Origin of the sequence: Streptomyces sp. NPDC007991, from assembly GCF_042958445.1 — a bacterium.
GTDB lineage: Bacteria > Actinomycetota > Actinomycetes > Streptomycetales > Streptomycetaceae > Streptomyces.
In genome coordinates this window covers 630,726-687,320 of sequence record NZ_JBIBJD010000001.1, presented here as the reverse complement: position 1 = coordinate 687,320, position 56,595 = coordinate 630,726, and the positions used below count along the sequence as shown (strand labels likewise).

The following is a 56,595-nucleotide window of genomic DNA, read 5'->3' as shown; positions in this document are numbered from 1 at the left end:
GGCGATGTCGGGCGTCGCCTCGGCGAGGTCCTCGGCCAGTTGGTCGCCCCAGTGGGGCCCGACCTGGACGTCGTCGTCGAGGAACACGGTCCAGGGCGCGGTCGCGGCCCGCAGTCCGGTGTTGCGGGCCGCGGCGGGGCCGCGTCCGCCGCCGGTGAGCACGGTGGTGCGCTCGCGCAGGTCGCCGAGGACGCTCAACGGGTGCTCCAGCGCGCCGGGTTCGGCCTCGGGCCGGTCGTCGACGAGGACGATCTGCTCGGGGCGCGGCCCGGTCGCGGCGGCGAGCGCGGCGAGACAGTCGGCGAGGGTGTCCCGTACGAGGGTGGGGATGACGACCGCGTACGAGGTCATGCCGCTGCCCTCCCCTCGTCGAGGGCCCGCCCCCGGCGGACCGCGTACGGGCCGATGACCGGGAAGGGCACCGGGCGCTTGCCGTGCTTGCGCCGGCTGAAGCGCTCTTCCTCGGCGGCCGCAACCGTATGGCCGTCGATGACGAGGGCGGTGGCCGGGTCGTGGAACAGGGCGTTGATACCAAGGGTGCGCATGGCTCCGTCTCGAGCTGTGTGACGTACTCCGGCGTCTCGGCGAGTGCCGCGCTGCGGCTGTCTCAAACAGTTGGAGACAACTCCAGGCACACGACGTGCGTACCGGCGCTCACGGGACTCTCCTTCCGCTGGCGGTCACTTGCGAGGCGAGGAGCGGGACCACTATAAACCGAACGTATACACCATGTGTATAGTCCCGCCATGCCTTCTCTGACCAAGACGATGAAGAAAACGGGGACCGCGTTCCGAACGCTGGGAACGCTCGCGGCCACCGCCGCCCTGACACTGGCCCTGAGCGGCTGCACGGGACTCGACACCACGGCTCCCAGCGCCGCCCGCGCACAGGCGGCGACGGACGTCCGGGCGGCGCGCTTCGGCACCGTCGACTGCCGTGAGGTGAAGTGCGTCGCGCTCACCTTCGACGCGGGGCCGAGCGAGCACTCCGCGCGCCTGCTGGACATCCTGAAGGAGAAGCGGGTCCCGGCGACCTTCTTCCTCCTCGGGAAGCGGCACATCGAGAAGTACCCGGAGCTGGTGCGGCGGATGGCGGACGAGGGCCACGAGGTGGCCAGCCACACCTGGGACCACAAGATCCTGACCCGGCTCGGACCCGAGGAGATACGCGAGGAGCTCCGACGCCCCAACCAGGAGATAGCACGCCTCACCGGACGGCCCCCGACCCTGATGCGCCCGCCACAGGGCCGCACCGACGACACCGTCCACGAGATCTGCCGCGAACTGGGCCTCGCCGAGGTGCTGTGGAGCGTGACGGCGAAGGACTACACGACGACCGACCCGGACCTGATCACCCGCCGCGTCCTCGCCCAGGCGTCCCGGGACGGGATCATCCTGCTGCACGACATCTACGACGGCACGGTGCCGGCGGTGCCGGGGATCATCGGCGCGCTCAAGGAACGGGGGTACGTGTTCGTGACGGTGCCGCAGTTGCTGGCGCCGGGGAAGGCGGAGCCGGGGAAGGTGTACCGGTAGGGGGTCGACGCCGCGGGGAAAAGGAGTTGCGGCCGCCGTCGCGCACGGGGAGGGTGCGAGGGCGCTGAAAGGAGCACCGTTGTCGCACTCTGACACTCCGGTCGTCCGGGAGTTCGCCGTGGCGGACCGGGAGGCCGGGCCGTACGGCATCACGGCCGGGCCGGACGGGGCGCTCTGGCTCACCTTCGTCCACGGCGGCCGGATCGGGCGCCTCACGCTGGACGGCGAGCTCACGCAGTACGCGCTGGACTCGCCGTCCTGCCGCCCCACGGTCATCACGCCCGGGCCGGACGGGGCCCTGTGGTTCACCCGCCTCGCGGACCACCGGATCGGCCGTGTCACGGTCGACGGCGAGATGGAGTCGTTCCCCTTGCCGACACCCGGCTGCGGCCCCTACGGCATCACGGCGGGCCCGGACGGCGCGCTCTGGTTCACGCAGATGAACACGGACCGTATCGGCCGTCTGACGACCGACGGGGAGATCACCGAGTTCGCCCTCCCGGTGACGGGCGCGTTCCCCTCGGCGATCACGGCGGGCCCGGACGGCGCTCTGTGGTTCACGCTCAACCAGGCCAACGCCATCGGGCGCATCACCGTCGCCGGCGCCATCCGCCTGTACCCGCTGCCCGCCCCGGACGCCGCCCCGGTCGGCATCACCAGCGACGGCACGGACCTGTGGTTCGTCGAGATCGCGGCAGGCCGGATCGGCAGGGCCGCCACGGACGGCAGGTTCGAGGAGTTCCCCCTCCCCGACCGCACCGCCCGCCCCCACGCCATCACCACGACCTCCCCCGGAGACTGCTGGTTCACGCAGTGGGGCACCAACCGCATCGGCCACCTCTCCCCCACGGGACAGCTCCGCGAACTCCCGCTGCCCTCCCCCGACTCCGAGCCTCACGGCATCACGACGGCCCCGGACGGCACGCTGTGGGCGGCCCTGGAGACGGGAGCGGTGGCCCGGGTGACGCCGTAGCGTGTCGGCCCGAAGGCGGTGGGGGCGATGAGCACGCCCAGGGTGTGAGGCAGTGGCGTGATCGCGCAGGCCGGAGAGCGAGGGCCTGGAGTCGGTGCTCTCGCGAGCCGCGCGGCGAGCCCCGGCTGGGCCGAGTGGATGATCCGAGGGCGAGCGGGGCGCTCGGCCGCGGGAAGTCCTTACGATCGTCAGGTGGCGAACATCCTGCTCGAACGTACGGCCCCGCTCCCCCTCGACGAGGCCTGGCGGCGGATCACGCGGTGGCGGCGGCACGGTGACGTGGTGCCGTTGACGGTGGTCACCGTGGTTCCGCCCGAGCCGACCCGCGTGGGCACGGTCGTCGTGGCCCGGTCGGGTGTCGGGCCGCTGTCCTTCGAGGACCCGATGGAGGTCACGGTGTGGCAGCCGCCGCGGGACGGGGCGCCGGGGATGTGCCGTCTGGAGAAGCGGGGCCGGGTGGTGCTGGGCTGGGCGGAGCTTGAGGTGTGGCCGGGGCCCGGGGGCCGTACCCGGGTGGTGTGGCGGGAGGAGATCCGGATCCGGCTGCTGCCGTCGCTTTTCGACGGCGTACTGCGGCCCTCGGCGCGGTACGTGTTCGGCCGTGCGCTGAACCGTTTGCTCAGATGGCCGTGAACCCCAGGCCGGCTCAGGCCACCGACCCGATCCGCCCGACCGCCTTCGGCTCCGGCTCGTGGTGGATCGGCGTATGCGCCCCGGTCAGCGAGACCCCGCTGCCGCCGCGCCGCCCGGCGACGATCTCCGCCGCGATCGACAGGGCCGTCTCCTCGGGCGTGCGGGCCCCGAGGTCCAGCCCGATCGGCGAGTGCAGCCGGCTCAACTCCAGCTCGGTCACGCCGACTTCACGCAGGCGCGCGGCACGGTCCAGGTGGGTGCGCCGGGAGCCCATGGCACCGACGTACGCCACCGGCAGCCGTAGCGCCAGCTTCAGCAGGGGCACGTCGAACTTGGCGTCGTGGGTCAGGACGCACAGGACCGTGCGGGCGTCGACGTCCGTGCGCTCCAGGTAGCGGTGGGGCCACTCGACGACGATCTCGTCGGCCTCCGGGAAGCGTGCCCGGGTCGCGAAGACGGGACGGGCGTCGCACACCGTGACGTGGTAGCCGAGGAACCTGGCGACGCGGACCAGCGCGGAGGCGAAGTCGATCGCGCCGAAGACGATCATCCGGGGCGGCGGGACAGACGACTCGACCAGGACCGTGAGCGGTGCTCCGCAACGAGAGCCCTGCTCTCCGACCTCCAGCGTGCCGGTGCGGCCGGCGTCCAGGAAGGCGCCCGCCTCGGCGGCGACCGTGCGGTCCAGCTCCGGATGGGCGCCGAAGCCGCCGTCGTACGCCCCGTCGGGGCGAACCAGCAGGGCCCGGCCCGTCAGTTCGCGCGGGCCCGACACGATCCGCGCCAGCGCCGCCGCCTCCCCTCGCGCGGCGGCGGCGAGCGCGGACGCGACCACCGGGCGGACCGGGTCTTCGGCCCGCACCGGGGTGACCAGGATGTCGATGACACCGCCGCAGGTCAGACCCACGGCGAAGGCGTCGTCGTCGCTGTATCCGAAGCGCTCCAGGACCGTCTCGCCGTCCCGCAGCGCCTGCCGGCACAGCTCGTAGACCGCGCCCTCCACGCAGCCGCCGGAGACCGAACCGATCGCCGTGCCCCCGGCGTCCACCGCGAGCGCGGCGCCGGGCTGCCGGGGCGCGCTGCCGCCGACGGCGACCACGGTGGCCACGGCGAAGTCACGGCCCTGCTCGGCCCACCGGTTCAGCTCCTCGGCGATGTCCAGCATCTGTCTCGGTCTCCTTCAAGGCCACACGGGCGTCAGTGGACGCCCAGCCAGCTCTCGATCGGGTTGAGGGCGAAGTACACGAGGAACACGGCCGTGAGGATCCACATGAAGGCGCCGATCTCGCGCCACTTGCCCTGGGCGGTCCTGATGGCGGCGTAGGAGATGACGCCCGCGGCGACGCCGGTGGTGATGGTGTACGTGAACGGCATCAGGACGACCGTCAGGAACACCGGGATGGCGGTGGCCCGGTCGGCCCAGTCCACGTGCCGGGCGTTCATCAGCATCATCGCGCCGATGACGACGAGGGCGGCGGACGCGACCTCCTGCGGCACGATCGCCGTGAGCGGCGTGAAGAACAGACAGGCCGCGAAGAACGCTCCCGTGACCACGGACGCGAGACCCGTGCGGGCGCCCTCGCCGACCCCCGTGGCGGACTCGATGAACACGGTCTGGCCCGAGCCGCCCGCGACACCGCCGATCGCTCCGCCGGCGCCGTCGATGAACAGCGCCTTGGACAGGCCCGGCATCCGGCCCTTGGCGTCGGCGAGCCCGGCCTCGGTGCCGACGCCGATGATGGTGGCCATCGCGTCGAAGAACCCGGCCAGCACCAGCGTGAAGACGATCATGCCGACGGTCATCGCGCCGACCTCGCCCCAGCCGCCGAACTCCACGTCCCCGAAGAGCGAGAAGTCGGGCATGGACACCGCGCTGCCGTGCAGCTCGGGGGCGCCGGCCGCCCACTGCCCGGGGTCGATGACGCCGGCGGCGTTCAGGACCGCGGCGACGACCGTGCCGCTGACGATGCCGATGAGGATGGCGCCCGGGATGTTCCGGGCCTGGAGCATGAAAATCAGCAGCAGGGTGCCGGCGAAGAGCAGCACCGGCCAGCCGGCCAGTTCCCCCGCCGGGCCGAGCGTGACGGGTGTGGCCTTCCCCTGGTGCACGAAGCCGGACTTGTAGAAGCCGATGAGGGCGATGAACAGGCCGATGCCCATGGTGATGCCGTGCTTGAGCGCGAGCGGGATCGCGTTCATGATCATCTCGCGCAGGCCGGTGACGACGAGCAGCATGATGACCACGCCGTACATCACGCACATGCCCATCGCCTGCGGCCAGGTCATCTCGGGCGCGACCTGGGAGGCGAGGACTCCGGAGACGGAGAGGCCGGCGGCGAGAGCGAGGGGCACCTTGCCCACGAAGCCCATGAGCAGGGTGGTGAGGGCCGCCGCGAACGCTGTCGCGGTGATCAGGCCCTGCTGCGCGAGGGTGTTCCCGGCCGCGTCCTTGCCGGACAGGATCAGGGGGTTGAGCAGCAGGATGTACGCCATCGCCATGAAGGTGGTGACGCCGCCGCGCACTTCACGCGCGACCGTGGACCCTCGATGGGATATGTGGAAGTACCGGTCGAGCCAGGACCGTCCGGCCGGGACGCGGGTGCCTTCACCCGCGTCGTCGGCTGTGGTCCTCGGCTCCAGTGACTGCTGGGTCATGGGTGCCGTCTCCCAAGTTTCAAAGGGGGTTGGGATGTTCACGACCCGGGGGACGGCCCGAGACGAACAGGGGACCTGGGGGACGTGAGTCCCCCAGGGGATCGTGACTGCTCAGCCCTCCAGGAGCTGCGTACCCGTCAGGTGCTCGGGCCGTACCGGAGTCCGGTTCAGCTCGAGCCCGGTGGCGTTCCGGATGGCCGCGAGGACCGCCGGCGTCGACGACAGGGTGGGTGCCTCGCCGACGCCGCGCAGCCCGTACGGGGCGTGGTCGTCGGCGAGTTCGAGGACGTCGACCGGGATGGTCGGCGTGTCGAGGATGGTCGGGATCAGGTAGTCCGTGAAGGAGGGGTTCTTCACCTTGGCCGTCTTCGGGTCGACGATGATCTCCTCCATGACCGCCACGCCCAGGCCCTGTGTCGTGCCGCCCTGGATCTGGCCGAGCACGGACAGCGGGTTGAGCGCCTTGCCGACGTCCTGGGCGCAGGCCAGCTCGATGACCTTCACCAGGCCGAGCTCGGTGTCGACCTCGACGACGGCGCGGTGCGCGGCGAAGGAGTACTGGACGTGCCCGTGGCCCTGGCCGGTGCGCAGGTCGAAGGGCTCGGTCGGCCGGTGCCGCCACTCCGCCTCGACCTCGACGGCCTCGTCCTCCAGGACGTCGGCGAGGTCGCCGAGGACCTCGCCGCCGTCGGTGACGACCTTGCCGCCCTCCAGGAGCAGTTCGGCCGTCGCCCAGGCCGGGTGGGAGGAGCCGAACTTGCGGCGGCCCATCTCCAGCACCTTCTCGCGGACCAGCTCACAGGCGTGCTTCACCGCGCCGCCGGTGACGTATGTCTGCCGGGAGGCCGACGTCGAACCGGCGCTGCCCACCTGGGTGTCGGCCGGGTGGATCGTCACCTGGGTGACGCCGAGCTCGGTGCGGGCGATCTGCGCGTGGACGGTGACACCACCCTGGCCGACCTCGGCCATGGCCGTGTGGACGGTGACGACGGGCTCGCCGCCGGCGACCTCCATCCGGACCTTCGCGGTCGAGTAGTCGTCGAACCCCTCGGAGAAGCCCACGTTCTTGATGCCGACGGCGTAGCCGACCCCGCGGACGACCCCTTCACCGTGCGTGGTGTTGGACAGGCCGCCCGGCAGCTCCCTGAGGTCGGCGCCCTCGCTGGACTCCCACTGGCGCTCCGGCGGCATCGGCATCGCCTTGACGCGGCGCAGGAGTTCGGCGACCGGGGCCGGCGAGTCGACCGGCTGCCCGGTCGGCATGAGCGTGCCCTGCTCCATGGCGTTGAGCTGCCGGAACTCCACCGGGTCCATGCCGAGCTTCTTCGCCAGCTTGTCCATCTGCGCCTCGTAGGCGAAGCAGGCCTGGACCGCGCCGAAGCCGCGCATGGCGCCGCAGGGCGGGTTGTTGGTGTAGAGGGCGAGGGCCTCGATGTCCACGTCGTCGATCACGTACGGGCCGACCGACAGGGAGGAGGCGTTGCCGACGACGGCCGGGGAGGCGGAGGCGTAGGCGCCGCCGTCCAGGACGATCCGGCACTTCATGTGCGTGAGCTTGCCGTCCTTGGTGGCGCCGTGCTCGTAGTACAGCTTCGCGGGGTGGCGGTGGACGTGCCCGAAGAAGGACTCGAACCGGTTGTAGACGATCTTGACGGGCTTGCCGGTGCGCAGCGCCAGCAGACAGGCGTGGATCTGCATCGACAGGTCCTCGCGGCCGCCGAACGCGCCGCCGACGCCGGACAGCGTCATCCGCACCTTGTCCTCGGGCAGGCCGAGCACGGGCGCGATCTGCCGCAGGTCGCTGTGCAGCCACTGGGTGGCGATGTAGAGGTGGACGCCGCCGTCCTCCTCCGGCACCGCGAGACCGGACTCGGGGCCGAGGAAGGCCTGGTCCTGCATGCCGAAGGTGTACTCGCCCTCGACGATCACGTCCGCCCGCTCGCGGGCCGCCGCCACGTCACCGCGCACGATCGGCTGGCGGTGGAGGATGTTCGGGTGCGGGACGTGCCCGGCGTGGTGGTCGCCGCGGTCCTCGTGGACGAGGATCGCGTCCGGGGCGGTGGCGGAGGCCTCGTCGGTGATGACGGGCAGCTCCCGGTAGTCCACCTTGATCTTCGCGGCGGCGCGGCGGGCGGTCTCCGGATGGTCGGCGGCGACGAGCGCGACCGGCTCGCCGTGGTGGCGGACCTTGCCGTGGGCGAGGACCGGGGTGTCCTGGATCTCCAGCCCGTAGTTCCTCACGTCGGTCGGCAGGTCGTCGTACGTGAGCACGGCGTAGACGCCCGGCGTGGCCAGGGCCTCACCGGTGTCGATGGACACGATCTCGGCGTGCGCGACGGTCGAGCGCAGGATCTGGCCCCACAGCATGTCCTCGTGCCACATGTCGGAGGAGTACGCGAACTCGCCGGTGACCTTGAGGGTGCCGTCGGGGCGCAGTGTGCTCTCGCCGATGCCGCCCTTGGTCTGGGACCCCTGGGTGATCTTCGTGGGGGTTCCGCTGGGGGAAGCCATGATCAGACCGCCTCTCCCTGCCGGGCGGCCGCGAGGCGGACCGCGTCCATGATCTTCTCGTAGCCGGTGCAGCGGCACAGGTTGCCCGACAGGGCCTCGCGGATGTCCGCGTCGGTCGGGGTCGGGTTGCGCTCCAGCATCTCGTCGGCGGCGACCAGCAGACCGGGGGTGCAGAAGCCGCACTGGACGGCGCCGGCGTCGATGAACGCCTGCTGGATCGGGGACAGCTCGGTGCCCTCGCCGGCATGCGAGTCGCCCGTGGCCTCCCACTGCTGGGCATTGCGCAGTGACGTACCGCAGGCGCCACTCGCACAACCGCCCTCGACGCGCTGCCTGGCGTAGTCGGCGAGCCCCTCGACGGTGACGACCTCGCGGCCCTCCACCTGCCCGGCGGCGACCAGGCACGAACACACCGGCACACCGTCCAGCCGGACCGTGCACGAGCCGCACTCGCCCTGCTCGCAGGCGTTCTTCGACCCCGGCAGGCCGAGCCGCTCCCTGAGCACGTACAGCAGGGACTCGCCCTCCCACACGTCGTCGGCTTCCTGGGGACGGCCGTTGACCGTGAAATTGACGCGCATCACGCAGCTCCCTCGGTGGTGCGGCGGGCGCCGCGGTAGGACTCCCAGGTCCAGGTCAGCGTGCGGCGGGCCATGACTTTGACCGCGTGGCGGCGGTAGCTCGCGGTGCCCCGGACGTCGTCGATCGGGTTGCAGGCGGCGGAGCACAGGTCCGCGAACCGCTGGGCGACCGACGGGGTGATGATCTTCCCGTTGTCCCAGAAGCCGCCCTCCTCCAGAGCCGCGTTCAGGAACTCCTCGGCGGTCTTGGCCCGAACGGGTGTCGGTGCGGCCGAACCGATGCCGGTCCGCACGGTCCGCGTCCGCGGGTGCAGCGCGAGCCCGAAGGCGCACACGGCGATGACCATGGCGTTGCGGGTCCCCACCTTGGAGAACTGCTGCGGCCCGTCGGCCTTCTTCACGTGCACGGCCCGGATCAGCTCGTCCGGGGCGAGGGCGTTGCGCTTCACCCCCGTGTAGAACGCGTCGATCGGGATGCGACGCGCCCCGCGCACGGACTCCACCTCCACCTCGGCGCCCGCGGCGAGCAGGGCGGGGTGGGCGTCGCCGGCCGGGGAGGCGGTGCCGAGGTTGCCGCCGACGCCGCCGCGGTTGCGGATCTGCGGGGAGGCGACCGTGTGCGAGGCGAGGGCGAGCCCCGGCAGCTCGGCGCGCAGGTGCTCCATGATCGCGGCGTACGGCACGGAGGCACCCAGCCGTACGCTGTCCTCGCCGACCTCCCACGCGCAGAGGTCGCCGATGCGGTTCAGGTCCATGAGGTACTCGGGCCGGCGGTGGTCGAAGTTGATCTCGACCATCACGTCGGTGCCACCCGCGATCGGCACAGCGGTGGGATGCTCGGCTTTCGCGGCGAGCGCCTCCTCCCAGCTGGCGGGGCGAAGGAAGTCCATGACCGGCTCTCTTCTTCGTCTTCTCGTGAGGCGTTCGGATTGAGCCAATCCGTGTGCGGCGGTCCCGGCTCGTTCCTGTGCTGCCAACGCGTAATGAACTCAGTACACAGGCCGCTGCTCGGGCGCGGTCAGTCACGGAAACCATGAAGGAGTTGGCTGGCCAGGACGGTCATCTTGTAGATTCGTATGAACGGAGGCCCTCGGCAACCTCCTCGTTTTCCTGTGGAAACGCGCGACACAGCCGCGTGACCTGGGACACAGCCAGGACCGGCAAGATCCACCGTGGATTTCGAGACAAAGAACGGCGGCGACGAGAATGCGGCTGCGCGCACTGCTGGACACCGACGCGCTGGGCCTCAAGCTGCTCGGCGGCGAGGACGAGCTGGACCGCACCGTGCGCGGGGTGATGACCACCGACCTGCGCGACCCCAGCCGCTACCTCTCGGGCGGCGAGCTGGTGCTCACGGGCCTGGCCTGGCGCCGGGACGCGGCGGACTCGGAGCCGTTCGTGCGGATCCTGGTGCAGGAGGGGGTCACGGCCCTCGCCGCGGGCGAGGCCGAACTCGGGGACGTCCCGGACGACCTGGTCGAGGCCTGCGCCCGCCACCGCCTCCCGCTCTTCGCGGTGCACGAGTCGGTGGCGTTCGCGACGATCACCGAGCACGTCGTACGGCAGGTCTCCGGCGAGCGCGCCGGCGACCTCGCGGCCGTGGTCGACCGCCACCGCCGGATGATGACCTCGGGACCGGCGGGCGGCGGCCCGGACGTCGTCCTGGATCTCCTGGGCTCCGACCTGGACCTGCGTGCCTGGGTGCTCTCCCCCACCGGACGCCTGGTCGCGGGCCCGAAGACATCGGGTCCCGCCCTCACCGCCGAGGCCTGCGGCCGGCTGGCGGCGGAACACCTGACCGCCACCCGCACGGGCCGCCGCGCCCCGCACCGCGTCCTCCTGGGCGGCACCACCTACTCCCTCTTCCCCGTCCGCGCGACGGGCCGCGCCCCGCAGACCGCCCGGGACGCCCGCGAGAGCGTCCTGTCCGACTGGCTGCTGGCCGTCGAGGCGGACGCCGGGGACTGGGCGGAGGAGCGCCTCGACCTGCTGTACGGCGTCACCCAGCTGATCGCGGTCGAGCGGGACCACCGCGACGCCGCCCGCACGGTCCGCCGCCGCCTCGCCCAGGAGGTCCTGGAACTGGTCCAGACGGGCGCGGCCCCCACGGAGATCGCCGCCCGCCTCCGGGTGGCCGCCCCGGTCCTGCTGCCCGGCCTCGGCGCCGCGCCGCACTGGCAGGTGGTCGTGGCCCGTATCGACTGGGACGGCGCCGAGACCGAGGAGGGCCCGGTCGCCCAGGCCCTGCTGGAGGAGATCCTCGTCGACCCCCTGTCGGCGGGCCCGGAGCCCTCCGACCGCATCGCCGTGGCCCACACGGGTGACGAGGCCGTCGCCCTCGTCCCGCTCCCCGCCGTCTCGACGGAGCACGACGGCTCCGAGACCGGCGTCCTCGCGGACGCGCTCCTGGAGTCCGTACGGGACCCCCTGACGGCCGGCCTGGACGACGACGGCCGTCTCACGCTGGGCGTCAGCGCGGCCGTGCACTCCGCCGAGGGCCTGCGCGGCGCCCTGGAGGAGGCCCGCCACGCCCGCCGGGTGGCGGCGGCCCGCCCGGGCCGGGTCTGCGCGGCGGGCCACCAGGAACTGGCCTCCCACGTCCTGCTGCTCCCCTTCGTCCCGGACGATGTCCGCCGCGCCTTCACGGCCCGCCTCCTGGACCCCCTGCGCGACTACGACCGCCGCCACCGCGCCGAGCTGATCCCCACGCTGGAGGCGTTCCTGGACTGCGACGGTTCCTGGACACGCTGCGCCGGCCGGCTGCACCTCCACGTCAACACACTGCGCTACCGGGTGGGACGCATCGAGCAGTTGACGAGCCGTGACCTGTCCCGCCTGGAGGACAAGCTGGACTTCTTCCTGGCGCTGCGGATGAGCTGAGACAAGGGGTGTCCCGCCCCAAACACCGGACGCCCCGGAGTCCCACGACTTTGTGAAATCCTTCACCCACCCTCTTGGCCCGGCCCCGCGATTCGTGCTGAGATGCCGCCACCACTCAACAGCTCGATGGCGTGCTCGGGGAGGGCAACGTGGCGCATTCCGCCATGTCTGGTAACGGAACGACCGCCGGTGACGATCCCCTCCAGACCGCGGTATGGCGGCTGCGCTCACGCGCGTGCTGGTCCGACGCGGCCGCCCTGCTGCTACCGGACAACCCGGCGGCGGCGCTGCAACGCGCGTCGCTGCTGGTGGAACGGTGTCTGTACACGGAGCAGGGCTGGGAGGAGGCCGAGGACGCCCTGCGCACCGCGGAGGCGCTGGCCCACAGCGACGACGAGCGGGGCGCGGCCGCTTGTGAACGCGGGTACTTGGCCTACGCCGCGACGCTGCTCGCGGTGCGCGACCGGGCCGACGAGGCGCGGGCGGCGCTGGGGCGGGCCGCGGCGCTGATCCCTCCGGGGGCTCCGCAGCGGGCCCTGCTGGACTTCCGTCGCGGGTTGCTCGCGGAGAACCTGACGCGTTCCCCGCAGGCGGCCCGGGCCGCGTACCGCCGTGCGCACGCGGGCGCGACGGCGCAGTCCGACCCGCTGCTGCTGTCCTTCACCTGGCGGCACCTCGCCGGACTCGCATTGCGGGAGGGCGAGTTGGCGGAGGCCCGGCACGGTTTCGCGGAGTCGCTGCGGATCCGTGAGGAGCTGGGCTACCTCGTCGGTACGGCACCGGCGCTGGTGTCGCTCGCCGACACGGAGACGGAGCCGGAGGCGGCCCGGCTGCGGGAAGAGGCCCGGCGGTTGTTCCGATTGCTCGGGGGTGTACCGACATGGCTGGCACGGCAGTTGGCCCCGGCCCCTCCGGCGGCGACGGCTTGACGACGCTGAAAGGTGCCGGGCGCTGCCGCTGAGGCCGGGTGGGTCCGCAGCCCGGCGCTGCGGGGTGCCGCTGCGCCCACCCGTGCCGCCCAGCCACAACGCACCCGCAGCCGCCTGCGCACGGAAGGGGACGTGTCGGGGGGGTGTCCGCCCGCAGCGGTTGGCGCGTCAACGGACGGTCAGTCGGTACCCAAGCCCATCGCGCCGTTCCGAGGACGGACACCCCCCGGCGCGGCCCCGACCCACAAGCCACCCGCGTAGGCGCAAACGGCGGCGCACCCCCACTCAGCCCGCGCCCGCGAAGTGCTCCCCCACCAGCGCCCGCACGACATCCAGGTCCCGCGTGATCAACGCGTCCAGCAGCGCCGTGTGTTCGTGCGCGTCCGCCACCAGATCGGCCCGGCCCCGCACCCCCGGCCCGCTCCCCACCAGCGGCCACTGCGCCCGCCGGTGCAGGTCCTCCGCGATCTGGACCAGCTGCTCGTTCCCGGAGAGGGACAGCACCGCCCGGTGGAACCCCCGGTCGGACTCCGCGTAGGTCGCGCGGCACCCGGAGGACGCCGCCCGGACCGTCGCCTCGGCCAGCGGCCGCAGCTCGGCCCAGCGCTCCGCCGGCACCGTCCGCGCCAGCCGCAGCATCACCGGCACCTCGATCAGCGCCCGCACCTCGGCCAGCTCCGCCAGCTCCCGCGCCCCCCGCTCGACCACCCGGAACCCGCGGTTCGGCACGACCTCGACGGCACCTTCCAGGGCCAGTTGCTGCATGGCTTCCCGCACCGGCGTCGCGGAGACCCCGAACCGCTCGCCCAGCACCGGCGCCGAGTACACCTCCCCGGGCCTCAGATCCCCGGCCACCAGCGCGGCCCGCAGGGCATCGACGATCTGCCCGCGCACCGAGGACCGCCGAACGACCGGCCGCCCCCGCGCGACGACCGGCACATCCGGTTCACTGTGGGTGTGCTCACCCCGCACACCGGCATCCGCCACCCCAGGCTGCTGCGGAACCCGGACCCGCCCACCCGGCACCTCCGCCCCGGCGGAGCCCTGCGCGCCCTGCTTCACAGCTCGGCTCCTCCTCCGGACGTATCGGTACTTCGGGCCATTACGGCGGGTTGTTACTCGTCCGTCAAGCACCATAAGCGCACCGGCCGCCAGTTCAAATCCCAGCGATCTCCGGTAAGGTAAGCCTTACCTTCAAGCGACCATGCGGACCGGTGATCACATGCCCCAGCCCCCTTCGGCCCTCTCCGGCGCGTACACCCGCCTGGCCGAGGTCCTCCCAGGGCTGGCCGTCACCGAACTGACCGCCGAGGACGAGACCCCCCAGGGCGGCGACTGGATCACCGCCGCCGCGCTCGCGGAAGCCGGCCCCGCCCTCGACACCTACCTGTCCTGGGACGACGCCCAGATACGCCGGGACTACGGCCAACAGGCACGGCCCGACGTCATCGCCGGCTTCGGCCTGCACCGCTACGCCTGGCCCGCCTGCCTCCTGATCACCGTCCCCTGGTTCCTGCACCGCCGCGTCCCCCGCTACCCGGTGACGCACGTCTCGTACGACCGCACCACCCCCGCCCACCCCGTCGGCCACCTGGCCGTCCGCCCGGCCGGCTTCGCCTGCCTGCCCGGCGACGAGGCCGCCGCGCTGCCCGGCGCCCGGGTCGTCCCGGACGAGGAGGCGCTGCGGGCCGAGGTGCGGTCGGCGGTCGCGGAGCACCTGGAGCCGGTGCTGGCCGGTTTCGGCCCCCGGATGCGGCGCCGCGGCCGGGCTCTGTGGGGTATGGCGACGGACGAGATCGTCGAGGGACTCTGGTACGTCGCCCGGCTGCTCGGCGGGATCGAGGAGCGGCGCGCCACGCGCGAGCTGGAGCTGCTCCTGCCGGGCGCGGCCAAGCCGTACGTGGGCACGGCCGCCTTCCGCGAACTGACCGGCCCCGGCGGCGAGCCGCTGCGCACCCGGGACCGCGTCAGCTGCTGCATGTTCTACACCCTGCGCCCCGAGGACACCTGCGCCACCTGCCCGCGCACCTGTGACACCGACCGGGTCACCAAGCTGCTGGCCACGGCCAGTTGAGGCAACGACCCCAGGCAGACCCGGACAGAGCACTCCCGCCGCCCCGGTAAGATCATCACCGAACCGGCCACCCACATGCACGCAGCCGATTCACACCTTCCTCACGGGTCACGGGAACTTTCCGTAGAACCACCCGTGCGGGTAGTCTTCTTCGAACTCAACTCCTGCCCCTCAAGCGGCAGTTCGAGCAGAATGCCGCCCTGGGCAACCCCTTGCACTTCCTTGGCGGCCTCTTGCCCCGAAACCCCCTGAGGGCCGGTGGGATTGGGCCACTATGGCGGGCGTTACGCCCTATCCCAATGCAAGGGACCACCCAGATGAGACTGACCGACATATCGCTGAACTGGCTGCTTCCGGGCGCCGTACTTCTCCTGGGCATGCTGGCGGCGGTGGCGGTGCTCGCGCGCGGCAAGCGCTCCTCGGTCAAGGACACGAGTGCGGACGATTCCTGGGAGCGCAGCGAGGAGCGTCGCAGACGCAAGGAGGCCCTTTACGGCACCGTCTCCTATGTTCTCCTGTTCTGCTGCGCGGCCGTCGCCGCCGCGCTTTCCTTTCACGGCCTGGTCGGCTTCGGCGAGCAGAACCTCGGCCTTTCGGGCGGCTGGCAGTACCTCGTCCCGTTCGGCCTGGACGGCGCGGCGATGTTCTGTTCCGTCCTCGCGGTGCGCGAGGCCAGCCACGGTGACGCGGCGCTCGGCTCGCGGATACTGGTATGGACGTTCGCGCTCGCCGCGGCCTGGTTCAACTGGGTGCACGCGCCCAGGGGCGTCGGCCACGACGGCGCCCCCCACTTCTTCGCCGGCATGTCCCTCTCGGCGGCGGTCCTCTTCGACCGCGCGCTGAAGCAGACCCGCCGGGCCGCCCTGCGCGAGCAGGGCCTGGTGCCGCGCCCGCTGCCGCAGATCCGTATCGTGCGCTGGATGCGCGCCCCGCGTGAGACGTACCGGGCCTGGTCGCTGATGCTGCTGGAGGGTGTGCGCAGCCTGGACGAGGCCGTCGACGAGGTGCGCGACGACAAGCGCAAGAAGGACGAGGCCCGGCAGCGGCGGCGCGACCAGCAGCGTGTGGAGCGCGCCCAGTTGAAGGCGATCAGCCGCGGTCACCGCGGCCACTTCGGCCGTGGCGGCGGCCGGCAGTTGGAGGTGCAGGTGGAGCGCGGCTCCTCGCAGGTCTCCGCGGAGCCTGCCATATCCGCGCCGGACCCACTGCCCGTCCGCTCGCGCCCCTCCCTTCAGCCCGTTCGCCACGGAGCTGACCCGGTGACCGTCGACCTCACCGCGGAGGACGACACGCAGGCCCTGCCGCGTCTGGACTCCCTGGAGCGCAAGCTCAAGGACCTGGAGCAGCAGTTCGGCTGACCGAGCGACTCAGAGACAGACCCGGGAAGGGGCGTGGCCTGCGGGCCGCGCCCCTTTCTCCGCTCTCCTCGCTCCGTAGGCCGCGTTCACGCCGCCTCGGCCTCCAACTCGAACCAGACGGCCTTGCCCACCCCGTGCGCCCTGACTCCCCAGGCGTCCGCGAGGGACTGCACCAGGAACAGGCCCCTGCCGTTCGTACCGTCGTCGGTGACCGGTACGCGCAGCCGGGGTCTGCGGGCCACGAAGTCCCGTACCTCCACCCGTAGTCCACGGGGTCCGACCGTGGCCGTCAGGACCGCGTCGTGGTCGGTGTGGACGATCGCGTTGGTGACGAGTTCGCTGGTGAGCAGTTCCGCCACGTCCGCTCGCGCGGTCCTCCCCCACTGCCCGAGCAGTTCCCGCAGGGCCTTGCGGGCTTCCGGCACGGCCCGTAGGTCCGCCCGCCCGAGTCTGCGCCTCAACTGAGGCGCCGGCACCTGCTCCGTGACGTCTTCGGCCTGGTCCTCCACCGTCTTCGCCGAGAAGGCCCCGATCGTTATGGGACCGCCTCCTCGTGCCTGCCTCTCCATGACCCCCGCCCGCGCGCCGATGTCGGTTCCCCTCCTGTCGAACACGTTCACGGGGATCCATGCCCCGTCGGGCACACGGCAGTCATGTCGATTCGTCAACGACCGGGTGTTCGGCCATCTCGCGGGGACGGGCCCGCCGGGTGGCCGGGTCCTGAGCAGTACGGCGGCGGAGGGCCGGGGGACAAGAGGGTAGCCGGTGGGCGTCCCGCCGTGGATGCTGACCGCCGTAGATCGGACGAACTGCCGATGGCCGACTGCCGATCCTTCCGTACCCGGCGAAGGCGCGGGGCGCCTGGTCACCCTGCGGGCCGAACCGGCGAAGTTGGCCGAAGTACGACGGTCTGCGCGACGCCACCTCACTCACCGGGGGACACGGGTCCTAGAGCCGGGGCACGTTGCGCAGGTTGGAGCGGGCCATCTGGACCATCCGGCCGACCCCGCCGTCCAGCACCATCTTGGAGGCGGACAGGGCGAACCCGGTGACCATCTCCGCCTTGATCTTCGGCGGGATGGACAGGGCGTTGGGGTCCGTGACGACATCGACGAGGGCCGGGCCCTTGTGCTTGAAGGCGTCCTTCAGGGCCCCCGGGAGGTCCTTGGGTTTCTCGACGCGTACGCCGTAGGCACCACAGGCCTGGGCGACGGCCGCGAAGTCGGGATTCTTGTTGGTGGTGCCGTAGGACGGGAGTCCGGCGACCAGCATCTCCAACTCGACCATGCCGAGGGAGGAGTTGTTGAAGAGGACGACCTTGACCGGGAGGTCGTACTGCACCAGCGTCAGGAAATCGCCCATCAGCATGGAGAACCCGCCGTCGCCGGACATCGACACGACCTGCCGCTCCCGGTCGGTGAACTGCGCGCCGATCGCCATGGGCAGCGCGTTGGCCATCGAGCCGTGGGAGAAGGAACCGATGACGCGGCGGCGGCCGTTGGGTGAGATGTAGCGGGCGGCCCAGACGTTGCACATGCCGGTGTCGACGGTGAACACGGCGTCGTCGGAGGCGACTTCGTCGAGTACGGACGCCACATACTCGGGGTGGATCGGCACATGCTTGTCGACCTTGCGGGTGTAGGCCTTCACCACCCCCTCCAGCGCGTCCGCGTGCTTCTTCAGCATCCGTTCCAGGAAGCGGCGGTTGTCCTTCTCCCGCACCCTCGGGACGAGGCAGCGCAGCGTCTCCCGTACGTCGCCCCACACCGCGAGGTCCAGTTTCGAGCGGCGGCCGAGGTGTTCGGGCCGGACGTCGACCTGGGCGATCTTCACGTCGTCGGGGAGGAAGGCGTTGTAGGGGAAGTCCGTGCCGAGCAGGATCAGCAGGTCGCACTCGTGGGTGGCCTCGTAGGCGGCGCCGTATCCGAGCAGCCCGCTCATCCCGACGTCGAACGGGTTGTCGTACTGAATCCACTCCTTGCCGCGCAGCGCGTGCCCCACCGGGGACTTGATCTTCCCGGCGAACTCCATGACCTCGGCGTGCGCGCCGGCCGTGCCGCTGCCGCAGAACAGGGTGACCTTGTCGGCGTCGTCGATCATCTCGACGAGCCGGTCGATCTCGGTGTCGCCGGGGCGGACGGTCGGCCGGGCGGTGACGAGGGCGGTCTCGGCGGCCTGCTCCGGGGCCGGCTCGGCGGCGATGTCCCCGGGCAGGGAGACGACACTGACGCCGGAGCGGCCGACGGCGTTCTGGATGGCGGTCTGGAGCAGCCGGGGCATCTGCTTCGGGCTGGAGATCAGCTCGCTGTAGTGGCTGCACTCGGCGAACAGCCGGTCGGGGTGGGTCTCCTGGAAGTAGCCGAGGCCGATCTCGCTGGACGGGATGTGCGAGGCGAGGGCGAGGACCGGAGCCATGGAGCGGTGGGCGTCGTAGAGGCCGTTGATGAGATGGAGGTTGCCGGGCCCGCAGGAGCCGGCGCAGGCGGCGAGCTTGCCGGTGATCTGCGCTTCCGCCCCGGCGGCGAAGGCGGCGGTCTCCTCGTGCCGGACGTGGATCCAGTCGATGGCGGAGTTGCGGCGGACGGCGTCGACGACCGGGTTGAGGCTGTCGCCGACGACTCCGTAGAGGCGTTTGACTCCGGCTCGGGTCAGGATGCCGACGAACTGTTCCGCGACGTTCTGTCTGGCCATGGTTCTCGTCTGCCCCTTCGGTCTCCTGGGATCCCTCCGGGTTCCATCAAGTCACAGGAGACGTGCTCACGCCTCCCAAACGGCGGCGGCCGTACGGTCGTCCGAGTAGCCCTTGACCCGCACCTGTGAGTCCGCGAGGAACGCGGCGAGGCCGGGCGGCTCGGGGCGGGACCACCGCTCGGCGAGGTACTCCCCCAGTTCGGGTTCGCCGCGCAGCGGATCGGCGAGGCCGGCGCTGCACACGAGGAGCGTGTCACCCGGGCGGGCGACGGAGGTACGGAAGCGGAAGGGGTCACGGGGTGGTTCCGGGGCCGGTTCATAGGGGCTGGGCGGGGTCGGGATGCCCAGGTCCATGGTGAGCCGGTCGCCCTCGGGCGTCTCGGAGGGCGGTGATCCGAAGCCCACGACGGGTTCGCCCCTGACCTCGGCGATCTGCGGTTCGATGTCCTGCCACTCGCCGTCCCGCAGCCGGAACAGCCCGCCGGGACCGACGCCGAAGAAGACGCGCGTACGGCACTCGGGGTCGGCGGGCAGCAGCAGACAGCGCAGGCCGGCCGCGTACTCCTCCGGGTCGACGCCCTGTTCGGCGGCGCTGGCGCGGAGCTTGCCGAGGCTGCGGTCGGTGAGGCGGTGCAGTCCGGACTTGAGGTCGCCACGCCGCCCCGCTCTGATGTCCTCCACGAGCCGGGCGTGACTGCGCCCGACGGCCCGCCCGATCCAGTGACAGGCCTCGGCGGCGGCCCGGTGCGCCCCCGGTGTGGCCCGCGCCCCGGTCGCCATCGCCACCAGCAGCAGTGCCTGCTCGCCGGTGCCGAACCGCGCGGTCAGCAGCGAGTCCCGTCGTGGCTCCCCCCGGTACCGCGCGGAGTCCCCGCGCACGGACACGGCCCGCAGCGTGCAGGCCCCGTACCGGGCCCCGTCGAGCACGGTGTCCGCGACGAGGTCGTCCAGGTCATCGGGGTCGGCGAGCGGAAGGGCCGTGGGCTCGGCGTCGTAGGTGGGCGGCCGCGAGCCGACATGGCCACGGGCCCGCGGGGAGACCGGTGGGCGCTCGAACCTGGGTTCGGTTTGCTCGGGCGGGGAGTCGGTGGGCGGGAGTGGGGCGGATACGGAGCCGTTGGACGGTGGCGGCGCGAGCGGGGAGCCGTCCGGCGGAGGCGGCGCCAGGGGTGTGGCCGGGGCCTCGGCGGGCGTCGGTGGCGTGCGCGGAGGGTGCGTGGGGCGTGGTGGTGCGGGCGGCGGATCGGCCGGGGCCTGGGGTGCGGTCCCTCCGGGCCAGGGGGCGCGGGGCACTGCCCCCTCGGGCCCGGTCCCGGAGAACTCGCTGCCGCCCGGCTCGGCGACGACGTCGGCACCGCCGGGCCCGGGCCCGGCTGCCGGGGCTGTGGGACCACTGGGCGGGGTGCCCGCCGTGCCGGAAGGGCCCGCCTCGGGGCTCGGCCGGAAGGCAGGGGGCGGGGGCGGCGGGGGAACTGCGGGTGGGGCGGGGGGTGTCCGTTTCGCCCCGGTCGGGAACGTCACGGGGCCCGTGGGGCGCATCGGCGGTGGTTCCCAGGGTGCGCGCCGGGGTGACGGGCGAGATGCCTGCGGGGAGTCCATGACGTCGTCGGGCCCGACCCGGGGCGCCGGGACCACTGGCTCCGAGACGGCCCTCTCCCCCGCCCCGGTTCCCGGAACACCCTCGCCGCCCACCGCCCCCGCCGCCGAGGCGAAGCGGTCGTCGAGGGAATCGGGTGCGGGTGCGGGGCCCGTGTCGCCGGTGGAGTCGTCGTACAGCTGCCCCCACCAGTCGTCCTCGGGACCGGTGGGCCTTCCCCCCTGCTGGCTCATGCCCCTAGTGTCCACCGCACAGGCCGGATGAAAACGGGGCTTGTGGAAAAACCGGCCTTTCACGGCACCGCGAACCGCGCGTCGAGTGAGCCGTGGAACGGTCGTGCGATATGACGACGTCCCGGCGGCCGCGAGCGACTGACCTGCGGGTCTGGACCGCAACTACGCTTCTGACCTGCGCCTTCTCCCATGTTCGGGCAGTCTGGTCAGATGGGAGTGTGGGACCTCCTGCTGGTCGGGCTGGTCATCCTGCTCGGTCTGTACGGAGTGCTGCTGCCCGCGGTGCCCGGGTCGTTGCTGGTGTGGGCCGGGGTCATGTGGTGGGCCCTGACGGATCCGCAGCCCGTCGACTGGTGGATCCTGGTGGGAGCCACGGCCTTGATGTTCGTCTCCCAGGGCGTGCGCTGGGCCCTGCCGCCCCGGCGGCTGCGGGCGAGCCGCACCACCCACCGCACGCTGACCTACGCCGGAGCGGGCTCCACCCTCGGCTTCGTCCTGCTCCCCGTCGTCGGCGCGATCCCCGGCTTCCTGGCCGGTCTCTACCTCGCCGAACGCCTCCGCCTCGGCCGCCGCGCCGAAGCCGTCGCGGCGGTGCGCACGGTGATGCGCTCGGGCGGCTCCAGCGTGCTGGCGGAACTGTTCACCTGCCAGCTGATCGCGGCGGCCTGGATGGGGGCCGTCTTCGGCGCATGAGAACACACCCCGAGAACACACCCCCCGGGAACTCACCCCGGGAACACCACGCCGGCGCCTACAGCACCCCCTCGTGCGTCAGCAGCCGCACCTTGCGCTCCAGGCCGCCCGCATAGCCGGTCAGCGTCCCGTCCGCCCCGATCACCCGGTGACACGGCCGGACGACCAGCAGCGGATTGGCGCCGATCGCCCCGCCCACGGCCCGCACGGCCGCCCGGGACGCCCCGATGCGCGCGGCGATCTCGCCGTAGGTCACGGTCGAGCCGTAGGGGATGTCGTCCAGCGCGGCCCAGACCTTCTCCCGGAAGACGGAGCCGTCGGTGCGCGAAATCAACGTGAATTCCTTCAGTTCCCCGGCGAAGTAGGCGGCGAGCTGCTCCCCGGCCTCGCGGAAGGGCCCCGGGTCCTCCCGCCAGTCGTCCGCCACCACGCGTCCGCCCTTCTGCCCGGGCACGGACAGCGAGGTCAGCGCACCGTCCGGGGCGGCGGTCAGGAGCAGCGGCCCGAGCGGAGAGGGCACGTTCGTCCAGTAGGTCGAGGTCATCACAACTCCCACTTCCCTGCTGCGCGCAGGTGGTTCAGGGCGTACGAGCGCCAGGGGCGCCAGCTGTCGGGGACGTCGGCGCCGGGCGGGGCCACGTCGGGGTCACCGAGGGCGCGGGTGCGGATCTCGGCGATGGTGCGGGCGTCCAGCCCGGGCACGGCACGCAGGGCCTCCTGCGCGTCGTCCCGGTCGGCGCCCGGGCCCAGGCGTAGGGCGTGGTCGGCGAGGGCGGCGGTGAGCGCGCCGAGGGTGGTGCCGGGTTCGGCGCCGGCGAGGACGGCCGGCTCGGGGAAGAGGTGGGTGAGGCTGCCACAGGGGGCGTCGAGGGCCTTGCCGTACCGGCGTACGAGCCGTTCGGCCTCCGTGCGGCCGACCAGCGCGCGGACCGCGAGTTCCTCCGGGTCCGTGCTGCCGGGCGAGCGCAGGCCCGGCCGGGCGGCGACCAGGGGTGCGAGCTCCGGGTCGGCGCCGAGACGCTCGTCGACGGCGTAGGGGTCGGCGTCGAGGTCGAACTGCCGCCGCAGGCGCTGCACGGCGGTGGTGAGGTCGCGGGGGTCGGTGAGGTGCAGCCGGGCGTCGAGCCAGCCGCCCGGGTGAGCGCCGGACCCGGTCCGGGCGGTGCCGGTGCGTTCGTCGACGGCGACGATGCCGGTGCCGTACGGCAGGCGGAGCGTGCGCCGATAGGTGCGCCTGCCGGGCCGGCCGCCGACCTCTTCGACGCCGGACACGGCCTCGCGTGCCAGCAGGTCGAAGACGGGGCCGGCCTGGTAGGGGCCGCGGTGGGCGAGCCGGAGCGGGATACCGGCGTCGGGGGTGGCCGTACGACGGGCCCGGCCGCTCTTCGATACGGCGGCGGCGCGCAGCTCGCTCGGGGTCGACGCGTACACGGCCCGGACGGTGTCGTTGAACTGCCGCACGCTGGCGAAGCCCGAGGCGAAGGCGATCTCGGTGATCGGCAGGTCGGTGGTCTGCACCAGGACGCGCGCGGTGTGGGCCCGCTGGGCCCGGGCGAGGGCGACCGGCCCGGCGCCGAGCTCCGCGGTGAGCTGCCGCTGCACCTGCCGCGCGCTGTAGCCGAGCCGTGCGGCGAGCCCGGCGACGCCCTCGCGGTCGACCACGCCGTCGGCGATCAGCCGCATGGCCCGGCCCACCACGTCCGCGCGGACGTTCCACTCGGCGGAGCCGGGCACGGCGTCCGGGCGGCACCGTCGGCAGGCCCGGAAGCCCGAGCCCTGCGCGGCGGCGGCCGTGGCGAAGAACCGTACGTTGGCCCGCTTCGGGGTGACCGCGGGGCAGCTCGGCCGGCAGTAGATGCCGGTCGTCTCGACGGCGAAGAAGAAGGCGCCGTCGAAACGCCCGTCACGGCTGCGTACGGCTTCGTACCGGGGGTCTTCCCCCGTGTCCCCCGGGTCTTCGTGCCGGGTGTCGTCGTCCTTCACGGTGTCCAGTCTCCGCCGTCGGCGGGGCTGGCGCTGGCGGAAATCGGACACGACGCTCGGGACGCCGGGCGGCTACGAACGCCAGTGCGGTCCGCGCTTCGCCTCCATCGCGGCCCGTCCGATCGCCCCCTTGCGCTTCCAGTCCTTGCGGATCTCCGCACGCAGCCGGGCGTCCGTCTTGGCGACGATGCGCTGGTTCTCCCGCAGGAGCTTGCGGTAGCTGTGCAGCCGCCGCTCCGGCAGGTCGCCGTCCTCGACGGCGGCCAGCACGGCACAGCCGGGCTCGGCCTCGTGAGCGCAGTCGTGGAAGCGGCACCGCCCGGCCAGTTCCTCGATCTCGGAGAACACCTGCCCGACGCCGGTCTCGGCGTCCCACAGTCCGACGCCCCGCAGTCCGGGCGTGTCGATCAGGACGCCGCCGCCGGGCAGTGCGAGCAGGTTGCGGGTCGTGGTGGTGTGCCGGCCCTTGCCGTCGGCGTCCCGGGTGGCCTGGACGGTCATGACGTCCTCGCCGAGCAGCGCGTTGGCGAGGGTCGACTTGCCCGCGCCGGACTGCCCGAGCAGCACGGACGTCCCGGCGGCGACGATCGCCGCGACCACGTCCAGCCCGGCACCGTCGACGGCGCTGACCGGCACCACGGGCACACCGGGCGCGCTGGTCTCCACGTCCTGGACGAGGTGGGCGACGGTGACGGCGTCCGGCACCAGGTCGGCCTTGGTGAGGACGACGAGGGGCTGTGCCCCGGACTCCCAGGCGAGCGCGAGGAACCGTTCGATACGGCCGAGGTCGAGCTCGGCGGAGAGGGGCACGGCGACGATGGCGTGGTCGACGTTGGCCGCGAGGATCTGCCCCTCGGACCGCTTGGAGGAGGTGGAGCGGATGAACGCGGTGCGGCGGGGCAGGTACGCGCGGACGTAGCGCGGGTTCCCGCCGGGTTCGACGGCGACCCAGTCACCGGTGCAGACGACCCGCATCGGGTCGTGCGGCGTGACGAAGGCGGTGTCGGCCCGCAGCACCCCGTCGGCGGTGACGACGTCGCACTGCCCGCGGTCGACCCGGATCACGCGTCCGGGCAGCAGTCCTTCGGTGTCGTAGGGGGCGAACTCGTCCGCCCATGCGTCGTCCCAGCCGTAGGGAGCGAGCGCGGCGGAAACGGAGGAAGCAGAGCTGGAAGTCAAGGGTGACCCTTCTCAGGTCGGCCCCGGCCCGACAGTCGGTCGGATCAGCCGGCGGCCGCGGAGGTGGACGTGATGGATTCCTGGATGCGGGCAGCGCCCGTCGCAATGACAGCCATCGGTCAACACCTCCTCGATCCTCGACTCTTCGTGGTCCCCCGGCAGTTCGTGGAACCGCCGTCACGCTATCGCGTCGCGGGCCGGCCGCGTCAACTGCTTTTCGCGCAGTCCTGCCCGTTCAGCGTGAAGTCGTACGGCGGGGAGTTCTTGCCGCGCCAGGAGGCGAGGAAGCCGAAGGCCAGATCGCCGCCCGCGGGGACCGACTTGTTGTAGTCGGCGGCGGTGGCGGTGACGCGGGAGCCGTCCTGGGCGACGGAGGCGTCCCACATCTGGCCGACCTGCTGGCCGTCGCGGAAGGACCAGGACACGCGCCAGGAGTCGAGGTGCTTGCTGCTGGTGACGGTGACAGTCGCCTGGAAGCCGTCGGGCCACTGGTTGACCAGGTCGTACTCGACCCGGCAGGTCGGGCTCGCGCTCTCGCGGTCCTCCGTGGGGGTGGAGGTGCCCTGCGGTTCGGTGTGGCGGTTCCTGCCCTCGGGTTCGGTGGGGGGCTTCTCCGACTTGCCCGTGTTCTCGGTGGCGTTGCCGGCCGGCTTCGAGGTCGCGGGAGGCAGGTCGGGGGCGGACGGCACGGGCGGGTCGGGGTTGGGGTCGGCCACCGGCTGACGGCCGGCGTCGCCGCGTGCCCCGAGGTCGCCGTCGGAGCCGCCGAAGGGCATCATCGAGACGCCGAGCGCGAGGACGGAGACCAGGACGGCGGCGACGAGGAGGCCGTTGCGGGCGACGCGCGCCTTCTGCTCCCCGTCCTGTGGTTCTCCCGGCGCCTTGTCCGCCGCGTCGGGCCGGCCGGCGCCGAGCCGTACCTCGGCGGCGCGGCGGCGGCGCTCCAGGTAGGCGAGGCCGCCCCAGCCGATCACCCCGCCGGCCAGCGCCCCGGGCAGTCCGCCGCCGTGCAGCCGCAGACAGGCGGCGGCCTCGGCGCACTGGACGCAGGTGGCGAGGTGCCGGGAGAGGTCGCCCGGGGCGTCGGCAACGGAGCGGGTGACGGCGTCCAGCAGCCGGGCGTAGCTGCGGCACTGGGCGTCCATCGGGGTGTCGAGGTGGTTGCGGTGGCAGCGGTCCCGGAACAGGGTCCGCACCTGCTGGAGTTCGTCGGCGGCGGTCGCCGGGTCGAGGCCCAGGCGGCGGGCGACCACGGACAGCGGCAGCGCCTCCACCTCGGCCAGCCACAGCAGTTCCGCGTCGGCCTGCTGGAGGTCGCGCAGGCCGCGCAGCGCCAGCGGGCGCCTCAGGGGCGGGCCGCTGTAGCGGGCGGCCTTGTCGGAGTTGAGCCACAGGCGCAGGTCGGGGTCGAGTTTGTGGCCCTGCCCCTCCTCTTCCCAGGCCGCCGCCGTGGTGCGTACGGCGGTCAGCAGCAGGGGTATCCGGGGCAGCCGGGCGGCGCGGCGGCCGGCGTTTCTGGCCTGGCCGGTCTCGGCGGCGCGGGCCTCACGTGTGCCGTGCGCGAACGCCTCACGGCCCAGCTGCGTGGCGGCGGTGGAGCCGGACGTGCACAGATCGGCGTACGCGAGGACGGCGTCCCAGCACTCGGAGAACAGCGCGGCCTCAGCGGCGTCCTGAGGGGTCGGCAGGTCGGGCATGAGTCTCCTGCATCCACAAGCGAGATCAACTCACCACTTCGGCAATGGAGTTGGGGGAAACCTCGCGGCAGGGCCAGAGCTTTTCACGCCACCCACACAACTGACAAGCGCCCTGTTCAGATGTCAGGACAGGGCGGCGGGCCCCCACAGCTGTGGCCTTTGCATGCCGTACGGGCCCGGCCGCCCGGTGACTCAACGCCGTACCGCAATGATGGACGACGTCATCGAAGCGTTATCAAACGGCGGTGGGCGCGTCCGCCGGGAGGCTGTCCATGAAGGAGCTGACGGAGAAGACCGCGTTGCCGGCGCCGGGCGGGCCGTAGCCGGGGGGCGAGGAGAGGCCGAAGTCCTCCATGGTCTGCCGGTACGCCTGGAGCAGGCGGATGTGGTACTCCAGGGGCGCGCCCTGGGGGTTGGCCTTGCCGAGGGGCGTCGTGGGCTCCGGGCACCAGGTGGTGAAGCGGGGCGTGATGCCGTGCGACATGAAGAAGCGCAGGCCCTCGGTGGTGGAGGCGATGGCCTCGTCGACGGTCGTGAAGCCGAAGGGCTCGGCCATCTCGACTCCGGCGACGAAGTTCGGGATGACGTTGCGCGCCCCGAAGACCTCCGCCGAGTCGAGGATGCGCTTGTGCCACTCGTCGCGGCCGACGTAGCGCTCCTTGCCGGGGCAGTACATCTTGAACAGGTACTCGTCCCACACCTCGTAGTTGGGGTGGTAGATCTGCACGCCGTAGTCCTTGAAGCGCTGGACGTCGTCACGCGGCAGCGCCTGGGCGACGACCTTGCCGATCCACCGCCCCGGGAAGCGCTCCTCGATGGCCTTGGCGTAGTGGCCGTAGAAGTCGGCCTCGTCGCGGCCCGAGACCGTCTTGGTGATGGCGCCGCCGGTGAGGGTGTAGGCGGTGGAGGCCTTCGCCGTGTCGTAACGGTCGATGATCTCCAGGGCCTCCAGGACCTCCTCGACGTCCTTCACCCCGGTGTACGGGCGCCCGGCGGCCTTGTGCTGGCGCCAGTTGTGGTTGATGTCGCAGTACTGGCACTCCTCCTTGGCGCCGAAGTACTGGCAGACCCGGAAGACGGTCAGGTAGATCAGGTAGCCCCACTGGATGGTCGGGGCCACCTCCATGACCGACTTCCCGCTGGCGAGGGTGTGCCGGTAGTACTCGGGCATCGGCGGCACGCCGACGTCGGAGATCCGCTTGCCGTCGAGGTAGAGGCCGAGCACGCCGTCCTCGTTCGCGGCGACGCGGTACGGCGAGGACGGGTTCACCCGCACCGAGACGACGGTCCGGCGCAGGTCGTAGGGGCCGCCGGTGAGGATGATCTCCTCGGGCGGCCGGCGCAGGGCGGCCTCGCCCAGCTCGGGCAGGGTGCCGTGGTCGAAGGAGAAGATGAAGTACGACTTCGGCTTGACCTCGCCGCCCTCGTTGTCGCTGAGCGCGGAGGGGTCGAAGGCCACGCCGCCCCGGAGGAGGTCCTCCTTGAAGACGGCCTCCCGCGGGACGTGCGGGAATCGCTCCATCAGATCCTCGACCAGCGCGGTACGGCTGCCGCTGCCCATCCCGTTGCTCCTCCCGGCTCGGACGTACGACTCCTCACGGTATGCCCATGGGTGTGCGGGGCCGGTACCGGGTCCCCCCGATGTGGGCGAATGCCCTTCGGCGGGAGACCGGCGGCCTGGCGGCCTGTAGCGTGCCGTCGCGCGGCGGAGCCCACGGCCGCGGGCACGAAGGAGCGGGGAATGTCAGGCATACGCGGCAGCGGGACGACACCACTGACCAGGACGGGCGGGCCGCCCGTCACCCCATGGAAGTCGGCGCGGCGAACGGCCGGGCTGGTGGCGTTCGGATGGGCGTCCGCGGCAGCCACCACCGGCATCGCGTATCTGACCCTGGGCTCGGAGTGGATCCCCATCTCGGTCGGATTCCTCCTGTGCTTCACGTTCGCCGTGCTGCTGCTCCTTCTCCACCGGGCCTTGTGGCTGACCGTACTGTCCGCGGTGCCCGCGTTGTTCGTCCTCGTCGGGTCCGTCCAGTACGCGCCCGAGGCGGCCCTGGAACAGCGCGGCGTGCGCGAGCACGTGGTGATCGTGGCCGACACCGCGGCCGGCACATCGCGGAGCAACCACCGCTTCACCCTCCGGGGCGCGGACGGAACGGAACTGGCGGAGAAACTGGAGTTCAACGGCGACGCCTGGCCGCCGAAGGTGGGTGACCGGCTCGACGTCATCAGCGACCCCGAGGGCGCGGTCCCGATGGAGCAGGCGGACGAGGTGGATGCCGGGAACCGGCTGGGCAGCCTGGTCGGCGGCACGGTGACATGGACGGTGATGGCGGTGCTGGCGGGCTGGCGCGGCCATGTCCGCCGGCGCCGGGGGCGCGACTCGCCGGCGGACCGGGTCCTGTGACCCGCGGCGAGCGGGAGCAGCCCTCCGCCGGGCAGCCCCCGGCCGGCCCGCCGCCCACGGACTGGGCGCCACTGCTGCCCTTCGGCGCCCTCGCCCTGGCGGTGGGCGTGACGGGCGTCCTGCTGCTGCGGGTGGGGAACCGGTTCATCGGGGCGGTCCAACTGGTGCTGTGCATCCTCCTGGCGGGCCACGCGCTGGGATCACGGCCTGACCCAGGAACGATCAAGGCGGCCTAGGCCGCGTGCTCCAGTACCGCCGGGTCGACCGCGTACGCCAGTTCGCCCCCGGTCAGCAGGCGTTCCGCCTCCTCGGCGACCGTCAGTCCGAGGCGGGCCAGTTCGTTGCCCTGGGAGCCCGCGAGGTGCGGGGTGACGAAGGCTCCGGGCAGGTCGTAGAGGGGCGAGTCGGCGGGCAGCGGCTCGGGGTCGGTGACGTCGAGGATCGCGGTCAGGCGCCCGGTGCGCAGTTCCGCCACGAGGGCGTCGTGGTCGACCAGGGCGCCGCGCGCGGTGTTGACGAGCACCGCCCCGTCGGGCATCAGGGCCAACTCACGGCGGCCGATCAGGTGGTGAGTCTCGGGCGTCTCGGGGGCGTGGACGGTGACGATGTCGGACGTGCGCAGCAGGTCGTCCAGCGGCAGCAGGGGAACGCCGAGCGCTGCGGCCTCCCGCTCGTCGACGTACGGGTCGGTGAGGGCGGGCCGCAGATCGAAGGGGCGCAGCAGTTCGAGGACGCGGCGGCCGATGCGGGAGGCGCCGATGACACCGACGCGCCGGCCGTAGTTGCCGATGCCGGGGACGACGCCCCAGCCGGATGAGGTGCGGGTGGTGCGCATCCGGTCGCGGGCGGCGAGGACGTCCTTCCCGGCGAGCAGGATCATGGCGAGGGTGTACTCGGCGACCGGCAGCGCGTTGGCGGCGGCGGCCGAGGAGACGGCGATGCCGCGCCGCCAGAGTCCGGGGGTGGCGAAGGACTTGACCGAGCCGGCCGAGTGCAGCACGGCGCGCAGCCGGGGAGCCGCGTCGAGGACCGTCTCGTCGAGCCGGGGGCAGCCCCAGCCGGTCACCAGGATCTCGGTCCGGGCCAGCGCCTCGCGCACGCCGGGGTCGGCGAAGTCCCGCGCCACGAGGGCCGGATCGATGTCCACGGACTCCCGCAGCCGGGCCAGCACCTCGGGCGGGAAGACCTGCGGCACGTTCTCGGCGGTCATGGCGAACAGTGCCTGGGGGCGCTGGCTCAAGGAGGTGACCTTCCGGCTCGGAGAAGGGCTGGGGGCGGCTCGTTCGGAACAAGGCTCGTTCGGAACGCGGCTCGTTCGGAACACCGGTAGAAAACGCTCTCTACCGCCGCTCCACGGTAGACCGAGCCGGGCGGCGGCGGCAACGGACGACGGCCCGGGGTAGGTTCCGGCAGGGGGCTTTCCCGGTCCCCGCTGTTTCGGGGAAGGACGACGCGATGAACGGGACCGTGACCAACTGGGCGGGGAACATCACCTACGCGGCCAAGGAACTGCACCGGCCGGGCTCGCTCACCGCGCTGCGTACGCTCGTCGCGGACAGCGACCGGGTGCGGGTGCTGGGCAGCGGACACTCGTTCAACGAGATCGCCGAGCCGGGCACCGAGGGCGTGCTGCTGTCGCTGGCCGGCCTGCCGCAGGAGGTCGATGTCGACACGGCGGGCCGCACGGTCCGGGTCGGCGGCGGCGTGCGCTACGCGGAGCTGGCCCGCCGGGTGCACGCCGAGGGCCTGGCCCTGCCCAACATGGCGTCGCTGCCGCACATCTCGGTGGCCGGCTCGGTCGCGACCGGTACCCATGGCTCGGGCGTGCTCAACGGCCCGCTCTCGGCGGCCGTGCGCGAGGTGGAGCTGGTCACGGCGGACGGCTCGGCGGTGACCATAGGCCGGGACGAGGAGCGCTTCGGCGGGGCGGTCACCTCACTCGGCGCGCTCGGCGTCGTCACCGCGCTCACCCTCGACCTGGAGCCCACCTTCGAGGTCGAGCAGCACGTCTTCACCGAACTGCCCTTCGCGGGGCTGGACTCCGGCACGGTCGAGACGGTGATGGCGACGGCGTACAGCGTCAGCCTGTTCACCGACTGGCGCGCGCCCGGCTTTCGGCAGGTGTGGCTCAAGCGGCGCTCCGACCAGCCGCTGCCCGCTTTTCCCTGGGCCGCTCCCGCCACCGAGAAGATGCACCCGGTGCCGGGGATGCCCGCGGTCAACTGCACCGAGCAGTTCGGTGTGCCGGGGCCGTGGCACGAGCGGCTGCCGCACTTCCGGGCGGAGTTCGTCCCGAGCAGCGGGGCGGAGTTGCAGTCGGAGTACCTGCTGCCGCGCGGGCACGCCGTCGAGATGCTGCACGCGCTCGACGCGATCCGGGAGACCATCGCCCCCGTTCTGCAGACCTGCGAGGTGCGCACGGTCGCCGGCGACGACCAGTGGCTGAGCCCGTCCTACGGCCGGGACACCGTGGCGGCGCACTTCACCTGGGTCGAGGACACGGCGGCGGTGCTGCCGGTGGTGCGGCGGGTCGAGGAGGCGCTGGAGCCGTTCGGGGCGCGGCCGCACTGGGGGAAGGTGTTCACCGTGCCCGCGTCGGCCCTGCGCGGGCTGTATCCGCGGCTCGGTGATTTCCGGGCGCTGGCGCGGGAGCTGGACCCGGAGGGGACGTTCGCCAACGCCTTCGTGCGGGAGGTGCTGGGCGAGGAGTAGCGGGTCCGCGTCGCGGGTCTGCGGGTCAGGTCGTGACGTGCGGCCGGCTGCGGTCGCCGGGGGCCGTGGCGCGGTCGGCCTCGTCCTGGACGAGCAGCGAGAGCAGCGCCGCCACGGTCAGGCCGGCCTCGGCGGGGTGACGCAGCACCTTGCCGGGGTCGATCCGGTACGTGTTGGTACGGCCCTCCCGGGTGTGGGAGAGATAACCGTCCTGCTCCAGATCGGCGATGATCTTCTGGACGGCGCGCTCGGTGAGCCGGCAGTGGGCCGCGATGTCCCGGATACGGGCGTTGTGGTTGTCGGCGATGGCCGCCAGCACCCGGGCATGGTTGGTGAGAAACGTCCATCCGGTGTGTGGCTCGGGCACTCCATCCATGCCCCAACTCTACCGACCAGGCGTACACGTATTCAAAAACACGTACTGCGTTTCGTGTATTGATTGACGGGTGTGGGGTAGAGGGGCAACGCTGAGAAGTCGAGGAACGGCGAAGAGACAAGGGAGAACGGGGCCATGCCGGACCCTGCGCACTCGGCGACGGCGATCCCGCCCTGCATGGCGTCCATGGACGTCATGCAGGACGGCGACCGGATGACCGTCACCGTGTGGGGTGAGCTCGACCTGGGCAGCCGGGGGCTACTGCCGGACCTGCACGACATCCTGACGTTGTCGGGCAGCGGCATCGACCTGCGCCTCGACGCGGTCGGGTTCTGCGACTGCTCCGGGCTCAACATGCTGCTCGACCTGCGGCTGTATGCCCTCGACGAGGGCAAGACGGTCACCGTCCGCTCCAGCGGCCGCGCGGTCGAGCGCCTGCTCGACCTGACCGGCACGCGGGAGCTGTTCGCGGCACCGGGCCCGCACCAGGACGGCGCACGCCCCGCCGCCGAGGGCGAGCCCGGCCAGGGGACGGCCGACGACCGGGAACTGCGCGCCGAAGTCACCCAGCTGCGACGGGCCATGCAGACCCGGCCGACCATCGACCTGGCCCGCGGCATCCTGATGGCCTCCTTCGGCCTGAGCCCCGAGGGGGCCTGGAGCGTGCTGGTCAGGACCTCCCAGAACACCAACACCAAGCTGCACCATCTGGCCCGGGACCTGGTGGGCACCGTGCACGGCAGCACCCTGCCCGAGCCGGTGCAGCGGCAGCTCGCGGCGGCGGTCGCGAGCGCGGCGGCCCGGAGCGGGGCGGCGGTGGCCGGGACTGACCTCCCCTGAGGCATCATGAGCAGGCCGCCGCAGGACACCAACCGGCCACCACCTCTCCCCACCAGGCGCGCACTTTATAAAGCCCCTTTCCTAACCCCTTGTCGAAAGTCCCGGCAGCCCATAGCCTTGCGCCGCGCCGGTGCCGACGTCGACCCGGCCCGAGCCGGCCTGGGAAGGGATGGGCACCCCGGTGAAGCGCACGTCACGCGACATCCGCACCGCGAACCGCTATGAGGTGCTGCGCCAGATCATCGCCGAGTCACCGACCTCCCGGCAGGAGCTGGCGGCCGCCACCGGCCTCAGTCTCGCCACGGTCGCCACACTCGTCGGTGAGCTGCTCGACCTCCGCATGATCACGGAGGTCGGCTTCGAGGACTCGGCCGGCGGCCGCCCCCGGGGCCTGGTCGCGGTCAACTCCTCGGGGGGCGCCCTGATCGGCGTCGACATCGCCGAGACCTACGTCCATGTCGAGCTGTTCGACCTGGGGCTGAACGTCCTCGCCCGCGCCGAGGAGGACGTCCGCGCCAGTGAGAGCCTGCCGGAGCAGGTGGTGGGCCATGTGGCCGCCGCCGTCGGCTCGGTGGTCACCCAGGCCGGCATCGAGGGCGCCCGGGTGCTCGGGGTGGGGGTGAGCGTGCCGGGGCAGGTGGACCGCGCCACCGGCACCTCGGAGTACGCGCCCAACTGGGACTGGCACGACGTACCGCTGCTCGACCTGCTCACCGAGCACATCGCCTATCCCCTGTACCTGGACAACCCGCTGCGTGCCAGCGCCGTGGCCGAGCTGTGGTTCGGGGCCGCGCGCGGGCGGGGCAACGCCGTCGTGGTCAACCTCGGGACCGGGGTCGGCGCCGGGCTGGTGCTGGGCGGCGGGCTGCACCGCGGCGTGAGCAACAGCGCCGGCGAGTGGGGCCACACCACGATGGTGCTGGATGGACGCCCGTGCCGCTGCGGCAACCACGGCTGCGTCGAGACGTACGTCGGCGCGCGCGGCATCATGCTGAATCTGCGCGAGATCGGCCCCGACAGCGCGCTGCTGCACCCGGACGACCAGACGGCGACCATCGACGCGCTGGCCCGCGGGGTCGCGGCGGACGACCCGGTGGCGCGCCGGGCCGTGCACGAGACCGCGCGCTATCTGGGCGCCGGCGTCGCCGACCTGGTGAACCTGTTCAACCCCGAGATCGTCGTGCTGAGCAGCTGGGTCGCCCGCACCCTGGGGGAACCGCTGCTGCACGAGGTGCGCGAGGCCGTCGCCCGGCACGCGCTGCCGCGGCCGCTGGCCGCCACCGAGATCGTCCTCTCCCCGATCCCCACCGACCCGGTGTGCCTGGGCGCGGCCACGTTCGCGCTCGAAGGGGCGCTCCAGGCCGCCGGGCAGCGGAACGGCAAACGCACCACCCCCGCGCGGAGCCGCACCACCGCTCCACCCTCGTAAGGCGGAAACAACTCCTCCGCCACCCCCACTTGTTCGAAATCACGAACCGAACACAACGCTTCGAACAGACTTCGTCCAACCCCTTGCCGAAGCCTTAGCCGAAGCTCTAGCGTCCCGCACCGCACCTCTCTTTGAGCCATCTGGCGCGGGCCCCCGGGCCGTGAGCCATCAGGCAGTGAGCCGAAGAGCCGCAGCCGCACTCGAGACAAGGACGTCAGCATGTCGGCATCGAGCAACATGAACTGGGACCGCCGCAACGTACTGCGGGCCGCGATGGGCCTGGCCGCCGCCGGCGGACTCGCCGCGTGCGGCAGCAACACCGGCCGGGCCAGCGGAGGTTCGGGCGACGGCCTCGTGCAGTACTTCCACGCGTACGGCGAGGCCGGCGTCGAGCAGGCCGTCAAGCGGTACGCGAAGGCCTACAAGGACGCCAACGTGACCACGCAGTGGATCACCGGCAACAACTACGAGCAGAAGCTCTTCGCCGCGCTGCTCACCAAGAACGCGCCCGACGTCTTCGAGTTCCACCCGCAGATCCAGCTCATCAAGAGCGGCCAGGTGGCCGACCTCACCGACATCATCGAGCCGGTCAAGGACGACTTCAACCAGGCCGACATCAAGTCGCACACGGTCGACGGCAAGATATACGGCGTCCGGATGATCGACGACCCGCAGTTCCTCTTCTACCGGCCTTCGCTGTTCAAGAAGGCCGGGGTCGAGGTGCCGACCACCCTGGAAGAGCTGATCGAGGCCGCCGACAAGCTGACCACCAGCAAGGTCAAGGGCATCTTCCTCGGCAACGACCTGACCTCGATCGACCGCCCGCTGATCTGGTCGGCCGGCGCCGACACGCTCACCGCGGACAACAAGCCCGCCTTCAACACCGACGCCGTCGCCGAGGGCCTCAAGCAGCTGCGCGGTCTCTTCACCAGCGGCAACCTGCTCCTCGACGCCCCCGCCGACTCGTGGGACCCGTCGGCCTTCATCCAGGGCCTCACCGCGATCCAGTGGTGCGGCATGTGGGCCATGCCGGCCATGCAGAAGGCGCTCGGCGACGACATCGGCATCTTCCCCTTCCCGAAGGTCGGCTCGGCCGGCAAGCAGTCGGTCTACAACGGCGGCTGGTCGATGTTCGTCAACGCCAAGAGCAAGAACGTCGAGGCGGCCAAGGAATACGTGAAGTGGCTGTGGATCGACCAGAAGCAGTACCAGGAGGACTTCGCCACCTCCTACGGCTTCCACATCCCGCCGCGCACCTCGCTCGCCGCCTCCGCGACCAAGCTGAAGTCCGGCCTGCCGGCCGAGGGGGTCAAGCTCTTCAACGAGTTCGGCCACTTCGACAACATCGGCTGGACGCAGGCCATGATCGCCGCCTTCTGGGACGTGATCGCCAACACCGTCCGCAAGAACGGCGACCCGAAGGCCCAGCTCGACGCGTGTGAGAAGAAGGTCAACGCCGAACTCAAGAAGCTCTTCGGATAGACCACCGGACGGATCTCGACATGTCGACCACCACCACACGCGGGGTCGCCCAGCCCGCCCCGGCCAAGGTCTCCAAGACCCGGCCGAGGCGGGGCCTGAGGGCGAACAGCACCTTCAACTTCTGGCTCTTCACCGGGCCGTTCCTGATCGGCCTGGTGATATTCGTCTTCGTTCCGATCGGCTGGAGCATCTGGCTCAGCTTCTTCGAGGCGCGCTTCACCGTGACGCCGAGCGAGTTCGTCGGCTTCGACAACTACAAGCAGATCCTGACGGACACGAACTTCCGGAACTCGCTGGTCACGTTCACCGTGTTCGCCGCGTTCATCGTGCCCGCCACCTGGGCCCTCTCGCTGAGTCTGGCACTGCTGGTCAACCGGCTGCGGTTCATGCGGGCGTTCTTCCGGTCGGTGTTCTTCCTGCCGACCGCGGTCAGCTATGTCGCCGCCGCGCTGATCTGGAAGATGTCCATCTTCAACGGCGTTCGCTTCGGTCTGGCCAACACCGTCCTCGGCTGGTTCGGCATCGACAACATCGCGTGGCTGGCCAACCCCGACCCGCCCTGGTACTGGCTGGTCATCGTGACCGTCCGCCTCTGGCTCCAGTCGGGCTTCTACATGATCCTCTTCATCGCGGCGCTGCAGAACATCCCGCGGGAGCTGTACGAGGCGGCCGCCATCGACGGCGCCAAGTCAGGCTGGCAGACTTTCCGGTACATCACCCTGCCCCAGCTCAGGGCCACCTCCACCGCGGTGATCCTGCTCCTGCTGGTCGCCGCGTACCAGGCCTTCGACGAGTTCTTCAACCTGCTCGGCAAGGCCACCTGGGGCCAGCCCCCACTGGTCGAGCTCTACAAGATGGCCCTCGGCCAGAACCAGAACTACGGCGCGGGCAGCGCGGGCGCGGTCGTGCTGACCCTGCTCATCTGCGTCGTCACACTGCTCCAGGGCAAGATCATGGGCTTCGGAAGGGGTGAGGAGTCCAAGTGACCACCACAGCACCCGACATCAGCAAGGTGCCGAAGCCGGCCAAGGTCAAGCGCGGCGGCGGCGTCATGGGCAGCACCGGTCTGTACGTCGCGACCGGCGTCGCCGCCCTCCTCTTCCTGGTCCCCTTCTATCTGATCGTCCGCAACGCGCTGATGACGGACCCGGAGATCACGGGTGAGAGCTGGAAGTGGTTCCCCACTTCCATCCAGTGGGGCAACGTCACCGAGCCGTTCGACGACGTCACCGTCGACTTCGCGCAGTCCCTGTGGAACTCCGTGGTCGTCGCCGTCCTCCACACGGCGGGAATCCTGCTGATCTGCTCGATGGCCGGCTACGGCCTCGCCCGCATCCCGTACAAGCACGCCAACAAGGTGTTCTACGCCGTTCTGGTGACCCTGATGGTTCCGACGGCCGTCACCTTCGTGCCGAGCTTCGTCCTGGTCTCGTCCCTCGGCTGGGTGGACAGTTACCGGGGTCTCATCATTCCGGGCCTCTTCAGTGGTTTCACCTGCTTCCTGTTCCGGCAGTACTTCCTCGGGTTCCCGAAGGAGCTGGAGGAGGCGGCACGCGTGGACGGGCTCGGCTACTGGGGTGCGTACTGGCGAATCGTCGTACCGAACTCGCTGAACTTCTTCGCGGCGATGGCCACGATCACCTTCATCAACGGCTGGAACTCCTTCCTGTGGCCTCTGGTCATCGGCCAGGACCCGAGCGCCTGGACGGTCCAGGTGGCACTGTCGTCGTACATGACGAACCAGACCGTCAACTACCACCTGATCTTCATGGCCACGGCCATTTCCATCCTGCCCCTGTTGTTCGTGTTCCTCTTCCTCCAGCGCTGGCTGGTGCAGGGGATCGCGCAGACCGGCATCAAGGGCTGAGCAAGGAGACCGATGTCTTTCCGCACCACCGCCGACTACGTCGAGGACGTCTCGCCCGGCAGCGGGGCCCTGCCGCCCCGCGCCTGGTACGCGTCCTCGGACGCGCGGTCCCTGTCCCTGAACGGCAGCTGGCGTTTCCGGCTGTCGGCGACGATCGACGCCGAGGACGACTCGTTCGCCGGGGAGGGCTACGAGGCCGGGGACTGGGCCGAGGTCATGGTCCCCGGGCACTGGGTCCTCCAGGGTGACGGGGGGTTCGGGTCCCCGATCTACACCAACCACCTGTACCCCTTCCCGGTGGACCCGCCGCACGTCCCGACGGAGAACCCGACCGGTGACCATCTGCGCGTCTTCGACCTGCCCTCCGACTGGCCGTCGGACGGCGGGGCGGTGCTGCGGTTCGACGGCGTCGAGTCCTGTGCCCGCCTGTGGCTGAACGGCACGGAGCTCGGCGAGTTCAAGGGCTCCCGGCTGCCGCACGAGTTCGCGGTCGGGCACCTGCTGAAGCCGGGCGGCAACGTGCTGGCCGTGCGGGTGCACCAGTGGTCGGCGGGGTCGTACCTGGAGGACCAGGACCAGTGGTGGCTGCCGGGCATCTTCCGTGACGTGACCTTGCTGCACCGCCCGGCGGGCAGCGTGGGCGACTTCTTCGTGCACGCCTCCTACGACCACACCACCGGCGAGGGCACCCTGCGCGTCGACTCCGACGTCGCCGGGCGGGTGACCGTCCCGGACCTGGGCATCGACGTCGCGACCGGCGAGGCGGTGACGGTCGCGGTCGAGCCGTGGACGGCCGAGACGCCGAAGCTCTACGACGGTGTGCTGGCCACCGAGGGCGAGCGGGTGCCGCTGCGGATCGGTTTCCGTACGGTCGTCCTTCAGGACGGGCTCGTCAAGGTCAACGGCAAGGCCGTCCTCTTCAAGGGCGTCAACCGGCACGAGTGGCATCCCGAGCGGGGCCGCGCGCTCGACCTGGAGACCATGCGCGAGGACGTGCTGCTGATGAAGCGGCACAACCTCAACGCCGTGCGCACCTCCCACTACCCGCCGCACCCGGCCTTCCTCGACCTGTGCGACGAGTACGGCCTGTGGGTCATCGACGAGTGCGACCTGGAGACCCACGGCTTCACCGAGCAGGACTGGCGGGACAACCCGGTCGACGACGACCGCTGGACCCCGGCCCTGCTGGACCGCGCCGCGCGCATGGTGGAGCGGGACAAGAACCACCCGTCGATCGTGTTCTGGTCGCTGGGCAACGAGGCCGGCACCGGGCGCGGCCTCACCGCCATGGCCGAGTGGATCCACGACCGCGACCCCGAGCGGCTCGTGCACTACGAGGGCGACTGGAACTGCCGCGACACGGACGTGTACTCGCGGATGTACGCCTTCCACGACGAGGTCGACAAGATCGGGCAGAAGCTCGACGGCGGCACCCACAAGCGCCGCGAACTGCCCTTCATCCAGTGCGAGTACGGGCACGCCATGGGCAACGGCCCGGGCGGGCTGGCCGACTACCAGGAGCTGTTCGAGAAGTACGAGCGGCTCCAGGGCGGGTTCATCTGGGAGTGGATCGACCACGGCATCAAGCACCCCGAGCTGGGCTACGCCTACGGCGGTGACTTCGGCGAGGAGCTGCACGACGGCAACTTCGTCTGCGACGGGCTGGTCTTCCCGGACCGGACGCCGTCGCCGGGCCTGGTCGAGTACAAGAAGGTGATCGAGCCCGTCCACATCGAGGGCGACGGCGCCAACGGCATCGTGCGGATCACCAACAAGCAGGACTTCGCCGACCTGTCCGCGCTGGCCTTCGAGTGGTCCTGCCAGGTGGACGGCGAGACGGTCGAGTCGGGTTCGCTGTCGGTGCCGGCGCTCGCGCCGGGCGAGAGCGCCGAGGTGAAGCTGCCGGAGCCACCGGTGGACGGCCGGGGCGGCGAACGCCAGTGGACCGTGCGGGCACTGCTCGCGGACGACACGCTGTGGGCCCCGAAGGGCCATCTCGTGGCCTGGGGGCAGTTCGCCGCGGGGGCACGGCCGCTGCCGTCCTTCCCCGCGAACGACCGGCCCGTGCGCGACGGGGAGCGGTTCACCCTCGGCCCGGCCGCGTTCGACGCCCGCACCGGGGCGCTGCTGGCGGTCGGCGGGGTGGAGGTGAGCGCCCCGCGGCTGGACGTGTGGCGGGCGCCGACCGACAACGACGACGGCGCGGAGTGGCAGACCGACACCCGCTACGGGACGCTGTGGCGCACGCTCGGCCTGCACCGCATGCGGCACCGCCTGGTCTCGGTCGAGGCCGGCGACGACGCGCTGACGGTCCGCACCCGGGTGGCGCCCGCCGCCCGCGAGGTCGGCCTGGACACGGTGTACCGCTGGACGTCCGACGGCGAACGGCTGCGGCTGGAAGTGTCCGTGACGCCGGAGGGCGACTGGACGGTGCCGCTGCCCCGGCTCGGCGTCCGGTTCGGTCTGTCGGAGGCCGACGCCGTGGAATGGTTCGGCGGCGGGCCGGGCGAGGCGTACCCGGACACCAAGTCGGCGTCCATGGTGGGGCGCTGGCAGTCGACGGTGGACGGGCTGCAGACGCCGTACGTCCGCCCGCAGGAGAACGGCGCCCGCGCCGACGTCCGGTGGGTGGAGCTCGGCGGTCTGCGGATCGAGGGCGACCCGGAGTTCTGGTTCACCGCGCGGCGCTGGACCACCGAGCAGCTGGACGCGGCCCGGCACCGCACGGACCTCACGCCCGGCGACACGGTGTGGGTCAACCTCGACCACGGGCAGCACGGCATCGGCTCGCAGTCGTGCGGCCCGGGACCGCTGCCGCAGTACTTCCTGAAGGCCGAGCCGGCCCGGTTCGCGTTCGTGTTCTCGACCGCCAGGTGAGAACTCGGGGTAAGAACCCGATTAATCGATTGACCAATTGATCGACATTCCGACAGTGTCGGAACATCATCCGCGGCCGGTCGGCCCTCGAAGCCGACCGGCCGCGACTGTTTGCACCATGAGAAAGTCGGTGGGTCGGTTGAATGTCGCCATAGAGGTCCGCGGGCTGACCCGCACGTTCCACACCACCGTCCGCCGCCCCGGTTTCCTGGGCGCCGTCAGATCACTGGTCAACCCGGAGCGCGTGGCCAAGCACGCCGTCGCCGACATCAGCTTCGACGTGGCCCCGGGCGAACTCCTCGCCCTGCTCGGCCCGAACGGCGCCGGCAAGTCCACCACCATCAAGATCCTGACCGGCATCCTCACGCCGACGTCCGGTGAGGCCCGGGTCGCGGGCGTGGTGCCCTACCAGGAGCGGGAGCGCAACGCCCGTAACATCGGCGCGGTGTTCGGGCAGCGCACCCAGCTGTGGTGGGACCTGCCGGTGCGCGAGTCGTTCGCGATCCTGCGGGACATCTACGAGGTGCCGAAGGCCGAACACGCCGCCCGGCTGAAGGAGTTCGACGAGATCCTGGAGCTGTCGTCCTTCTGGGACACCCGGGTCCGCCATCTCTCCCTCGGCCAGCGGGTGCGCAGCGATCTGGCCGCCGCCCTGCTGCACGACCCGCCGGTGGTGTTCCTGGACGAGCCGACGATCGGCATGGACGTGGTGGTCAAGGAGCAGGTGCGGGAGTTCCTGCGCCACCAGGTCGAACAGCGTGGCCGTACGGTCCTGCTGACCACGCACGACATGACGGAGGTCGAGCGCCTCGCCGAGCGGGTGGTGCTGGTCAACCACGGCCGGCTGGTCCTGGACGGCACCCTCGACGAGATCCGCCGGAAGTTCGGCTCGACGTGGCAGGTGCGGGCCACGCTCGCCGACCCGCACGCCGAGGTCGTCCCGCCGCCGGGCATCACGCTGCTGCGGCACACCGGCGCGCAGGTCGTCTTCGGCCCCGACGGGGCGGACGCGCCCACCGTCCACCAGGCGCTGAAGGCCGTGATCGAGCGCTTCGAGGTCACGGACATCGCCCTGGACGAGGCGGACCTGGAGGACGTGATGCGGGCCGCGTACGTGCACGTCGGGGAGGTCTGACATGGCCGTGCTGCACGCCTGGCGCGCCGCCCGTGTCACCCCGCTCGGCGAGCTGAACGCCCCGCCCCGGATGACCGCCGTCGCGCTCCGGCTGGCCGTTCAGGTGGTGCTGGTCTGGTCGCTGTGGCGCGGGCTGTACGCGCAGACCGGCACGACCGCCGGGCTGAGCCGCGACCAAGCCGTCACGTACGCCGTGCTGGCCGTGCTGGCGTCCCGGCTGCGGGAGCTGGACCAGTACGCGGGCCGGGACACGGTCCTCCAGCACATGCACTTCGGCACCATCGTCTACTGGTACCTGCGTCCGCTGCCGCCACAGCGCTACTACGCCCTGCGGGCCGCCGGCGAGCAGCTGTACGGCCTCGCGTGGGCGCTGACGGGGTACGTGGTCTGCCTGGCGACGGGGGTCGTCGAGCCGCCCCGCTCGGCCGCGGTGGCCGGGGTGTTCTGCTTGAGCATGCTGCTGGGCCAGTGGGTCCTGTACTACGTGATGCTCGTGCTCGACCAGTTGTGCTTCTGGACGGTCCGCAACACCGCCGCGATGCTCATCCTGCTGTTCGCGCAGAACCTGCTGTCCGGGGTGTACGCGCCGCTGTGGTTCTTCCCGGACTGGTTCGTGACGATGAGCGCGTTCCTGCCCTTCCAGGCCACGCTGAGCGTGCCGCTGTCGCTGTACGTGGGGCGGATCCCGCTGTCCGACGCGGCCTTCCAGCTGTCCGTGCAGGCCGCGTGGGTCGTGGTGCTGGCGTTGTTCACCCGGCTGCTGTGGCGGCGTGCCGCCCGGCGCGTGATCTCGCAGGGAGGCTGAGATGTCGCTGAAAGCTCTGCGGATCGTCTGGCGCGTCACGGCGCTCAACTTCCGCGCGCAGATGGAGTACCGCACCGAGTTCCTGCTGATGATCGCGATCGGGGCGATCTGGCAGGTGTCGGTGATCGTGTTCGCCACGGTGCTGCTGTCCCGGTTCGCCGGGATGGGCGGCTGGGACAGCTCGGACGTGCTGCTGATCCCGGCGACGCGCATGCTGGCGCACGGCCTGTTCGTGCTGTTCCTGGGGCGGATGCACTGGGCGGGCCGGCAGATCCAGGAAGGCCGGGTCGACATCTACCTGATGCGCCCGATGCCGGTCCACCGGCAGATCCAGCTGGCGTTCTTCCCCACCAACGCCATCGGGGACCTGACGGTCGCGGCGGGTCTGATGGTGGGGGCGCTGTCCCGCAGCGACCTGGACTGGACGTCCGGCCGCATCACGTATCTGATCGCGGCCGTCCTCGGCGGCATGCTCCTGGAGGCCGCCCTGTTCACGGTCGTGGCCAGCGCTGCCCTGCGCTTCCCTGCCGCCGACCAGTGGGGCCGCTGGCTGGAGGAACTCCTCGGCACGTTCGGCAGCTACCCGCTGAACGTCCTCCCCAAGGCCGTGGGCGGCTTGCTGACCTACGGGCTCCCGCTCGCGTTCGTCGCCTACTTCCCGGCGGCGGTCCTGACGGGCCACGGCCACACCACCGGTGTGCCGTACTGGCTGGCGGCGGCCTCACCGCTGCTCGGGCTGCTGGCGTACCTGGGATCCCGGCTGCTGTGGCGGTGGAGTCTGCGGCACTACAGCGGGGTGAACGGGTGACCGGCCGGACCCGCGGACCGGGGTGAACAGGGCCGCCACGGCGAGCAGGACGCAGGTCGCTCCGGCTGCCAGGGCGACCGGTGTCGTGCCCTGTTCCTCCGCGGCCCAGGTGAGGACGGCCGCGCCGACCGGTGCCGCCGCGTAGTGCAGGGTCCAGAACGCGGAGGTGACCCGGCCCAGGAGGTGCTGCGGGGTCACCTCCTGGCGGAGCGACATCGAGCAGGTGCCTCCCACGGCGGCGCAGGCGAGGAAGGCGGCGCTCAGGGCGGCGACGGCCGGCACGTCCCGGGCCCAGCCGAGCCCGGCGAAGGCCAACCCGCACACCGCGACCGAGCCGGTCCACGTCGGCCCGAAGCCGAGGCGGCGGCGGATGCGGGCCACCAGCAGGGCGCCGGTGATGGTGCCGAGCGCGCCGGCCGCCATGACGGTGCCGACCGTGCCGTCGTCATGGCCGAGGTCGTGCTTGAGGTGGTAGATGACCAGGTCGTTGATGCCCAGCGTGAGGAAGCTGAAGACGAACAGCAGGGCGGTGAGCGAGCGCAGCACCGGGTGGCCGTAGAGGAAGGCGATGCCGGTGCGCAGGTCCTGCCACAGGCCGGTGCCGCGGTCCGTGCGCTCGTCCGGTGCGCGTTTGCAAAACCGTACGAAGTACAGGCACCCGGCCGACACCCCGAAGCTGGCCGCGTCCACGCCCACGGCCGCCGCCGGGCCGGACCAGGCGGCGACCAGTCCGGCGCACAGCGGTCCGAGGACCCCTGCCGCGGCGGCCGTCGCGTTCAACCTGCCGTTGGCCTCGGTGAGCCGGCCCGTGCCGACCAGGCCTCGCACGACCGTGACGTAGCCGACCGCGAAGAGCATGCCCACGGCCTCGCACAGCGGCAGCACCGCGTACAGCAGCCAGATCCGCGGGCCGAACAGCCACACCAGCGGGATCACCCCGTACAGGACCATGCGCACGAGGTCGCAGGCGATGAGCAGCCGGCGCCGGTCCACCCGGTCCACCACGACCCCGGCGAACACCGCCGCCACGACCGCGGCCGCCCCGCCCACCGCCGTCAGAAGACCCATCCGCGCGACCGACCCGGTGGCCTCGAGCACCAGCAGGGGCAGGGCGATCAGCGCGAAGGAGTCGCCCAGTACGGAGAGGGTCTGCGCGGCCCAGAAGATGCCGAAGTCCCGCTGCCGCCACAGGGGACGGGAGCCGGGTAAGCCCTCGCCGTCGGCGTCCTCGCGTCGCCCCGCCCCGTGCGTCATACCGCCTCCCCCGTGCTCCCCCGGCCATCCCCTCACGAGCGTGAAAACGATACCGGCGGGCGGTGCGGACGGGGTAGCGTACGCAGCGTGAAGTGATCTCTCCCGCGGCGTCCCGGACACCGCAGACGCGACCCGATCCGTACCGCTGACACTCCGCGGGGAGACATCACCATGCACATCGCCTTGGGCGGCACCCCTGAGGACACACTGGCCGCTTTCACCGCACGGGCGGCCGCCGATCCCGGCGTTGCCGGGCTGGTCCTCAGCGGCTCCCGGGCCCACGAGGGCATGCCGACGGTCCACTCCGACTACGACCTGCACGTGATCCTCAGGGACCACCACACCTCGCCGATCGCCGGCCTGGACTGCTTCCGTTCCGCCCACCTGGACCTCGTGGTCATTGCGCTGGCGGAGTTCCGCACCCGTGGCATGCCCGGCAGGCCCGACCACTTCGCGCGCTACTCCTACGTCCACGCCCGGGTCCTGCTCGACCGGCTCGACGGGACCATCGCCCGGATCGTCGACGAGAAACGGACGCTGGGCGAAACCGAGGCCCGGGCCGCCGTCGACGGCTGGCTCGACGCGTACGTCAACCAGACCTACCGCTCCCTGAAGAGCTACCGCGACGGCCGCCCCGCCATGGGCCACCTGGACGCCGCCGAGTCCGTCCCCTACGCGCTGGAGGTGCTCTTCGCCCTGCACCGCCGCGTCCGGCCCTACAACAAGTTCCTCCAGTGGGAACTGGAGCGGCAGCCGCTGGGCGAGCCCCGGTGGGACGCGGGCCGGCTCCTGCCGGTCGTCCGCCGCATCCTGGCCGACGGCGACCCGGCCGCCCAGCGGGCCCTCTTCGCGGACATCGAGGAGGCGGCACGGCGGGCCGGCCACGCCCCTGTGCTCGACGCCTGGGGCACGGAACTGGAACTGCTGCGTCACCCCTGACGGACCAGGAGCTCAGCGCCGGGCCAGCGCCAGCACACTCAGACCGAACATCAGGACGCCCAGAGGGAGATGGACCGACGGGACGTGCGCGATACCGAGCACGACCTGGACCGAGGCGAGGACGAGGAAACCCGACGCGTGCCAGACGGGCCGGGCGGAGCCGCCGCCCGGCTTCCACGCCAGTACGGCCGCGAGCAGGTACAGCATCGACGCCCCGTACATCACGCGGGCTCCGGCACTGTGCAGTGTCTCTCCGTAGGACGCGGTCAGCAGCAGCCCCGCCGAGACCGCCTGAAGGAAGATGGTCAGGGTCTGCAGGGCGATCGCGATCCGCAGGAACGAGGAGCCACGCCGCACGTCCGCCGTCGCCGTCATCTGAGTGGCCATGTCACAGTTCCCCTTGTCCGCCCTCGGGCAGTCGATCGATAAGGTTTCACCGGTTCGACGACGCGGGCTTGCGAAAGGTAAGGCCAGGGGGGCGGCCGGAAGCATGGGGACTGTCGGGAACAGCACGGACGGGGTGGCCGGCGAGCGACGCCAACTGATCAATGTCGCCTACCGGTTGCTCGGTTCGGTGACCGAGGCCGAGGACGCGGTGCAGGATGCCTACGCCCGCTGGTACGGGCTGCCCCGCAGCCGGCAGGAGGAGATCCGGTCCCCGGGCGCCTGGCTGACGACGGTGACCTGCCGCATCTGCCTGGACCTGCTCGGCTCGGCGCGGGCCCGCCGGGAACGCTATGTCGGCGTGTGGCTGCCCGAGCCGCTGCCCGACCGGGCCGAGTGGGACCAGGCGGGCGGCGCCGGTCCCGCGGACCCCGCCGACCAGATCGTCCTGGACGAGTCGGTGTCCATGGCATTCCTCGTCGTGCTGGAGTCGATGACGCCCGCCGAGCGGGTGGCGTTCGTCCTGCACGACGTCTTCCGCTATCCGTTCGCCGAGATCGCCGACGTCCTCGGCCGGACTCCCGCGGCCTGCAAGCAGCTGGCGGCCTCGGCCCGGCGGCGGGCGGGCGCCGCGCGCGCTCCGGTGCCGGCGACCGGCCGGGCCGACGTGGTGAGGCACGTCAAGGAGGCCTGGGAGAGCAAGGACATCGCGGCTCTCGTCGGCGTCCTCGACCCGGCCGCCGTGATGACCGCCGACGGCGGCGGCATGGTGGGCGCCGCCCTGCGCCCGATCGAGGGCGGCGCGCGCATCGCCCTGTACATGGTCGCCATCGCCGACAAGGCCCCGGGGCTCGAACTCCTGGAGCGGACGGTGGGCGGTGTGCCGGGCCTGGTGGCCCAGCGGGACGGCGTCGTCATGACGGTGGCCGCGTTCGACGTCTCCGACGGGCGCGTCACCCGGATCTGGGCGGTCCGCAACCCGGAGAAGCTGCGGCCGTGGGCGGGGTCGTAGCCCCGGTCCGCCGTTTCATCTTCGACTGTTTCCCTCTGGTCCCTTGCGCACCACCCGAGTTGGCATCGAACCTGAACATCGTTCATGTCCCGCTCCGCCTCCCCGACCGGAGACACCCCCACCATGAGACGACTCCTCGGCACTCTCGCCGCTGCCGCCCTGACCCTCACCGGACTGACCGCGACCTCCGCGACGCCCGCCGTCGCCGCGGACTCCGGCTCCTTCAACGTGCTGACGTACAACATCGCGGGCCTGCCCCTCGGCCTCGGCGACAGCGACCCCGAGACCAACACCCCGCTGATCGGGCAGCGGCTCGGGCCGTACGACATCGTGAACGTGCAGGAGGACTTCAACTACCACGCCTCGCTGTACGCCAACGACAAGCACCCGTACCGCACGGCGACCAGCGGTGGCGCGGCCTTCGGCGACGGGCTCAACACCCTCTCGGACCACCCCTTCGAGGACTTCGAGCGGGTGAAGTGGAAGGACTGCACGGGCACCAACTGCCTGACACCCAAGGGCTTTTCGCTGGCCCGGGTCAGGCTCGCGGAGGGTGTCTTCGTCGACCTGTACAACGTCCACACCAACGCCGACACGACCGACGACGCGCTGGCCGCACGCCGGGCCAACGTCGAGCAGCTCTCGGACTTCATCCAGGCGAACTCGGCCGGCAACGCGGTCATCGTCATGGGCGACACCAACACGCGGTACACCCGCACCGGCGACAACATCCGCACCCTGCTGTCCGAGAACGGCCTGACGGACGCGTGGGTGAAGCTGGTGAAGGGCGGTACGGCCCCGGCGCAGGGAAGTGACGCCCTGGTCTGCGACGAGGCGGCGCCGGCGAACGACTGCGAGGTCGTGGACAAGGTCCTGTACCGGGGCAGCAAGCTGCTGACCCTGAACGCGACCCGCTACGCCAACGACTGGAAAGCCTTCCTCCGCTCGGACGGCAAGCACCTCTCCGACCACTTCCCGCACACGGTCGGCTTCTCCTACACCCTCAACTCGTCCCTGCGCGCGAGCGACTTCGTCGGCGGCCCGCACGGCACGGCCTTCAGCGACGCCGACGACCTGCCCGCGAACCCCGCCCCCCGCACCCTCACCCTGCGCGGCGCCACCCGCCTGGACGCGGTGTCCCTGACCCACGACGGCGGTACGGCCCTCACCCACGGCGGCACGGGCGGCACGCCGGCCGCGCTGACGCTGGCCCAGGGCGAGCACCTGACCTCGGTCAAGCTGACGCAGGGCCAGAAGGACGGCCGGACCCGGATCTTCTCCGCGTCCTTCACGACGGACAAGAACCGCACCCTGTCCGCCGGCACGGCCACGTCCGACGCGAAGACCTTCACGGCCCCCTCCGGCTGGCAGATCGTGGGCTTCACGGGCCGCGCGGGCGCGGAGATCGACAAGCTGGGGGTGATCTACGCGCCGATCCGCTGAGCCCGTACTACGCTCTTCCCTCATGCCCAGAGCCGGCCTCACCCCCGACCTCCTCGTCGCCGCCGCGGCCGACCTCGCCGACGAGGCCGGCCTGGACCACGTCACCCTCTCCGCCCTGGCCCGCCGCTTCGGCGTGAAGGACGCGAGTCTGTACACCCACGTCCGCAGCCTGAAGGACCTGCGCACCCGCCTGGCCCTCCTCGCGGGCGGCGAGATGATCGACCGGATCGCGGCGGCGGTCGAGGGCCGGGCGGCCGGCCGGGACACCCTGGGCGCCTTCGCCGGCGCCTACCGGGCCTACGCCCTGGAACACCCCGGCCGGTACGCGGCGACCCAGCTCCCGATCGAGAAGGACCTCCTCGCGGACTCCCCCGCGATGCGCCGCACGGCCGATGTCACCTACGGCATGCTGCGCGCCTACGGCCTGGAGGAACCCGACCTCACCGACGCCGTGCGCCTGCTGCGCAGCACCTTCCACGGCTACTGCGCCCTGGAGTCCACCGGGGCCTTCGGCGCGCCCCGGGACGTACAGGCGTCCTGGGACCGGGCGATCGACGCCCTGCACCTACTGCTGCGGAACTGGCCCCGCGAGAAGAGGACGACCGATGCGTGACACAGCCGGCTCCATAGCGGAGACCTACTCGCTCGGCACCGGCCCCTGGACGATGACGCCCGTGACGCGGGGCGCCCTGGGCCAGATCTGGAGGCTTTCCGGGCACGGCTCGTCCTGGGCCGTGAAGGAGCTGCTCTTCGGCTGCGACGAGGCGCAGGTCCGCCGCGAGGCCGCGCTCCGGGACGCCGCGGCGGACCTGGGCATCGCCTCCCCCCGGCTCCACCCGAACCGGCAGGGCGCGCACGTGACCCGGCTCGGCTCGGGCGAGTCGTACGTGAAGCTGTACGACTGGGTCGACGGCACCCGCGCGGACGCCTCGGACCCGGACGTCCTGGACTGGTTCGGCCGGACCATGGCGCTGCTGCACCGGGCCGGTGAGGGCGCCGTCGAGACGCCGGACGACTGGTACGAGCGGTGTCCCGACGACGCCGACTGGGAGGACGTCCTCAAGAAGGTGCGGGACGCCGGCCTGCCGTGGTCGCAGGAGCTGGACCGGTTCATCGCCACGTCGGCGCCCCGGCTGGCGCACTGGGTGACGCCCTCGGACCCCGGCGACCTCGTGACCTCGCACCTCGACCTCCAGCCGCAGAACGTCCTGGTCGGTGCCGGCGGGCCGGTTCTCCTCGACTGGGACAACGCCGGGCCGGTCTCGGCGGAACGGGAGTTCGCGCGTGCCCTGTACGTGTGGTCGGGCCGGGGTGAGGTGGACATCGCGGCCGCCCGGTGTCTGGCCGGGGCCTACCGCGAGGCCGGGGGCCGGGCCCGGGTCACCGGCCCGGAGTCGTTCTCGATGCTCTTCGCCACGGACCTGAACTACATCCGTGTGCAGGCCGAGTGCGCCGTCGATCCGGCGGTGACCGCGGCGCAGCGCGAGTTCGCGGGCCGGCAGGTCCGCGCCTGCTTGCGGAGCCTGCCGGACCTCGCTGCCGTGTCGCTGCTGGTCGCCGCACTCGACACCTGACGCGGCGGCCTACTCCGGTGTGACCGGGTGGGCCACGTCCTCGTACGACGGTGTCGGCCCCGCCGGGGTCCGGCCGGCCCGGATCTCCGCCGCCGCCTCCAGGGCCGCGCCCAGCGCCCGCCGGTACAGCAGCGAGCCGAGGCTGATCCGGCGTACGCCGGCGTCGGCGAGGTCGGTGAGGGCGGGGCCGCCCGGTGAGTAGAGGACGTTGAGGGGTGCGTGCACATGGCGCACCAGGGCGGCGATCTGCCGCAGGTCGATGAGGCCGGGGACGAACACGCCGTCCGCGCCCGCCTGTTGGTAGGCGTCGAGCCGGGCGACGGTGTCCGTGGCGTCGCCGTCGCCGAGCCAGTGGGTGTCGGTGCGGGCGTTGACGAAGAGGCCGGGGACGGCCTCCTTGACGGCGGCGATCTTCGCCGCGTGCCGGTCGGCGGGCCCGAGTCCGTCCTCCAGGTTGACGCCGGCGACCCCGACGGCGTGCAGCTCGCGCGCGAACTCCGCCACCTCGTCCGGGTCGTCGCTGAAGCCGCCCTCGGCGTCGACGGACAACAGCCACGGCTGCGAACCGAGGGCACGGGCCAGCCAGAGCGTCTCGGCACGGGTCGCCGCCGCGCCGTCGGGCAGGCCCGCGGCCGCGGCGACGCCCAGGCTCGTCGTCCCGATCGCCGCGAACCCCTGCCCGGCCAGGGCCCGCGCGGACGCGCAGTCCCAGGCGTTGGGCAGCAGGAGGGGCTCCTCGGCGTGGTGAAGGGCGGCGAAGGCGGAGCGGGCCCCCGCGACCGGTGTCTGCTTCGGATGAACGGTCATGGGGCCACGCTAACCAGACCGGTCAGGAAAGGATCTCGACGTACCCGTCGGTCCCGTGGACGCGGATCCGCTGCCCGTCCCGGATCAGCCGGGTGGCCCGGTCCACGCCCACCACGGCCGGCAGGCCGTACTCCCGGGCGATCACCGCGCCGTGGGTCATCAGGCCGCCCACCTCCGTCACCAGGCCCGCGACGGAGACGAACAGCGGCGACCAACTGGGGTCCGTGTAGGTCGTGACCAGGATGTCGCCCTCCTGGAGATCGGCCTCGGCGATGTCGAGGATGACGCGGGCCCGCCCCTCGACGGTCCCGGCGGACACCGGCAGGCCGACGAGGGCACCGGACGGCACGTCGTCGCGCCGGTAGGCCCCGGTGACGGCCTCGCCGTCCGAAGTGAGCACCCGGGGCGGTGTGAGCGCCTGGTACGACCGGAACGCGTCCTTGCGCTGCCGGATGAGCCGGTCGTCCGCCTGGTGCGAGCGCACGACGTCGTGGAGTTCCCGGAAGGTGAGGTAGAAGATGTCCTCCTCCTCGTCGAGCACACCCGCCCGCACGAGGCGCTCGGCCTCCGTCATCAGGGCCTGCTTGTAGACGAAGTAGCGGCTGACGATGCCGTACTTCGGGTACTCCCGGTACCCGATGAAGGTGCGGACCCGGTCGATCATCCGCTTGGTCTCGCCGGCTTTGCGCTCCCCGTCCGGCAGGGCCCGCAAGCGCGACAGCACGTCCTGTTCCTGCTTGAGCGCCTTGTGCCGGCCTTCCTCGAAGCGACGCTCGGCGGCACCCGGCTCGAAGTGCCTGACGTTGTCGAGGATCACGGGCAGGAGCGTGCCGGGGCGCTCGCGCCAGCGCGGCCTCGTGATGTCGATCTCGCCGACGCAGCGCATGCCGTACCGGTCGAGGTAGGTCTCGATGGCGTCGCGCGCTTCCGTCCCGCCCGGGAGCTTGACCAGCTCGTCCAGGAAGCCGTCGTCCTCGACGCCCTCCAGGAACGCCACCACCTGAGGATGAGGGCGGATGACGTCCGCGACGTCGAGCAGCGCCAGGCCCATCTCCGAGGTGATGTTGTCGGGGGCGGACAGGGTGAGCGTGTCAGCCGCGTTCTTCTCGCCCAGCCACTCCTGGAGCTTGTCGTTGAGCCACCACGTGGCCTCCATGCCCGCCATGATCACCTGCATGCTCAGCGGATCACCGAGCACTCGCTTGTGCTCCTCGAAGGCCTCCAGCAGGAAGTCGAACAGCGCGGGCCCGGTCTTCGTCCGGATGTCGCGTTCCAGGGCGGCGATGGACGCCTGGCTGCGCTCGATCAGCTCGGTGACGATGGCCGGATCGGTCTCGATCGGAGCGGGCGCGCGCCCGGGAGGCGGGCCGCCGGGGCCCGCGTCGGGGAGCGAGGGGACGAAGTCGTCGCGGTCGAGGACGGTCTCCAGCGCGTCCCTGACCAGCGGATCGCCTCTCCCCACGAGGTCGAGGAGGGCGGCGCGGCTCGCGGGCGGGCCCAGGCGCCGGGTGACGTCGACGAACAGCCTCCCGCCGGCCTCGTGCATCGGCGCCATGGCCGTCAGCTGCCAGATGGACAGCCCCAGGGGCTTCATGGCGTCGGTCATCATCTGCTGGTGACCGACGGAGACGTAGACGTGGTTCTCCTGGTCTCCGGTCTCGGGGACGGGAAACAGCGTGGTGATCGGCCGGCTCTGGACGATGTGGAAGTCATCGCCGTCCAGGCACCATTCGATGTCCTGCGGGCGGCCGAAGTGCGCCTCGATCCGCCGCCCGAGCCGCACGAGCCGCACGACCTGCTCATCCGTCAGCGCCGGCTCCTTCTGCCGCTGCGCGTCGATCGCCACGTCCCGCGTACCGCCGGCCGGCAGGGCGTGCAGGGCACGCTCTTTGACGGCGATCGTCCTGGCGACGACCTGGCCGTCGCGCACCGTGAAGACGTCCGGGTTCACCAGGCCGGAGACCAGGGCCTCGCCGAGGCCGAGGCCGGCGTCCACGGTGGCGGCCTTCCGGTTCCCCGTGACGGGGTCGGCCGTGAACAGGACGCCGGCCGCCTGCGGGAAGACCATCTTCTGCACGACCACGGCCATGTGGACCGTACGGTGGTCGATGCCGCCGCGCCGGCGGTAGGTCACGGCCCGCTCGGTGAACAGCGACGCCCAGCATCGGCTGACGTGCTGGAGGACCGCCGTCGGCCCCACGACGTTCAGGTAGGTGTCCTGCTGGCCGGCGAAGGAGGCCGTCGGCAGGTCCTCCGCCGTCGCGCTGGAGCGGACGGCGTAGGCGGCCTGTTCGCCGTGCCGGGCGAGGGCGCCGGTGATCGCCGCGGCGAGATCGTCCGGGATGGCGATCTCCTCGATGGTCCGGCGGATCCGCGCGCTGAGCGTGCGGACCGCGTCCCGGTCGTCCGGGTTCACGCGTGACAACTCATCGAGCAGAGCGTCGATCGACGGCGCTTCGGCCACGACCCGGCGGAAGGCGTCCGTCGTCACGCAGAAGCCGGCCGGCACACGGACGCCCTCGATCCGCGACAGCCCGCCCAGGTGTGCGCCCTTGCCGCCGACGACCGCGACCTGCGTCTCGTCGATCTCCTGAAGATCCCGCACGTAGTGCTCAGCCATCCGACGCGTTCCCCATTTCCGCAGGTTGTGGCCCAGGCCGACGATTCTGCGCTGTGACCGGGGTCTTGCGGCAAGCCCCCCTGTGCGCTATACGTTGAGAGTGGCAAGGAGAGTTCTCTCCTTGCCTTTGCCATGTCGGGGGCGGTTTCGCGGGGTCAGCGCGTCAGGTGAGCGGCGCCACCCGCACTCCCGCATCGTCCAGCCGGACCCGCGCCCCGTCCCCGTCGCTCCAGCGGACCTCGACCAGCCCCGTCCCGTCCACCCGCACGGAGACCAGCTCCGCCAGCGGGACCGGGTCCGGCTCCCCCGTCAGCCGGGACAGGGCGACGAAGAGTGTGGCGTCCTCGCCGGTGATGCCGGCGAGCGTGTCGTCGAGGCCCGCCGCGGGCAGGAGTTCGGCCCGCAGGCCCTCTCCCGCCGGCCAGCCGGTGATCCGCACCGGCGTCCCGGGCTCCGCGCCCGTCACCCGATGGGCCCGCACCTCCGCCGCCCCGTGCGCCAGCACCACGCTCGTCACCCGGGCTCCCCCGCCCGCGGTGTGCCGCGAGGCCGCCCAGCCCTCGCCGGCGCCGAGCGGTTCGATGCCGGTGCGGCTCGGGTCGCCGCCGACCAGCACGCTGTTGTCGTAGGACGAGGACGACGAGGAGGGAGCCGTCACGGTCGAGTAGGCCAGGCGCGTGTAGTACGGGTCGTAGCGGACGTCCTCGCTGCCGTGATTGTGCAGGCGGACCACCCCGTCGGAACGGGTGGACTGCAGCAGCCAGTTGGGAGGTCCGACGGGGGTGACCGAGTCCGCGCGTTCGGCCGGGGCCGGTTCCTCCGCCGCCGTCCACACCTCGTGGCCCGACGGCAGGAGCAGGCCGAGGAAGCCCTTGCTCGCCCAGTACGGGGAGGCCGGGCCCGAGTAGCCCTGCAGGACGGACTCGTCGGGGCCGTGCCAGCCCAGGGAGAGCAGGCCCCGGTCGTCGACCGCGCCCCGGTCGAGGAAGTAGCGCAGCGCTCCGGACGCCAGGCGCCGGGTCTCGCCCGGGGAGAGCGGCGTACGGCCGGTCAGCGCGCCCAGCCACAGCGGTGCCGTCGTCGCGAAGCGGTAGGTCAGGGAGCGGCCCTGGTGCATGGGCGCGCCGTCGCCGCCGAACAGGCGGGCGTAGTCGCAGAGATGGCGTTCGAGGCGTGCGCCGTACAGGTCCAGCAGGCGCTCGTCGCGCTCCAGCCAGGCGTGCAGCACCGGGTAGAGGTGCATCGCCCAGCCGTTGTAGTAGTCGAACTTGCGGCCGTCGCCGTCGGTGTACCAGCCGTCGCCCACGTACCACTGCTCGATGCGCTCCAGGCCGCGGTCGATCGCCGCGCGGGACGCGTCCGGCTCGTGGCCGATCTCCGCCAGGAAGCCGCCCACCGTGACCGGGAACAGCTCCCAGTTGCAGGGCCAGGGCTCGGCGGTGAGCGCGTCGCCGAGCCAGGCGGCCGCCCGCTGGCGTACTGCGTCGTCCAGGCGGTCCCACAGCTGCTCCCGCGTCAGCCGCAGGGCGAGTGCGATCGACGCCGCCTCCACCAGGGGCTGGCTGCGGTCCTCGATGCGGGGCCAGACGCCCGAGACTCCGGCGGCGAGCCCGTCGGCGTAGCGCTCCAGGGCCTTCTCGTCGCGGCGGAAGGCGGCCAGCAGCAGCGTGCGGGCGTAGCCCTCCAGGCCGTCGGAGAGGCGGCCCGACCAGCTGGTGCGGTCGCCGGGCAGGTGGTAGAGCGCGCGGTCCTCGGTCGCGTACGGCTCGACGGCGGTGAGCAGGGCGTCGGCCGCCGCCTCCCAGTGGGCGCGGGTGTAGCCGGTGAACGAGGAGGCCGTGCGGTCGGCGGGAGGCAGCTGCATCGCGTCTCTTTCGTGCTGGGACAGGTCGGAACAGGCGAACGGTGTGGACCTGGAGCGCCCCGGTTCCGGTCGGGGCGCCCCAGGGGTTCATCCCACCCGCACCTTGCCCTTCGGCACCAGATGCCGGGTGACGAGTTCGTCGCGGACCAGGCCCGCGTAGGCCGTCGCACCGCGCACGGAGGTGTGCGTGTTGTCCCGCTTCTCGTTGTAGAGGTAGAGGGCCTTGGAACCCTCCACGCCCAGGGACTCGACGAGCGCCTTGGTCTTCGCCGTGAGGTCGATCAGCGGGACGTCCCGCTCGGCGGCGACGGAGCGGGTGACCGCCGGGTGGTCGACGCCCAGGCCGTTGACCAGGAGCGCGGTGCCGTTGTTCAGCGTGCCGTCGGTGTTGAACCAGCGCCGCACGATGGGAGTGACAAGGACCGGCTGTCCGCCCCGCTCCCGGACGCCCGCCACCAGGGCCTCCAGGTTGGCCCGGTAGGTGGCCTCGTCCGTGGTCTTGTCGTTGTGGGCGAGCTGGACGAGGACCAGGTCGCCGGGGCGGATCAGGGGCCGTACGGTGGCCCACAGCCGCGGGTTCCCCAGATACGTGACCGTACTCTCGCCGGAATCGGCGTAGTTGGCGACGGACACGCCCCGGCGGAGGTACTGGGGCAGTTGCTGGCCCCAGCCGGAGTACGGGTCGCCGGGCTGGTCGCAGACGGTGGAGTCGCCGACCAGGAAGATCTGGCGGGCGTGCCGGGCGGGGGTGACCTCGATGCCGGCCAGGGCGGGGGCGGCACCGCCGATGCGCAGGTCGAGGCCGGGGGTTCCGTCGGGGCCGGTGGGCTCGCCCTCGGGGGTGCGGACGTTCACGGTGAAGGAGCGGGTGACGCGCTCGCCCGCCGGTGCGGCCGTCTCCGGCAGCAGGGACCGGCGGGTCTCGCCGCTGACGCTCGTGGCCGACGCGGTCTTCCCGCCGAGCACGACCCGTACGTCGTACGTGCCGGGCGGGACGTCGAAGTGGCAGGCGCCGTCGGCGCAGTGGGCGAGGCCCGGCCGTCCGCCGGCCTCGCCCGCGTGGGCGGGCAGGGCGGACAGGGTGGTGCTCAGCGTCACGGCCGCCAGCACGGCGATGCTGAAACGTCTCACTCGCAACTCCTCCGTCACGGTGACAAGACCTGGCGGCTGAACGTATCGCCTCCGGCAAGCGCTTTCTAGACCTCGGCTCGATTTCGCAAAGATGCTCCCACCAGACTCGCGAAAGCCCTTTCGCGAAATCGATTCAACTGTCACCCTCGCTCACACCGCAGCCCCCCACCTCCCGAAGGAGGCACCCCCCATGCCCGGATCCGCGAACAGACCGGTCGGCCGCCGCGCCTTCGTCCTCGGCGCCACCGCCGCCGCCGGCACCGCCCTGACCGGCACGACGACCGGCACGGCACACGCAGCCGGCTTCGGCTGGAGCGACGACGGCTCGAACTACGTCGTCGACACCGGCGCCCAACTGGTGTTCAAGGTGAGCAAGTCCACCGGCGACCTGACCTCCCTGGTCTACCGGGGCACGGAGTACCAGGGCTACGGCGGCATGAACTCGCACATCGAGTCCGGCCTCGGCTCCTCCACCGTGAGCATCAGGCAGTCCGGCTCGACGATCCTCGTCTCGGTCACGCACGGCACGCTCAGGCACTACTACGCGGCCCGCAGCGGCGAGAACAACGTCTACCTGTGGACCAACAAGGCCGACACGTCCGTCTCGGCGACCCGGTACATCGTGCG

General features: G+C 71.9%; 49 protein-coding genes and 1 pseudogene (2 of these 50 running past the window's edge). 26 read left to right on the top strand and 24 right to left on the bottom strand.

Features of this window, described 5'->3' with window-relative positions:
- On the bottom strand, nt 1–351 hold the beginning of the coding sequence (locus tag ACFZDA_RS02915) for a glycosyltransferase (RefSeq protein WP_391073864.1). The gene continues 648 nt to the left of window position 1, outside the view; only the first 351 of its 999 coding nucleotides appear in the window; its start codon is at nt 349–351; its stop codon lies beyond the left edge, outside the window.
- A gap of 62 nt (nt 352–413) precedes the next feature.
- Nucleotides 414–545: pseudogene (locus ACFZDA_RS02910) on the bottom strand (carbamoyltransferase N-terminal domain-containing protein); the annotation flags it as partial.
- A 222-nt stretch (nt 546–767) separates the two neighbouring features.
- On the opposite strand from ACFZDA_RS02910, the gene ACFZDA_RS02905 reads away from it, so the two are divergent.
- The 3 genes from ACFZDA_RS02905 to ACFZDA_RS02895 all read left to right on the top strand — a co-directional run bounded on the left by ACFZDA_RS02905 (nt 768) and on the right by ACFZDA_RS02895 (nt 3,141).
- On the top strand, nt 768–1,535 hold the full coding sequence (locus tag ACFZDA_RS02905) for a polysaccharide deacetylase family protein (protein WP_391074573.1): 768 nt from the start codon (nt 768–770) through the stop codon (nt 1,533–1,535).
- A gap of 79 nt (nt 1,536–1,614) precedes the next feature.
- The gene (locus ACFZDA_RS02900) at nt 1,615–2,508 is read left to right on the top strand and encodes a virginiamycin B lyase (protein ID WP_391073861.1); all 894 of its coding nucleotides are present in this window, start codon (nt 1,615–1,617) and stop codon (nt 2,506–2,508) included.
- Between the two features lie 192 nt (nt 2,509–2,700).
- Complete coding sequence (locus ACFZDA_RS02895) at nt 2,701–3,141, top strand: SRPBCC family protein (RefSeq protein ID WP_391073859.1); 441 nt, start codon at nt 2,701–2,703, stop codon at nt 3,139–3,141.
- Between the two features lie 13 nt (nt 3,142–3,154).
- Here ACFZDA_RS02895 and ACFZDA_RS02890 read toward each other — a convergent pair whose 3' ends face one another.
- The 5 genes from ACFZDA_RS02890 to ACFZDA_RS02870 form a co-directional block, all read right to left on the bottom strand.
- Nucleotides 3,155–4,306 carry an XdhC family protein gene (locus ACFZDA_RS02890; RefSeq protein WP_391073857.1) on the bottom strand — a complete coding sequence of 384 codons (1,152 nt, stop codon included), beginning with the start codon at nt 4,304–4,306 and terminating at the stop codon, nt 3,155–3,157.
- Between the two features lie 32 nt (nt 4,307–4,338).
- Nucleotides 4,339–5,796, bottom strand: a complete 1,458-nt coding sequence (locus tag ACFZDA_RS02885) for a solute carrier family 23 protein (protein ID WP_391073855.1) — start codon at nt 5,794–5,796, stop codon at nt 4,339–4,341.
- Between the two features lie 111 nt (nt 5,797–5,907).
- Nucleotides 5,908–8,307: a xanthine dehydrogenase subunit D gene (pucD, locus tag ACFZDA_RS02880; RefSeq protein ID WP_391073852.1), complete on the bottom strand. Its 2,400-nt coding sequence runs from the start codon at nt 8,305–8,307 to the stop codon at nt 5,908–5,910.
- A 2-nt stretch (nt 8,308–8,309) separates the two neighbouring features.
- The gene (locus ACFZDA_RS02875; protein ID WP_391073850.1) at nt 8,310–8,888 is read right to left on the bottom strand and encodes a 2Fe-2S iron-sulfur cluster-binding protein; all 579 of its coding nucleotides are present in this window, start codon (nt 8,886–8,888) and stop codon (nt 8,310–8,312) included.
- Nucleotides 8,888–9,778 (bottom strand): FAD binding domain-containing protein, encoded by an 891-nt coding sequence (locus ACFZDA_RS02870; RefSeq protein ID WP_391073848.1) that lies wholly within the window; start codon nt 9,776–9,778, stop codon nt 8,888–8,890. Before ACFZDA_RS02870 ends, ACFZDA_RS02875 begins: the two co-directional genes overlap by 1 nt.
- Nucleotides 9,779–10,094: 316 nt before the next feature.
- Here ACFZDA_RS02870 and ACFZDA_RS02865 point away from each other — a divergent pair, with 316 nt between their 5' ends.
- Together ACFZDA_RS02865 and ACFZDA_RS02860 are read left to right on the top strand one after the other, a co-directional pair.
- The gene (locus ACFZDA_RS02865) at nt 10,095–11,768 is read left to right on the top strand and encodes a PucR family transcriptional regulator ligand-binding domain-containing protein (protein ID WP_391073846.1); all 1,674 of its coding nucleotides are present in this window, start codon (nt 10,095–10,097) and stop codon (nt 11,766–11,768) included.
- A 149-nt stretch (nt 11,769–11,917) separates the two neighbouring features.
- Nucleotides 11,918–12,697: a hypothetical protein gene (locus tag ACFZDA_RS02860; protein WP_391073844.1), complete on the top strand. Its 780-nt coding sequence runs from the start codon at nt 11,918–11,920 to the stop codon at nt 12,695–12,697.
- A 285-nt stretch (nt 12,698–12,982) separates the two neighbouring features.
- Here the strand turns inward: ACFZDA_RS02860 and ACFZDA_RS02855 are convergent, their stop codons facing one another.
- On the bottom strand, nt 12,983–13,759 hold the full coding sequence (locus ACFZDA_RS02855; protein WP_391073841.1) for an FCD domain-containing protein: 777 nt from the start codon (nt 13,757–13,759) through the stop codon (nt 12,983–12,985).
- A 160-nt stretch (nt 13,760–13,919) separates the two neighbouring features.
- Here ACFZDA_RS02855 and ACFZDA_RS02850 point away from each other — a divergent pair, with 160 nt between their 5' ends.
- Complete coding sequence (locus tag ACFZDA_RS02850) at nt 13,920–14,771, top strand: (2Fe-2S)-binding protein (RefSeq protein ID WP_391073839.1); 852 nt, start codon at nt 13,920–13,922, stop codon at nt 14,769–14,771.
- Between the two features lie 317 nt (nt 14,772–15,088).
- A complete protein-coding gene (locus ACFZDA_RS02845) occupies nt 15,089–16,129 on the top strand; it encodes a DUF2637 domain-containing protein (protein ID WP_391073836.1) in 1,041 nt (346 codons plus the stop codon).
- Nucleotides 16,130–16,215: 86 nt separating this feature from the next.
- Here the strand turns inward: ACFZDA_RS02845 and ACFZDA_RS02840 are convergent, their stop codons facing one another.
- The 3 genes from ACFZDA_RS02840 to ACFZDA_RS02830 form a co-directional block, all read right to left on the bottom strand.
- A complete protein-coding gene (locus ACFZDA_RS02840; protein WP_391074571.1) occupies nt 16,216–16,698 on the bottom strand; it encodes an ATP-binding protein in 483 nt (160 codons plus the stop codon).
- Nucleotides 16,699–17,077: 379 nt separating this feature from the next.
- Nucleotides 17,078–18,820 carry a pyruvate dehydrogenase gene (locus tag ACFZDA_RS02835; RefSeq protein WP_391073834.1) on the bottom strand — a complete coding sequence of 581 codons (1,743 nt, stop codon included), beginning with the start codon at nt 18,818–18,820 and terminating at the stop codon, nt 17,078–17,080.
- Nucleotides 18,821–18,886: 66 nt separating this feature from the next.
- Nucleotides 18,887–20,650, bottom strand: a complete 1,764-nt coding sequence (locus ACFZDA_RS02830; RefSeq protein WP_391073831.1) for a protein phosphatase 2C domain-containing protein — start codon at nt 20,648–20,650, stop codon at nt 18,887–18,889.
- 210 nt (nt 20,651–20,860) lie between these two features.
- On the opposite strand from ACFZDA_RS02830, the gene ACFZDA_RS02825 reads away from it, so the two are divergent.
- On the top strand, nt 20,861–21,343 hold the full coding sequence (locus tag ACFZDA_RS02825) for a DUF456 family protein (RefSeq protein WP_391073828.1): 483 nt from the start codon (nt 20,861–20,863) through the stop codon (nt 21,341–21,343).
- 58 nt (nt 21,344–21,401) lie between these two features.
- Here ACFZDA_RS02825 and ACFZDA_RS02820 read toward each other — a convergent pair whose 3' ends face one another.
- The 5 genes from ACFZDA_RS02820 to ACFZDA_RS02800 all read right to left on the bottom strand — a co-directional run bounded on the left by ACFZDA_RS02820 (nt 21,402) and on the right by ACFZDA_RS02800 (nt 27,763).
- Nucleotides 21,402–21,887, bottom strand: a complete 486-nt coding sequence (locus tag ACFZDA_RS02820) for a methylated-DNA--[protein]-cysteine S-methyltransferase (RefSeq protein ID WP_391073825.1) — start codon at nt 21,885–21,887, stop codon at nt 21,402–21,404.
- Complete coding sequence (locus ACFZDA_RS02815; protein ID WP_391073823.1) at nt 21,887–23,326, bottom strand: AlkA N-terminal domain-containing protein; 1,440 nt, start codon at nt 23,324–23,326, stop codon at nt 21,887–21,889. Before ACFZDA_RS02815 ends, ACFZDA_RS02820 begins: the two co-directional genes overlap by 1 nt.
- 72 nt (nt 23,327–23,398) lie before the next feature.
- Nucleotides 23,399–24,505, bottom strand: coding sequence for a ribosome small subunit-dependent GTPase A (rsgA, locus tag ACFZDA_RS02810; protein WP_391073820.1), 1,107 nt, complete (start codon nt 24,503–24,505; stop codon nt 23,399–23,401).
- Nucleotides 24,506–24,711: 206 nt separating this feature from the next.
- A complete protein-coding gene (locus ACFZDA_RS02805; RefSeq protein WP_391073817.1) occupies nt 24,712–26,202 on the bottom strand; it encodes a cellulose binding domain-containing protein in 1,491 nt (496 codons plus the stop codon).
- Between the two features lie 235 nt (nt 26,203–26,437).
- Nucleotides 26,438–27,763: a radical SAM protein gene (locus ACFZDA_RS02800; RefSeq protein WP_391073814.1), complete on the bottom strand. Its 1,326-nt coding sequence runs from the start codon at nt 27,761–27,763 to the stop codon at nt 26,438–26,440.
- A 180-nt stretch (nt 27,764–27,943) separates the two neighbouring features.
- On the opposite strand from ACFZDA_RS02800, the gene ACFZDA_RS02795 reads away from it, so the two are divergent.
- A complete protein-coding gene (locus tag ACFZDA_RS02795; protein ID WP_391073812.1) occupies nt 27,944–28,609 on the top strand; it encodes a hypothetical protein in 666 nt (221 codons plus the stop codon).
- A complete protein-coding gene (locus ACFZDA_RS02790; protein ID WP_391073809.1) occupies nt 28,606–28,845 on the top strand; it encodes an inner-membrane translocator in 240 nt (79 codons plus the stop codon). The genes ACFZDA_RS02795 and ACFZDA_RS02790 overlap by 4 nt, the downstream gene beginning before the upstream one ends.
- Here the strand turns inward: ACFZDA_RS02790 and ACFZDA_RS02785 are convergent.
- Nucleotides 28,842–29,849, bottom strand: a complete 1,008-nt coding sequence (locus ACFZDA_RS02785; RefSeq protein ID WP_391073806.1) for an NAD(P)-dependent oxidoreductase — start codon at nt 29,847–29,849, stop codon at nt 28,842–28,844. The two genes, ACFZDA_RS02790 and ACFZDA_RS02785, sit on opposite strands and share 4 nt — an antisense overlap.
- A gap of 215 nt (nt 29,850–30,064) precedes the next feature.
- On the opposite strand from ACFZDA_RS02785, the gene ACFZDA_RS02780 reads away from it, so the two are divergent.
- Complete coding sequence (locus ACFZDA_RS02780; protein WP_391073803.1) at nt 30,065–31,321, top strand: D-arabinono-1,4-lactone oxidase; 1,257 nt, start codon at nt 30,065–30,067, stop codon at nt 31,319–31,321.
- Between the two features lie 25 nt (nt 31,322–31,346).
- Here the strand turns inward: ACFZDA_RS02780 and ACFZDA_RS02775 are convergent, their stop codons facing one another.
- Entirely contained in the window at nt 31,347–31,697 is a 351-nt protein-coding gene (locus ACFZDA_RS02775) for a MarR family transcriptional regulator (RefSeq protein ID WP_391073800.1), read from the bottom strand.
- 135 nt (nt 31,698–31,832) lie between these two features.
- Between ACFZDA_RS02775 and ACFZDA_RS02770 the strand changes: the two genes are divergently transcribed.
- From ACFZDA_RS02770 to ACFZDA_RS02730, 9 genes are all read left to right on the top strand, one after another.
- Nucleotides 31,833–32,537: an ANTAR domain-containing protein gene (locus ACFZDA_RS02770; protein WP_391073798.1), complete on the top strand. Its 705-nt coding sequence runs from the start codon at nt 31,833–31,835 to the stop codon at nt 32,535–32,537.
- A gap of 181 nt (nt 32,538–32,718) precedes the next feature.
- Nucleotides 32,719–33,966, top strand: coding sequence for an ROK family protein (locus ACFZDA_RS02765; RefSeq protein WP_391073796.1), 1,248 nt, complete (start codon nt 32,719–32,721; stop codon nt 33,964–33,966).
- A 219-nt stretch (nt 33,967–34,185) separates the two neighbouring features.
- Nucleotides 34,186–35,448: an extracellular solute-binding protein gene (locus ACFZDA_RS02760; protein ID WP_391073794.1), complete on the top strand. Its 1,263-nt coding sequence runs from the start codon at nt 34,186–34,188 to the stop codon at nt 35,446–35,448.
- Between the two features lie 20 nt (nt 35,449–35,468).
- Nucleotides 35,469–36,434 carry an ABC transporter permease subunit gene (locus tag ACFZDA_RS02755; RefSeq protein ID WP_391073791.1) on the top strand — a complete coding sequence of 322 codons (966 nt, stop codon included), beginning with the start codon at nt 35,469–35,471 and terminating at the stop codon, nt 36,432–36,434.
- The gene (locus ACFZDA_RS02750; protein WP_391073788.1) at nt 36,431–37,315 is read left to right on the top strand and encodes an ABC transporter permease subunit; all 885 of its coding nucleotides are present in this window, start codon (nt 36,431–36,433) and stop codon (nt 37,313–37,315) included. The genes ACFZDA_RS02755 and ACFZDA_RS02750 overlap by 4 nt, the downstream gene beginning before the upstream one ends.
- A gap of 12 nt (nt 37,316–37,327) precedes the next feature.
- A complete protein-coding gene (locus tag ACFZDA_RS02745; protein WP_391073786.1) occupies nt 37,328–40,192 on the top strand; it encodes a glycoside hydrolase family 2 TIM barrel-domain containing protein in 2,865 nt (954 codons plus the stop codon).
- A 118-nt stretch (nt 40,193–40,310) separates the two neighbouring features.
- The gene (locus ACFZDA_RS02740; protein ID WP_391073783.1) at nt 40,311–41,327 is read left to right on the top strand and encodes an ATP-binding cassette domain-containing protein; all 1,017 of its coding nucleotides are present in this window, start codon (nt 40,311–40,313) and stop codon (nt 41,325–41,327) included.
- Between the two features lies 1 nt (nt 41,328).
- Nucleotides 41,329–42,132: an ABC-2 family transporter protein gene (locus ACFZDA_RS02735; protein WP_391073780.1), complete on the top strand. Its 804-nt coding sequence runs from the start codon at nt 41,329–41,331 to the stop codon at nt 42,130–42,132.
- A gap of 1 nt (nt 42,133) precedes the next feature.
- Nucleotides 42,134–42,940, top strand: coding sequence for an ABC-2 family transporter protein (locus tag ACFZDA_RS02730; protein WP_391073777.1), 807 nt, complete (start codon nt 42,134–42,136; stop codon nt 42,938–42,940).
- Here ACFZDA_RS02730 and ACFZDA_RS02725 read toward each other — a convergent pair.
- Nucleotides 42,854–44,194: an MFS transporter gene (locus ACFZDA_RS02725; protein ID WP_391073774.1), complete on the bottom strand. Its 1,341-nt coding sequence runs from the start codon at nt 44,192–44,194 to the stop codon at nt 42,854–42,856. The two genes, ACFZDA_RS02730 and ACFZDA_RS02725, sit on opposite strands and share 87 nt — an antisense overlap.
- 171 nt (nt 44,195–44,365) lie before the next feature.
- On the opposite strand from ACFZDA_RS02725, the gene ACFZDA_RS02720 reads away from it, so the two are divergent.
- Nucleotides 44,366–45,133 (top strand): hypothetical protein, encoded by a 768-nt coding sequence (locus ACFZDA_RS02720; protein WP_391073772.1) that lies wholly within the window; start codon nt 44,366–44,368, stop codon nt 45,131–45,133.
- A gap of 12 nt (nt 45,134–45,145) precedes the next feature.
- Here the strand turns inward: ACFZDA_RS02720 and ACFZDA_RS02715 are convergent, their stop codons facing one another.
- The gene (locus tag ACFZDA_RS02715; RefSeq protein ID WP_391073770.1) at nt 45,146–45,520 is read right to left on the bottom strand and encodes a hypothetical protein; all 375 of its coding nucleotides are present in this window, start codon (nt 45,518–45,520) and stop codon (nt 45,146–45,148) included.
- A gap of 103 nt (nt 45,521–45,623) precedes the next feature.
- Here ACFZDA_RS02715 and sigJ point away from each other — a divergent pair, with 103 nt between their 5' ends.
- The 4 genes from sigJ to ACFZDA_RS02695 all read left to right on the top strand — a co-directional run bounded on the left by sigJ (nt 45,624) and on the right by ACFZDA_RS02695 (nt 49,546).
- Nucleotides 45,624–46,529 carry an RNA polymerase sigma factor SigJ gene (sigJ, locus tag ACFZDA_RS02710; RefSeq protein WP_391073767.1) on the top strand — a complete coding sequence of 302 codons (906 nt, stop codon included), beginning with the start codon at nt 45,624–45,626 and terminating at the stop codon, nt 46,527–46,529.
- A 123-nt stretch (nt 46,530–46,652) separates the two neighbouring features.
- The gene (locus ACFZDA_RS02705) at nt 46,653–47,972 is read left to right on the top strand and encodes a jacalin-like lectin (RefSeq protein ID WP_391073764.1); all 1,320 of its coding nucleotides are present in this window, start codon (nt 46,653–46,655) and stop codon (nt 47,970–47,972) included.
- A gap of 22 nt (nt 47,973–47,994) precedes the next feature.
- On the top strand, nt 47,995–48,585 hold the full coding sequence (locus tag ACFZDA_RS02700) for a WHG domain-containing protein (RefSeq protein WP_391073761.1): 591 nt from the start codon (nt 47,995–47,997) through the stop codon (nt 48,583–48,585).
- Nucleotides 48,578–49,546 (top strand): aminoglycoside phosphotransferase family protein, encoded by a 969-nt coding sequence (locus ACFZDA_RS02695; protein WP_391073759.1) that lies wholly within the window; start codon nt 48,578–48,580, stop codon nt 49,544–49,546. The genes ACFZDA_RS02700 and ACFZDA_RS02695 overlap by 8 nt, the downstream gene beginning before the upstream one ends.
- A gap of 9 nt (nt 49,547–49,555) precedes the next feature.
- Here ACFZDA_RS02695 and ACFZDA_RS02690 read toward each other — a convergent pair whose 3' ends face one another.
- From ACFZDA_RS02690 to ACFZDA_RS02675, 4 genes are all read right to left on the bottom strand, one after another.
- Nucleotides 49,556–50,353 (bottom strand): isocitrate lyase/phosphoenolpyruvate mutase family protein, encoded by a 798-nt coding sequence (locus tag ACFZDA_RS02690; protein WP_391073756.1) that lies wholly within the window; start codon nt 50,351–50,353, stop codon nt 49,556–49,558.
- Nucleotides 50,354–50,375: 22 nt separating this feature from the next.
- Complete coding sequence (gene rph, locus ACFZDA_RS02685) at nt 50,376–52,973, bottom strand: rifamycin-inactivating phosphotransferase (protein ID WP_391073752.1); 2,598 nt, start codon at nt 52,971–52,973, stop codon at nt 50,376–50,378.
- A gap of 163 nt (nt 52,974–53,136) precedes the next feature.
- A complete protein-coding gene (locus ACFZDA_RS02680; RefSeq protein WP_391073749.1) occupies nt 53,137–54,837 on the bottom strand; it encodes a DUF2264 domain-containing protein in 1,701 nt (566 codons plus the stop codon).
- An 87-nt stretch (nt 54,838–54,924) separates the two neighbouring features.
- Nucleotides 54,925–55,968: a GDSL-type esterase/lipase family protein gene (locus tag ACFZDA_RS02675; RefSeq protein ID WP_391073747.1), complete on the bottom strand. Its 1,044-nt coding sequence runs from the start codon at nt 55,966–55,968 to the stop codon at nt 54,925–54,927.
- Nucleotides 55,969–56,158: 190 nt separating this feature from the next.
- On the opposite strand from ACFZDA_RS02675, the gene ACFZDA_RS02670 reads away from it, so the two are divergent.
- Nucleotides 56,159–56,595 carry the 5' end (the start) of a rhamnogalacturonan lyase B N-terminal domain-containing protein gene (locus ACFZDA_RS02670; RefSeq protein WP_391073744.1) on the top strand. The gene runs 1,237 nt beyond the window's last position, so only the first 437 of its 1,674 coding nucleotides appear in the window; it begins with the start codon at nt 56,159–56,161; the stop codon falls past the right edge of the window.

Bases quoted from the DNA above. Each gene is read 5' to 3' on its own strand.
- ACFZDA_RS02905 (WP_391074573.1), top strand. From the start codon at position 768: ATGAAGAAAACGGGGACCGCGTTCCGAACGCTGGGAACGCTCGCGGCC.
- ACFZDA_RS02890 (WP_391073857.1), bottom strand. From the start codon at position 4,306: ATGCTGGACATCGCCGAGGAGCTGAACCGGTGGGCCGAGCAGGGCCGT.
- ACFZDA_RS02885 (WP_391073855.1), bottom strand. From the start codon at position 5,796: ATGACCCAGCAGTCACTGGAGCCGAGGACCACAGCCGACGACGCGGGT.
- pucD (WP_391073852.1), bottom strand. From the start codon at position 8,307: ATGGCTTCCCCCAGCGGAACCCCCACGAAGATCACCCAGGGGTCCCAG.
- ACFZDA_RS02875 (WP_391073850.1), bottom strand. From the start codon at position 8,888: ATGCGCGTCAATTTCACGGTCAACGGCCGTCCCCAGGAAGCCGACGAC.
- ACFZDA_RS02870 (WP_391073848.1), bottom strand. From the start codon at position 9,778: ATGGACTTCCTTCGCCCCGCCAGCTGGGAGGAGGCGCTCGCCGCGAAA.
- ACFZDA_RS02865 (WP_391073846.1), top strand. From the start codon at position 10,095: ATGCGGCTGCGCGCACTGCTGGACACCGACGCGCTGGGCCTCAAGCTG.
- ACFZDA_RS02850 (WP_391073839.1), top strand. From the start codon at position 13,920: ATGCCCCAGCCCCCTTCGGCCCTCTCCGGCGCGTACACCCGCCTGGCC.
- ACFZDA_RS02845 (WP_391073836.1), top strand. From the start codon at position 15,089: ATGAGACTGACCGACATATCGCTGAACTGGCTGCTTCCGGGCGCCGTA.
- ACFZDA_RS02840 (WP_391074571.1), bottom strand. From the start codon at position 16,698: ATGGAGAGGCAGGCACGAGGAGGCGGTCCCATAACGATCGGGGCCTTC.
- ACFZDA_RS02835 (WP_391073834.1), bottom strand. From the start codon at position 18,820: ATGGCCAGACAGAACGTCGCGGAACAGTTCGTCGGCATCCTGACCCGA.
- ACFZDA_RS02830 (WP_391073831.1), bottom strand. From the start codon at position 20,650: ATGAGCCAGCAGGGGGGAAGGCCCACCGGTCCCGAGGACGACTGGTGG.
- ACFZDA_RS02825 (WP_391073828.1), top strand. From the start codon at position 20,861: ATGGGAGTGTGGGACCTCCTGCTGGTCGGGCTGGTCATCCTGCTCGGT.
- ACFZDA_RS02820 (WP_391073825.1), bottom strand. From the start codon at position 21,887: ATGACCTCGACCTACTGGACGAACGTGCCCTCTCCGCTCGGGCCGCTG.
- ACFZDA_RS02805 (WP_391073817.1), bottom strand. From the start codon at position 26,202: ATGCCCGACCTGCCGACCCCTCAGGACGCCGCTGAGGCCGCGCTGTTC.
- ACFZDA_RS02800 (WP_391073814.1), bottom strand. From the start codon at position 27,763: ATGGGCAGCGGCAGCCGTACCGCGCTGGTCGAGGATCTGATGGAGCGA.
- ACFZDA_RS02795 (WP_391073812.1), top strand. From the start codon at position 27,944: ATGTCAGGCATACGCGGCAGCGGGACGACACCACTGACCAGGACGGGC.
- ACFZDA_RS02780 (WP_391073803.1), top strand. From the start codon at position 30,065: ATGAACGGGACCGTGACCAACTGGGCGGGGAACATCACCTACGCGGCC.
- ACFZDA_RS02775 (WP_391073800.1), bottom strand. From the start codon at position 31,697: ATGGATGGAGTGCCCGAGCCACACACCGGATGGACGTTTCTCACCAAC.
- ACFZDA_RS02770 (WP_391073798.1), top strand. From the start codon at position 31,833: ATGCCGGACCCTGCGCACTCGGCGACGGCGATCCCGCCCTGCATGGCG.
- ACFZDA_RS02760 (WP_391073794.1), top strand. From the start codon at position 34,186: ATGTCGGCATCGAGCAACATGAACTGGGACCGCCGCAACGTACTGCGG.
- ACFZDA_RS02755 (WP_391073791.1), top strand. From the start codon at position 35,469: ATGTCGACCACCACCACACGCGGGGTCGCCCAGCCCGCCCCGGCCAAG.
- ACFZDA_RS02745 (WP_391073786.1), top strand. From the start codon at position 37,328: ATGTCTTTCCGCACCACCGCCGACTACGTCGAGGACGTCTCGCCCGGC.
- ACFZDA_RS02740 (WP_391073783.1), top strand. From the start codon at position 40,311: ATGAGAAAGTCGGTGGGTCGGTTGAATGTCGCCATAGAGGTCCGCGGG.
- ACFZDA_RS02735 (WP_391073780.1), top strand. From the start codon at position 41,329: ATGGCCGTGCTGCACGCCTGGCGCGCCGCCCGTGTCACCCCGCTCGGC.
- ACFZDA_RS02730 (WP_391073777.1), top strand. From the start codon at position 42,134: ATGTCGCTGAAAGCTCTGCGGATCGTCTGGCGCGTCACGGCGCTCAAC.
- ACFZDA_RS02725 (WP_391073774.1), bottom strand. From the start codon at position 44,194: ATGACGCACGGGGCGGGGCGACGCGAGGACGCCGACGGCGAGGGCTTA.
- ACFZDA_RS02720 (WP_391073772.1), top strand. From the start codon at position 44,366: ATGCACATCGCCTTGGGCGGCACCCCTGAGGACACACTGGCCGCTTTC.
- ACFZDA_RS02715 (WP_391073770.1), bottom strand. From the start codon at position 45,520: ATGGCCACTCAGATGACGGCGACGGCGGACGTGCGGCGTGGCTCCTCG.
- sigJ (WP_391073767.1), top strand. From the start codon at position 45,624: ATGGGGACTGTCGGGAACAGCACGGACGGGGTGGCCGGCGAGCGACGC.
- ACFZDA_RS02705 (WP_391073764.1), top strand. From the start codon at position 46,653: ATGAGACGACTCCTCGGCACTCTCGCCGCTGCCGCCCTGACCCTCACC.
- ACFZDA_RS02700 (WP_391073761.1), top strand. From the start codon at position 47,995: ATGCCCAGAGCCGGCCTCACCCCCGACCTCCTCGTCGCCGCCGCGGCC.
- ACFZDA_RS02695 (WP_391073759.1), top strand. From the start codon at position 48,578: ATGCGTGACACAGCCGGCTCCATAGCGGAGACCTACTCGCTCGGCACC.
- ACFZDA_RS02690 (WP_391073756.1), bottom strand. From the start codon at position 50,353: ATGACCGTTCATCCGAAGCAGACACCGGTCGCGGGGGCCCGCTCCGCC.
- rph (WP_391073752.1), bottom strand. From the start codon at position 52,973: ATGGCTGAGCACTACGTGCGGGATCTTCAGGAGATCGACGAGACGCAG.
- ACFZDA_RS02680 (WP_391073749.1), bottom strand. From the start codon at position 54,837: ATGCAGCTGCCTCCCGCCGACCGCACGGCCTCCTCGTTCACCGGCTAC.